We start from the raw sequence: 57671 nt of genomic DNA, 5'->3' as shown, positions 1-57671 counted from the left end.
GCGCGGCTGGCCGGTTGCGTGCGGCGCCCATTGGCCGTCCTGGGTTCAGTGGGCGGGCCAAGCGGTTTGTTGAAACGGCCTTTGCCACGACCATCTCCTTGCCATTGCCCGGGGCGGTAGGCTTGCCTTTGGCCCTGGCGCGGCTCTTGCATTTGCCCGGGAGGCGGGCCTTGATCTGGCGAATAGGGGCTGTGGGCTTCCCGGTCCTGCCGCGGTGTTTTGGGAGTTCGCATGCCCCATAGAGCCTGCAATTCCTGTGCGCCAAGCTGCACTTGGGCGGCGATGTCACCCAGGATCTGTTGACCTAGCGTGCCTGTGGGAAGCAACTGCCAAAGCGGCTTGACTTTGGCAGCAAAGTGGGCGCGGCCTTCGGCCGTGGACAGCTCAAGATCTTCGGCAGCAGCCTCCAGCAAAAAGCGAGAAAGGGGCACAGCCTGCTTGACTGCTTGCGCGAAAGCCTCTGGCCCTTGGGCGCGAATGAAGCTGTCTGGGTCGTGCTCGGGCGGCAGAAACAGAAACTTGATGGAGCGCGTGTCGGTTGCAAAGGGCAGGGTGGCCTCCAGCGCCTTGTGCGCGGCGCGCCGGCCCGCCGCGTCGCCATCAAAGCTGAACACTACGCTGTCTGTAAAGCGCAAGAGCTTCTGCACGTGGTCTGGAGTACAGGCTGTGCCCAAAGTGGCCACCGCGTTCGCGAACCCCAACTGAGCCAGCGCCACTACATCCATGTAGCCTTCTGTGACCAGCGCATACCCCTCTTCGCGCATGGCTTGTCGGGCTTCAAACAGCCCATAAAGTTCTCGGCCCTTATGGAATACCGGGGTTTCCGGCGAATTGAGGTATTTGGGTTTCTCGTCGCCCAACACGCGCCCACCGAAGCCAATGACTTCGCCCTTGACGCTTCGAATGGGAAACATGATGCGATCGCGAAACCGGTCGTAGCGCTTGGTCTCGTCTTCTTCGGAGATGATCACCAAGCCAGACTCGTGCAGCAGCGGATCGGCATAGTCCGGAAAAACGCTGGCAAGCGTTCGCCAGCCTTCCGGCGAATAGCCCAGGCCAAAGTCGCGAGCTACTTGCCCCGACAACCCTCGTTTTTTCAAATAGTCGATCGCACGTGGGGAATGCCTCAGGTGGGTCCGATAGGCCTCAGAGGCCTTGGCCAGAACGTCGCTCAGGGTGGCTCTTTTTTCAGATTCCTGGGAGGCACGTTCACGCTCGGCGGGACTGCGCTCATCTTCTGGCACCGGCATGCCGTATTCCTGGGCCAGATCGTGCACAACTTCCACAAAGCCCCCTCCGGTGTGGTCCATCAGGAAACCGATGGCGTTGCCGTTCTTGCCACACCCAAAGCAGTGATAGAACTGTTTGGACGGGCTGACGGTGAAGGAGGGCGATTTTTCGCTGTGAAAAGGGCACAGACCGGAGAAATTGGCGCCGGTCTTCCTGAGCTGCACATGACGCCCGACGATCTCCACCACGTCCGCACGCGCGAGAAGCTCCTGTATGAAATGCTGGGGAATGGACACTGGATTCGTGTTTTAAATCAACGCGCTTGGGCTGGAACCTATTACACCGCTCATTTTGAGCCCTAGGTGCTTATTCACATCCGATGGGCGGTGAAGATGAATTGACCATGCAGAGCGAAGTCTATTTCACCGAGGGTTTTTGTGATTCACCTGCCGTTCGGGCTGAGCTGGCCCTATCTTGTCAAGTTGGCCTTGTGCAACGTCAGCGCGAACGGGTCAGCGCGAACGGTATTGTTTGTTCAGACGCGAGAAATCCTAAGCCATTGAAAATCAAAGAGAAACCATCAAGGTGCATAGAGCTTGGCGAGGCACCAATGGCCGGTCCCTAGAATAGCCTGAGAACAATTAAATCAGGAGACCGAGATGGCCAGCATTTTTGACACCGATCTGCCGCGCAATGACGCAAATTTTGCGCCGCTTACGCCACTCGCCTTCATTCAGCGCACGGCTGAAGTTTACCCGGACAAGCTGGCGGTGGTGCATGGCCAACTGCGCCAGACCTGGGGTGAAACTTACTCGCGCTGCCGTCAGTTGGCCAGTGCCTTGGCGCAGGCAGGCGTTGCCAGGAACGACGCTGTGGCGGTCATGCTGCCCAATACACCTGCGATGGTGGAGGCGCATTTTGGTGTACCTATGGCAGGCGCGGTCCTGAATGCCCTCAATACCCGTCTGGATCCGGAGGCGGTCGCTTTCATGCTGGATCATGGCCAGGCCAAAGTCTTGATTGTGGATCCTGAGTTCACCGGGGTTGTCAAAAAGGCCCTGGCGCTGCGCACGTCAACTGCACCCTTATTGGTGATAGACGTTGAAGATGCGGTTTATGGACCCGGTGAGCCATTGGGGAGCGTCACTTACGACGCCTTTGTGGCTCAGGGCGATCCTTCGTTTCAGTGGGAGTACCCGCGCGACGAGTGGGACGCCATAGCACTCAACTACACGAGTGGCACTACAGGCAATCCCAAAGGGGTCGTCTACCACCACAGGGGGGCGGCGACCAATGCCATCAGCAACATTCTTGAATGGGATATGCCCAAACATGCTGTGTATCTCTGGACGCTGCCGATGTTTCACTGCAATGGCTGGTGCTTTCCATGGACCGTGGCGGCTCGTGCAGCGGTGAATGTCTGCCTGCGCAGGGTGGATGCCAAGGCCATCTTTGACGCCATACGCGATCACGGGGTGACGCATTACTGCGGTGCCCCTATCGTCCATGGCCTGCTGGTCAATGCACCGGAGGATATGAAGCGCGGTGTTCCGCACGGCGTGAAAGCCATGGTGGCCGGTGCCGCGCCACCGGCATCCATGATTGAAGGCATGGAGAAAATGGGCTTCGATTTGACGCATGTCTATGGCCTGACCGAGGTCTACGGGCCGGCCACGGCTTGTGCCAAGCACGAGGAGTGGAATGACCTGGACATAGGTGAGCGTGCAAGGCTGAACGCACGGCAAGGGGTGCGTTACCACCTTCAACGTGACGCGCGTGTCCTCAACCCTGAGACCATGATGCCCGTGCCCATGGACGGTGAAACCATGGGAGAGATCATGTTCCGCGGCAACATCACCATGAAAGGCTATCTCAAAAACCCCAAGGCCACGCAGGAAGCTTTTGCCGACGGCTGGTTCCACTCTGGCGACCTGGCGGTTCAGTATCCAGATGGCTACATCAAGATCAAGGATCGCAGCAAGGACATCATCATCTCTGGGGGTGAGAACATTTCATCCATAGAGGTGGAAGACGTGCTCTACCGCCACCCTGCAGTGCTGGCCGCAGCAGTCGTTGCCAAGCCCGATCCCAAATGGGGCGAAACACCGTGCGCGTTCGTGGAACTGAAGGCAGGCGCTGAGGTGACCGCGGGCGAGATCGTGGCCCATTGCAAGGCGCATCTAGCGGGCTTCAAGGTGCCGCGCGCAGTGGTGTTTGGCGAACTGCCCAAGACCAGCACCGGCAAGATACAGAAGTTTGAGTTGCGCAAACAGGCAGGATCGGCCGGCGCCATTGATGTCTGACTGACAACGCGTTGTTCCTCACCGAGATCAGATCTGATCTCTGCCTCAGGATCTTGCGGCAGGACGTGGCCGACGATTGCGCGCCGCAACGACTCCAAAGCCTGCAACCAACAACCCGGTGAGCAGGAGCCCCCACTCACCAAGCGTTGGCACTGCGGTGGTCGTGGGTGGAGTGGTGGGCGTGGTTCGAATGCGCCATAGGTTTCCTGGATACGCATAGGTCGCGAAATTGGCTGTGTCCCCATCCGCACCGAGGCTTTCGCAGAGGCTGGTAGCAGAGTTGACGCCGCCGCATACGCCGTTGTGGCGCACGTTCACGTCACCGCCCTCAAAGATGTGCAGGCTGTCTATCCGTTGGCCCATGGTGTGCGGACCCAGTGGCAACATGACTGACACACTGAAGGCGGACAGTACAGAACTGGTATTCGTATTGCCGTAGGCGCTGAACAAGGCTGAGTTGGCAGGCGTGAAGGTGTTGATGCCGTCGCTGAGACTCCAATCTGTCAATAGCGGACGCAGATTGATGCCGGTGTTGGGGGGCAACCCGCTGTCGTTGATACGCACCCAGCCGGAGGTGTTCATGCTGGCGGTATACGGTGCTATGGCTTCTGCGCCATAGGCGGGCCCGCTGTAATCGTAAGTGGTTTGACCCCAGGCGGCACCAGCCCAAAGAGCCAGGATCGCCGCGAACCCGCGGCAGGTGGTTGTCAATGCTGTGGTCATGCAGTCCTTCTTCGGCAAAGTCGCCGCGGTGCGGTGATTCACCAATTCTTGAAGGTGACGCGGGACCTGAACACTCCCTAAAGTGAGGGGCAGGCGACGAAATTTTCTTACCTTGTATGCAAGCCTTCATGCAATGAATGCATGTCCAGGTTCTACTTTTGGCGGTGAAGCAAAAGGGCCAGCTGAGTTCGATTGGCCACCCCCAGCGTGCGGAAAATTTCCTTGAGATACTGTTTGACAGTGCCTTCGGATAGACCAAGTGCAGTGGCAGTCTGCCGGTTGCTCAGTCCTTGAGAGACGGCTTGGGCCACTTGCGCCAGGCGGGGTGAGAGTGCGCTCAGTGCTTCAGCGTCACCCCAGGGCTCAGGCAGCGGGGCTGGCGCGGCGGGAACGCGAGCCAACGCCATGTCGACGGCGGCTCGAAATTGCGACATAGGGCTGGACTTGTGGATGATGGCGCGCACGCATGACCATCGCTGCCACTCGGCTGCATGTGGAAGCGTGGCTGCGCCGCTGATGATGATGAGAGGCAGCGTAGGGTATGTGCCGCACAGGGCCTCCAAGCCTTGACCACCGTCCATTCCCGGCATGTGCACATCGACCACCGCCAGGTCGCAGCCGGGCGGCGCTGCGGCGGCCATTAGAGTGGCGAGGCTCCAGGCATGAACAATCTCGAAATCTCCCAGCATTTGCAAGTGAGCGGCCAAGCCATCGCGCACGATCTCGTGGTCGTCGGCTAAAAGGATACGGGCAGGTGTGTTCATGTGTGGGGTCACTTCATCCTGATACGAAGCTGCCCCGAGCCTGTGAGGTCATGTTGTCAACTCCAGCCATTCGCGCAGTGCGCGCGCGCGCACAGGTTTGGGAAGAAAAGCGACGCCGCTTTGCCCCAGAGCAGCAACTTCGTGCGCGCTCGCGCCACCGCTGACCACCGCCACCCGCAGCCCCGGGGCGTGGGGGCTGACGGCGTCCACTACATCCTTGGACAGGGCACCTGCTGCCAGCCAGTGGTCGGTGATCAGTACTTGCCATGGTTGACCCGCTTGGCAAGCAGTTGAGGCTAAATCGGCGGCGCTCAGGGGATCAACGGCGGTAGCCACTTGCGCTCCCCAACTTTGCAGCAGCGCCTGCAGGGCTTGGCACGCTGCCGGGTCGTCGTCTACCACCAGGATGCGCAGGCCACGCAGTTGGGGCGCTGGCGCCGAGGAGGGCAGTGCCTCCGGGTGCGGCATACCGGGCAGCCCGAGTGGGGTGCTGGATATGGCTGCTTTGAGCGTGACGGAAAACACTGAGCCAGCTCCGCGTTTGCTGTCTGGGTGAAGGCGCACGTCAGTACCCATCAGGCGAGCCATGCGCCGTGCAACCGCGAGGCCCAGGCCGTGACCATCGGCCCCGGTACGGCTGCGGTGTGCGTCGTGGGCCTGGTAGAACTCATCGAAAATGGCTTCGCGGTGAGGTTCAGCAATGCCCGGGCCGCTGTCTCGCACTTCAAAACGCCATGCAGGTTCGCCGTCCATCCTGGCCCGGCGCACTGCCAGCATGACACCACCGCCTGGCGTATAGCGCACGGCGTTGGCCACCAGATTTCCTATGACTCGCCACAGCAACGCGGCATCTGCCAACACCAGGAGTTGTCCGCCATGGGCAGGTGGGCGCAGCCAGAAGGCGAGCCCGCGCTCAGCGGCTGTGGGGCGGAAGCTGGCTTCGGTGCGCGCAAGCAGAGCGGCTACCTCAGTGGGAAGCATATGGGCCTGTACAGCGCCCGCGTCCATGCGAGCCAGATCCAGGACCTCGTCCACCAATTCCGAGAAGTTGTCCACGCCGGCAACCATTTGCTGCATCAGCGGTGCTTGCGGAGAACCTTTCAGTTGTTCACGCAGCGCCTCGCCCAGCAAGGACATGGCATGCACGGGTTGGCGCAAGTCGTGACTGGCGGCCGCCAGAAAGCGTGATTTGGCGGCACTGGCCGCTTCAGCCAGGCGGCGCTTTTCGTCAACTTCGTCCATCAACTCTTCGTTGCGCAGACGTGTGCGCAATTCACGCTGCATGCTGGCGGCAAAGCGTTGAGTAGCCGCCACAAGCATGCCCCAGAGGACCAGCAGAAACACGCCTCCGGCAAGCCGCCCGTCACCGTGAGCATCCTGAACGGTCCACAGCTGCCAAGCCAGCCCCCACAGCAAGGGGGTGATGTAGGCCCACACAGCGGCGGGCCAGACGCACAGCTGCGTCATCGCATTAGTGGCCACCATCAGGGCTATGGAGAACATGTAGATGGCAGCCATGAACTCTGGCGACTGCATGGCTGGGTAATTCCACCCATTGAAGAGCATGCCCACCAGCAGGCAACGCCAGACAATGCCGCGCGCCCATCCACGAGGCTCAATCGGGCCGCTGGCTGCGGCTTTTTTGAGGCGATGCAGAAAATAGCTTCGCTCCGCCGTGGCCAAGAGCATGAGCGCTGCGGTGCCCCAGGCCCAGCCGACGCCAATGAAGCCTTGGAGCAGCCATGCGGCCAGAGGCACGCCCAGCGCAGAACTGACGCCCATGGCGCGGGCGCCCTTGGCCAGCAGCGCCAATGCTTCGCGTTCCAACTGCAACTGCCGCGCAGGCGTGTCCGCGCTGGCTGCGGTGCTTCCCCACATAAGGGCTGGTCTGTCGATCATTGGTGCCCCAGTTGGTCCAACTGTGATGAGCCAGTATAAGTTTGGGCCTGGTAAACGTTCGAAATTGTCAGCTTCCCACGTGCGTTTACTGCGTTTTCAGTCGGAGGTCGGTGCTCCGCTGTGCCGCAGGAGAGGGCGCTGGCGATCTTGATGGCTCCGGTATGATGGACTTTGAAGCGACGTCCGCCCTGGATCGAATGCTCTCGCCGGTTTGATGAAGCCGTTAGCAGGAACCTATTGCCCCCTGCTTGATCCATCAGAAGATGCTGACCTTGCTCAGCACTTTTTCTTTCAACCACCCGCCCCGTCGTGGCGGGTTTATGGCCAGGACCTACAGGTCCATAGAGGCCTTTAGCCAAGGAGAACCATTGAACTGGCAAGAGCTATCTATTACCGACCCATGGATGCAGACGCTGATGGGCGTTTTCTTGCTGATCATGGCATGTGTCGTGGCACAGTGGCTCGCACGCCATGTGCTCGTGAGAGCCTTGGCCGGTTTAAGGGGCGCCACGCGCCATGGTGCTGGCGCGGTGCTGCTGCACCCTGACGTTCTGACGCGAGTGGCACAAATCGTCCCGACTCTGGTGGTTCAACTGGGCATACGCTTTGTGCCCAATCTACCGGACAAGGTGGTCACGGTGACTGAAAACGTCGCGGCTGCATTGACCGTGCTCTTTGCTGCTCGCGCGCTCTTCAAGGCACTGGAGGTGGCCCTCAGCGTGTATGAGCAGCGTGCCCGGGACAACAAAGAACTGCAATCGCATTCGATCAAGTCGTATGTGCAACTGGGCCAGATTCTGGTGGGCATTGCCGCGGTGGTTGTAATGATCGCTGCGTTGGCCGATAAGTCGCCTTTGATTGTGCTTTCGGGTTTCGGAGCCATGTCTGCGGTGCTGATGCTGGTGTTTCAGGACACCATCAAGTCCTTCACTGCTGGCATGCAGATCGAGAGCAACGACATGTTGCGGGTGGGCGACTGGATTGAGATGCCCCAAGCCGGTGCTGACGGCGACGTCATCGACATCGCGCTCAATACAGTCAAGGTGCAGAACTGGGACAAGACCATTGTCACCATTCCCACCTGGAAGCTGATGAGCGAAAGCTTCAAGAACTGGCGGGGCATGAGCGAAGCGGGTGGCCGTCGCATCAAGCGGACTTTAATGCTGGACGCTGGCACCATTCACTTTCTGCAGGACCAGGAAATTGAACGATTGGGGCAGATCGACATCATTGCCGCTTATGTTCAAGAAAAAGCCAGTGCAGTCAAAATTTCCCGCACCATGCGCGCGCGTGAACTGGGCGAGGCTTTGGCGCTCGTGCCCGCCAACCAGAGGCGCTTGACCAACGTAGGCACGTTCCGCGCCTACGTGCTGGCCTACCTTAAAGCCCATACGGGCATTCGGCAGGACATGACCATCATGGTGAGGCTGATGCAGCCCACACCTGAAGGCGTGCCACTGGAAATCTATTGCTTTACAAACACGACGGCCTGGGTTGCCTACGAGGGGATTCAGGGCGATATCTTTGACCACCTGCTGGCGATCCTGCCCGAATTTGGATTGAGCAGCTTTCAGTCTCCTGGTGGGTCTGATGTACGTGCGTTGCTCGACGGGCCTCTAGGGCGGCGCGGCTATTCGGAAGAAGCCAGGGCCTAGAGCTAACTCGCCGTGTCATCTGGAGAGCAAGCGTCTTTTCAGCTCACTTGGCCCAGGTCGTCGGCTGGGTCAAGTGCGTCGTTCAAGCCGCACCTTACAGGTCAGGTAAAGGCTGCTGAAGTCGCTTTTCGCCCCTAACCGTGATACATATAAAGCATTCTATTGCTGCATTGCAGCATGAGCCGCCAGTCCATGGCGGCCTACCCGAGGAGAAGGATGCTCGAATTTCACGGAAAGGCCATTGAGGCTGCTATTTTCGACATGGATGGGACCATGTTCGATACCGAGCGGCTACGTTTCAAAACCCTGACGCAGGCAGCCCAAGAGCTGGCCGGTGTTCCACTCCCAGAACAGTTGCTGATCGACTGCCTGGGATTGAGTGCCGCATCGGCTGCGGCGCTTACAAGGGAGAGACTGGGGGCGGAATTTCCGTATGAGGCCGTCAGACAGCACGGCGACACACTGGAGCTGGCACATGTGCGTGCCCACGGCGTGCCCATCAAACGAGGCTTGCTTGCCGTATTGGAGCGCCTGCGCCGTGCCGGGCTGAAAATGGCGGTGGCAACCTCGAGCCGCCGAGCTATCGCCGAAGAGTATCTGATCAACGCAGGGGTCTACAAATACTTCGATTTGCTGGTGTGTGGAGACGAAGTCTCACGCGGAAAACCTGCACCTGAAATATTCGAACGAGCAGCGGCTGCTTTGCATTGCCCTGTTGAGCGCGCCCTGATGCTCGAAGATTCCGAGAATGGCGTGCGCTCGGCTGTCAGCGCTGGTGGGCAGGTCCTCGTCGTGCTGGATATCAAGCCACTGCCCGATGACGTGACCGAAGGCGCCTTGGCGCGCTACCCCAACATGGCCGCTTTGCTAGCGGATCTGGCGGAGTGCACGCCCCGCTTGCCTCTGCCTGTGCCTACCGAGCCGTTTCCTCAGGCGATCAACCAACAGCAGGTGGGCATCCACGGCTTCGGCGCGATGGGCGGAGGCTATCTTGCCCAGGTGCTCTCGCACTGGGACGGCTATACGCGTCCCGGCCGGATTGTCGCCAGTACTGGCAATGCATTGCTGCGCGAAGCGGTCAATGCCTTCGGCAGCCAATACAGCGTGCGCTACGGCAGCATGGCCTTCGACCAGGCCATAGATCGTTTGCACATGATCGACTCCGCTGACACCCATGCCGTTGCCAACATGTACCGCGATTGCGACCTGGTTGCCTTGTGTCTTCCTGAGTCAGCGATCACGGGGCAGGCGGCTGTGATCGCCCAGGGGCTGAAGGATCGTCTGGCTGCCAGCGGGCGCCCGCTGACTGTCCTGGTGGTGCTTAACAAGGTGGGCGGCGCGGAGTTTGTGCGAGAGCAGGTGACGCAGGCACTGTGCATGGTCATGCCTGCGAGTCAGGCTGACCGCGTGCTCGATCGGACCGATTTTGTAGAAACCGTGGTGACACGCATCGTGAGCAAGCTGACCGAGGCGGCGCTCCTGCGGCAGCTGCGCATCAAGCGCGATCTCTTCCAACGCAACATGACGCAGCGCAGGACAGGTTTTTCGCCTGAAGGCACTCAATTGCTGGCGGATTTGTCGGTGGACGGTGGAAGGGCGCTTGCACCGATTGTGGACGCACTGCGCGACGCTGGCGAGCCGGCCAGCGCCATGGCGCCGCTTCACCTTGTACTGTTCAACAGCGAAACGGACATGCCGTTGTACGCCCAGGCTGGCAGCCCCGTCCTGGAGCATCTGAGGCAGGTCAAGACAGTGCCTGACATTGCGCAAATCCAGCAGTTGAAAAACCGTCTATGGAATGGCACCCACGCCATCATCGCGTGGAAGGCAGCCTTGCTGGGGCACGCCACCATTGGCCAGGCTATGAGTGACCCACGCGTGACGACGCTGATGGAGCGCGTGCTCACGCAAGAGCTTGCTCCGGCCTTCCGCGCCATTTATCCTGGGTTGGCCACACAGTTGCCGGACTTTATCGAAACTTTCCGCGCTCGTTGCGCTGTGGCCTTCAAGGACCCGTGCCGCCGGGTCGGCCGAGATCCGCTTCGCAAGCTTCAACGTGGAGAGCGCGTGCTGGGCAGCCTGAACATGGCCCGGCAAGCGGGCATCGCTGCACCTGGGCTCGCCATGGGTGCTGCGCTTGCGGTGCAATATGCACTCATGCCCGGTGTTTGCGGCGCGCGCGACCCCGAATGCCAGCGTATCCGAGCACTCTACGCGCAGCGCCAGTCCTTGCGTGATGTGTTGGCCTGGGACGGGCCCTACCAGGGCCACCCGTACGACGGACTTCGCCCTGAAAGCGACCCGGGTGACGCCTTGATGTTGGACGAGATCGAGCTTGCGTTCGAGGCGCTTAGGGCGGACTTTGCGGACCCGGTCGTGGGACTGGAGCCCTCTGATGCAGGACAGCCCGTGCCATGCGTTTCACCCTAGCCGTGCAATCACGGCGGCACGAGTAAGCAGCGGCCCCAAGGCATTCACTGGCTAAACTCCCGGCTTTCCCGCGAATCCCGGGATTAGTCACCCGCTGGGACCGCCGAGCTCCTGCTCGGCATCTTCAGAGTTGGAGATGGTAAGTCTGATCCTTCTGACAACAGGCTTTGACCCTTGGTCCCTTCATTGCGTGTTCTCAATGACATGGGGCTTTGTCACAATGGGAGCGTCATGCTGACCCACCAGATTGTTCCGCCTGTGTGCCCAATCTCCGTCAAAATAGATAGTTAACTATTAAGTTCCAACTTCATGAAAACTCCTCTTCTGCTTGGCCTTTTAATGATGTCATTTGCCTCACATGCTTTTGATTCACAAGGCCATCGGGGCGCCAGAGGCTTGGCGCCGGAAAACACCCTGGCGGCTTTTGAGCGGGCCATGGCTATCGGAGTGACGACTCTGGAGCTGGACGTCGGCCTCACATCTGACGGCGTTCCCGTGATCTCTCACGATCCGTACCTGGCCCACGATATGGTGCGCGATGCCAAGGGCGAATGGTTGGGCACGCAATCTCCGCTGATCCGCCAACGCAGCCTGGCTGAACTTCAGTCATTTGATTTGGGGCGCGTGCGAGAGGGCAGTACGACTGCAAAAAACTTTCCAGGCCAGCAATCGCGCGATGGCGAGAAAGTACCCACGCTGGCTGCCTTGTTTGCGCGTGTCAAGGCCGCGGGTGCGGATCAGATCCGTTTCAATATCGAGACCAAACTCAATCCGACCAAGCCAGAGGAAACAGCCACACCTCAAGAGTTCGTGAAGGCTACCTTGGCGGTCATTCAAGAAGCCGGTATGGCTGAGCGTGTAACCATTCAGAGCTTTGACTGGCGCACGCTCAAGCTGGTGCAAGAACAGGCCCCAGGCATTCCCACCGCCTACCTCACGGTCAAGTCCAGAAATAACGACAGTGCCGCTGACCCTGCATGGACAGCTGGTATGCGCCTGGCCGACTACCCTACAGTGGCTCATATGGTGAAAGCGGCTGGCGGTGCGGTTTGGTCGCCCAACTTTGCATCGATCAACGAAGCAGCCGTCAAATCAGCTCAAGCCATTGGGGTCAAAGTTGTGCCCTGGACAGTCAATGAGCCCGCCGATATGCGCCGCCTGATCAGTTGGGGTGTGGACGGCATCATCTCCGACTACCCAGACCGCTTGCGCGAAGCCATGCAGGCTGTTGGCATGACCTTGCCAGCGCAAATTGATCTTCAGCGCCGTTGAGATGGCTTCCACCATGAAGTCCCGCGAGTGAGGAAGCGGCAGGGGTGTGCCCGCGCGCAGCGCTTACGGGCCCCTTGAGCCCTAGCGCTGCAAGATCTTGCTCGCGATAGTTAAACACTGCTCGGAGTGTCCAGCCGAGTCAGGCTTTTCAACGAGGGGCAACCCCTTATGGAATGCGGCGCTTGCCTCCAAGCAGTCTGGCCCCCGAAGCAGCAAGCAACATCCCCAGCAGCCCAAGCCCCCAAACTGGCAAGACTGGTATGGGAGCGGGGCCGCCAAGAGGGCGGGGCTGTAGTACCAGATCGAATGCTGCGCTGTTTGCAACACCTGGCGTTGTCGCAAGAACCGTCAGGGCCATGGGGCGATTTCCAGCGACGAGTGGGGGCGAGATTGCTCTTCCGTCCGCTCCAGTCGTAGCGTCAGCGGTCAGCGCGCCCCCTGTAAACCGAATGTCATGGGCGCCCGCGGGAATGGTGAAGGTCACCGTAGCGCCTGCGACAGGCAGGTTGGCCCCATCCCTGACCAAGGCCTGCAGGGGAAGCGCAAACTGCTCCGGAACTCTGATGGTTTGCGGCGTGCCGCTATCACCTGTAATGGTGGACGTACCTGCGGCCACGTTGGTCAGGGAGAAGCTGGCGGTGCTCAAACCTGAGCTGGCCGTCACAGTGAAGGATCCGACCGTGCCGTTGGACGTCAAAACAGGTGCTGTAGCTACACCGTTCGAATCCGTCAGGACGGTGGGGTTGCCTGCGAAAGTCCCGGAAGCACCAGAGCCCGGCGCCGTAAAGGTGACGGACTGTCCGACCACAGGCGTGCCGCCAGAGGTGAGTCGGACAGACAAGGCTACCGGGAAGGGCTGATTGATCTGGTTGGTCTGAGGCGTGCCACTTGCAGAGCTCACCACCCCGGCAACCACTGCAGGGTCTGTCTGAACACTGACTCCATCAACGCCGACATTCAGGCCCTGCTGGTTGTTGGCCACGGCGATCCGCAAACGCACCGTGGTACCTGCCCGCGATGACAGATTAGCGCTCAGATTTGCATAGCCGTTGCTGATTTGCGGAGTCGAGCTGCTCGAAGCGTAGAGTGTTTGGAGGACCCCGGAACCCACATCGAAGACGTTGGCTGCGGGATTCATGATGTCCACGCGCACCTGTTGATTGGGCACGACGGTGTAATCCAGCGTGGATGGTGTATGGAACTCGGGATTCTGGTTCTGAACGTAAAGCAGCAGCGACAGGGCGGCAGGTTGGCCGCTGGGCAAAGCGATGTCCTGGTACATCACCAGGGTGCCGGGTCCGGTCTGGTCGCTCATGGCTGAGAACGAACCCAGAGGAGGTAAGGGCACAGCCACAGGGGTGACGGGGCCGAGCGTTCCAGTTTGAGCGTAGAAATTACCAGCCGAGCCAGGTTGTGTAGCGATCGTCCAGCTGCTAAATCCAGGCTGCGCGGGCCCATTATTGGTCTCGAAACTGCCGTTGAGAGCCAGTTGGGCCGCCGATGCCGCCGAAGGCGCAAGAAGGAAAAATCCCAACCAGAATGCTGCAGCCCAGAGTTTTATGGGCGACCAAATCGCCAGCCGGAGCCGGCATGGGGTCAGGTTCGCTTTCATGCGGAACGCTCCGCTCTCAGCGTGGGTAGACGGTCAGTGTCGGCGCGCCATCAGTGGTATTGCCCAGAAGCCTGTTATTGTTGAAGGACGTAATACTCGCACCGTTCGTAGCGGAGAGGCCCGTTTGATTTTGCGTCACCGTATTGTTGGAAATACGCATTTGCGCTTTGCTGGAGTCAGCTTTGATGCCTGTCGTGTTGTTGACGACCTGGCTGTTCTCCAACATGACGTTGATGTTGCCGCTGCCAGAAGGCACAACCTCAACTCCGGTAGTAAATCCGTTGATTCGAAGTTGATCCAAATAAACCTGCTTAGCGTTCAAGATCTTGACGCCGGATAGCCCAGAGTTAGCGGTGTTGTTGCCGGCGCCATTGATCTGAAGATTGCGCAGGATCACTGTGTCCGTTGCGGCCGCGTTCACGATAACGCCATTGATCAAAGACCCTAGGACGCTGGCAGCCTGACCGTCTCCACCATCTATCGTGATCGATTTAGTTATAGTGAGGGCGCCGAACCCGCCTGGATCAAGAACACTGATCTCCCCGCCGGACGCGGTTTTGCTGATCGCGCCAGCAAATGTCTTGCACGGCGCGGTACGAGAACACGGGTTGACATCATCTCCCACCCCAGAGACCCACGTGCGGGTGGCCTGGGCCATCGCCGCTGGCGAAAGAACCCAAAAGCAAAGCAGGCCAATGCTAAGACGCAGAACCGATGAAATATTCGTGCGCATGGGAGACCTTTTCTAAGGAATTGAATCCGTACGCGCGCAGTGTATTCCTACGAGTGGAACTTTGTAAACTTTTTTAAAGCAACCCGGCTCAGGGTCTGAACGGGCGATCTACAGATTCCTTTCAGACAGCCTCGTCATCTTCTTCGCCGGTACGAATGCGCACGACGCGCTCCACGGCGGTCACAAAGATCTTGCCATCCCCAATCTTGCCGGTGCGCGCTGCCTTGATCACAGCATCCACGCAACGATCCACGTCGCCATCAGGCACGACGACCTCAATTTTGACCTTGGGCAGGAAATCCACGACGTACTCGGCACCGCGGTAAAGCTCGGTATGGCCTTTCTGCCGGCCAAACCCTTTGACTTCGGTCACGGTGAGGCCGGTCACGCCGACATCAGCCAGGGCTTCACGGACTTCTTCGAGCTTGAAAGGTTTGATGATGGCGGTGATCTGTTTCATGATGGTTCCTGCAAGCGGGAGAAGAAGTTCGAGAAAAGCGCAGTGCCTTCAGGCCCTGAACTTATTGGTTATAGGATAACGCCAATCCTTGCCGAATCCGCGGTGGGTCACTCGCGTGCCTTCGGCTGACTGGCGACGCTTGTATTCGTTGATCTTGATCAGCCGCGTGACTCTTTCGACGTCCTCAGGTTTGAAGCCCTGGGCGATCAGTTCGGCCACGCCCATATCGTTTTCCATGTAGCGCTCAATGATGGCGTCCAGCACCTCATAGGGCGGCAAGCTGTCCTGGTCCGTCTGATCAGGCCGCAATTCTGCACTGGGTGGGCGGGTGATGATACGGTCGGGGATAGGGTTTGCGCATGTCCTGTAAGGGTCGTGTTCGTTGCGCCAGCGGGCCAGGGCGAACACTTTGGTTTTGAGCACATCCTTGATGGGCGCGAATCCGCCGCACATGTCACCGTAGAGGGTGCAATAACCGGTGGCATATTCACTCTTGTTGCCGGTGGTGAGGACCAGATGGCCGTGCTTGTTCGACAGCGCCATCAGCATCACACCCCGAATACGGGCCTGGATGTTTTCTTCCGTGGCGTCTTCCGGCTTGCCGCCAAACAGCGGTTGCAAGGACGCCTTGAAACCTTCGAATTCGGGGCGGATGGAGATTTCGTCGTACTTCACGCCCATGCGATTGGCCATATCACGCGCATCTTCCACGCTGATGCCCGCCGTATAGGGGCTGGGCATCATCACCGCGTGTACCTGTTCCTTGCCCAAGGCATCTACTGCAATGGCCATCACCAGGGCCGAATCAATACCGCCTGAAAGGCCCAGAATGACGCTCTTGAAGCCGTTCTTGTGGATGTAGTCGCGCACACCCATGACCAGCGCATCCCACAGGTCGTCTTCGGGCGGGCGAGCGGGTGCGGTTTCTGCTTTCAGGGCGAGTGTGTTGGCGCTGCGCTCGACATCCACATAAAAGAGTTTCTCTTCGAAGCTGGGCGCGCGTCCCATGAGGGTGCCGTCACCAGCCAGAGCAAATGACTGACCTTCGAACACCACTTCATCCTGACCGCCCACCATATGGGTGTAGACCAAGGGGAGCCCGCAAGCCTGGGCGCGCTCGGCCATCATGGCTTCACGCTCATAGCCTTTGCCCACGTGAAAGGGGGAGGCATTGATCACTGCCAGCAATTCCGCCCCGGCGTCCTTGGCCAATGCTGCAGGTTCATCAAACCATGCGTCTTCACAGACCAGCAGTCCTACGCTGACATCTCCCGCCTGGAAAACACAGGTGCCTTGGCCGGGCACGAAGTAGCGCCTCTCATCAAACACCTGATAGTTGGGCAGTTGGCGCTTAGCGTAGTTCTCTATGACACGGCCGTTTTTCAGGACGCTGGCCGAGTTGGTGCGGTGAGTGACCGTCACACTCTTGCCGCGCTGATCTCGTCCGACGGGGTGACCCACCACAATGGCCATATCGGTGAGCCCAGCGGTTTCGCTGGCTACGAATTTGACGGCCTCATCGCAAGCTGCCAGGAACGAGGGGCGCAGCAGCAGGTCTTCGGCGATATACGCACAAATCGACAGCTCGGGTGTGAGCAACAGGCGGGCGCCTTGCGCATAGGCAGCTTTGGCCGCTTCTATGATTTTTTGCGCATTGCCCTGCATGTCTCCGACGATCAGGTTGAGCTGCGCCGAACAGATTCTTAAAGTCATATGCTAGTGTCGTGAAATGCTGCTGGGGAGAGTGGAAAGTTCAGCGACTATCCAACTCAGGACGCCAGGACCAGGGCTCTTGGGGTGAAGCAAGGATGGTAGCAGTCGCAAGCAGACCTGTGGCTCCGCTCAGGTACGTCAATAAGGGTAATTTGCCCAATGGCAGTGCCCTGCAGGGTGCAAACCTGACTTCAATTGCTGCCGGGTTGTTGGCCCCACTCCCAAAGGGCCCATGGAGTCTCGGGCGATAGTGGCTTGCTCCCGCGTTGACATAATCGCCTTGACTCCAAGGCCTATTGACTTTCAGACCCTATTCCCGAACCGCGCTTTGCCACAACGACCCCGCCTTCGCACTCAGCTCATCGATACCCCCTCTGGCGTCCATGCCCAGGAGTGGGACGCACTTCTGGCGCGCCAGGCCATGCCTACGCCTTTCATGCGGCATGCTTACCTGAGCGCCATGCATGAGAGCGATAGTGCGGTACCTCGCACCGGCTGGGCGCTGCGCTTCATGTTGCTGTGGGACGGCGATGAACTGGCTGCTGCCTGCCCGCTCTATGCCAAATCGCACTCCTATGGGGAATATGTGTTTGACTGGGCCTGGGCCAACGCTTATGCGGAGCATGGGCTGCAGTATTACCCCAAGGCGCTGGTTGCAGTGCCTTTTACGCCGGTGCCTGGTTCGCGTTTATTGGCCAGGGATGCTTCTTCGCGCGAAGCGCTGGTCAGGGCCTTGATCGCCTGGTGTACCGAACAGGAGCTTTCTTCTTTGCATGTGTTGTTCGGTGATGAGGCGGACAGAGCTGCGTGCGATGCGGTCGGATTGCTTGAACGCCATCAAGTGCAGTTTCACTGGAAAAATACCGTACCAGGGTTGGCTCAGGCACCAGATATCGTTTCTTCAACAGATCGACCATTCAGAGATTTCGATGATTTTCTGGCCCAGCTAACGCAAGAAAAGCGCAAGAAAATACGGCAGGAAAGACGCAAGGTGCGTGACGCAGGCGTGAGCTTTCGCTGGGCGCAAGGAGCGGACATCTCGGCCGAAGACTGGGCTTTTTTCTACCGCTGCTATGAGCGCACCTATCTGGAGCATGGCAACCCCCCGTACCTGACGCCTGAATTTTTTGCTGCCATGGCTGGGACCATGGCCGAAAACTGGGTGTTGTTTGTGGCCGAACGCGATGGCCAGCCCATGGCTGTAAGCCTGATCGGCGTCAATCGCGGCACGGCCAGGGAGGGCGCTGAATCCCGCCACCCGTCTGTGGCATACGGAAGATACTGGGGTGCGTTGGAACGGGTAGACAGCCTGCATTTTGAGGCTTGCTATTACCAACCCATCGAATGGTGCATTGCCCATGGCTTTGACAGTTTCGAAGGCGGGGCACAAGGCGAACACAAGATGGCCCGGGCGCTCATGCCCGTCCAGACGCACAGTGCGCATTGGCTGGCTCATCCAGCGTTCTCGGACGCCGTGGAGCGCTTTCTAGAGCGCGAGGGTGCGGGGGTTGAAAACTACCTGGAGCATCTCCAGGAGCGGTCTCCATTCCGGCGGACTGGACCAACGCCGGATGGCCCGGCTGTCTGATGCTGCTGCGAGCGCTGATTTTTGCATCTGAAGATAAGCCACCTTGGACTGCAAAAACTCGTTCCAAATTCTCTGTTTGGATTAACCAAAGCTCATGTTATCCGAACGCAAGAATGTGAATTAAATCACTTCGTAGAGTGTCAGAGATGACTATTGTCAACTACAACTTATTCTTTGCTACGTCTGCCTTTGTTTCAGCGCTTGTGCTGATTCCTTTGCTTTTTTCAAATCATTCTAGCCAAATTGGTGTCAGAAAAATTGGCCTTTATACGCTGGGATTTTTCATTGCTATTCTGGCGCTAATTTTATATGCCGGATGGTTCAATAATAACCCCACTATTTACTCTTATTCATCTTATGGGAACTATTTATTAACATTGGGTGTGGCCGTACAAACACTTGGCATCAGAAGATTTTATAACCAGCCCTTGATGCCTTATGTGGTTATGCCTTGTGCTGCAATTTCTGAGATGCTGGTGTTTTGGTTCATGTGGGGAAATCCAAATTACCAGTATAGACTGATCTGTTTTACTTTTTTTCTATTTGTCTTTGTTTCAATTCAATTTTTCACTGTAATTCGCCATGGCGATAGGTCGTTCATTAACCGTTTGCTTTCGACATCGCTGGCGATTGAATGCACCGTCTACCTCATCCGCTGCGTCACCTTGTTCATACCAAGCCTGGTGCCTGCAGGCCCGGTGGAGTTTTCCTTTATCCAAGTCGGTTATGTTTTTGTTTTTTCGGCAGTTGTACCATTAACTGCTATTTGTCTGATGATCAATGGCACGCATTTGTTGCAGCAAAGATCTATTTTTGATGCCAAAATAAAAGATCAGCATAAAACAGAAACTTTAGGTTATATCAGTCATGATCTGCGGGCACCTCTGGCGACTATTGACGGATATGCAGAGCTGCTCCTCAACGATGCTACTGATGCTCAGAGAAAATCTCTACTTTCAATCCAGCGAAACATTAGATATCAACTAAACCTGATCGACGAGCTGCAAGATTATTCAAAACTGGAGCTGCAACCTCTGGCTATCAAGCCCACTGAAACAGATTTGATGTTTTTAATCAACGATGTTTCGGAATATGCAGTAGCCTTGTGTTCAAAGCAGAACAATCGCTTCCGCTGCCAACTGCCAGAAAGAATTCTCAAGTCGATTAACGTGGATGGCAATCGACTGAAGCAAGTACTTCTGAATTTGCTCTCTAATGCTGCAAAATTTACCCGAGATGGGGTTGTAAGCTTGTTGGTTACTCTGGATTCTGACGAAGGGGGGAGTAATTTAAATTTTGCTGTGATCGATACAGGAATAGGTATTGAGCTGCCTCCCAATCTCGATATATTCGACGCCTTTCAGCATATCCAGGTCGCAAGCGGAAGCACAGGATTGGGGTTGATCATTGCCCAGCGGATTCTTTCGGCCATGGGCAGCACCTTGCGCGTGTCCAGCACGCTCGGTCAAGGCTCAACGTTTTCTTTTACATTGTTCATTCCTGCGACCAGGGACGCGGATTCGAATTGGTCTGTTGTCCCTCAGAGCGAGGCACGTTATGGCGAACTGCCGCAGGATTTAGTCCTTCCCCGGCATGCCCTGCCGGATGATCTGGCCTTAAATGAACTCGCCAATCTGGCGCTGCATGGCCGTCTCACTGACATTGAAAACTGGATCGAATCCCATTGCCAGGAGGCCACCTATGCCCCATTCACCGCACGGCTCAATGAAATGTTGGAACAGTTCGATTTTTCCGGCATACATGCGCTGGCATTGCGGAGCAAGGAAATCAAGCGTGATTTGAAGGTAGGACTGAATAAGGCAGTCCCCGGGTTTTGATGCGCGCTCGTATGGAGGGGGTCTCCAAGTTGACGGCACACCTCACAATGCGGATCGACCAATCGGCGGAACCGGTGTCAGGCGTGGGGGTATGACCGGTGCGAGGATGCCAGGCTGGGGCTTGGCGGTCTCCGGAAACAGCCTGAGCAACCGCGGCACTTGCGCGACCCCGGATAGATCGTAAACACGTTCTAAGATCACGGGCAAGCCACGATTTGCTGGAGATCAACATGAATATGCCCGCGCACCAACTTTCCATGACGGTCCTGATGACCCCCGACACGGCCAATTTTTCAGGCAACGTTCATGGCGGCACCATCCTGAAGCTTCTTGACCAGGTGGCTTATGCCTGTGCTTCACGCTATGCAGCCCGGTATGTGGTGACCTTGTCCGTGGATCAGGTGGTTTTCAGGCAACCCATCTATGTAGGGGAATTGGTGACCTTCCTGGCCTCCGTCAACCACACCGGTACGTCCTCCATGGAAATTGGCATCAAGGTGGTGGCGGAAAACATTCGCACTCAGGAGGCGCGGCACGTCAATTCGTGCTTTTTCACCATGGTGGCCGTGGATGAGGCCAATAAGCCCGTGCCGGTGACGCCTCTTCGCCCATTCAGCCCTGACGAAAAGCGGCGCTTCAAAGAAGCCGTGACCAGGAAGGAACTTCGCCGCGAATTGGAAGCCAGAGCACGAGAGCGGTGAGGTTCCCCGGGGTTCTACAGCTTGTCTGGCCAAATTTTGGCCAGCACATGCCACTTCACCGGAGCATCCTTTGGCATTTACGCTAAGGTTACGGGCAATGACGACGAATTCATCTGCTTCCGCCCTGGGTTGGCGTACCCTTTGGCGTGATCTTCGCTCTGGCGAATTGCGCTTGCTCATGGTGGCGGTCACTCTGGCCGTCGCTGCGCTCACTGCGGTGGGGTTCTTTTCCGACCGCTTGCAGTCAGGCTTGGAAAGAGATGCACGGCAACTGCTCGGTGGTGATGCCGTGGTCGTCACAGACAACCCACCGGCCGAAGAATGGCGGCGGGAGGCCGAAAAGCTGGGCCTTCAGAGCGCACTGACGCTAGGCTTCCCAACGATGGGGCGAGCAGGCGACGAGCAGGGTGGGGCGAGCCGACTCGTCGCGTTGAAAGCGGTCACGCCTGGTTATCCTTTGCGTGGCAGTCTGAGACTATCGCAAGCCACAAGCGACACTACCGGCGCCACCACCCGCGAGATTCCTGCGCGCGGAGAAACCTGGGTCGAGGCGCCGCTTCTTGAAGCTCTCAATCTCAAGGTGGGCGACAAGCTTCTGCTGGGAGACAGCAGCCTTCGCGTGACGCGACTGATCACGTTCGAGCCTGATCGGGGCGGCGGTTTCATGAGCTTTGCGCCTCGCGTGATGATCAATGAGGCGGATCTTGCCGCCACCAGCCTGGTGCAACCGGCCAGCCGCATTACCTACCGCCTGGCTCTTGCCGGTGAGGATGCCGCCGTCAAGCGCTACCAAAGCTGGGCCGACGCCCAATTGAAGAACCCGGATATTCACGGCGTGCGACTCGAATCCCTGGAGGGAGGGCGCCCGGAAATGCGCACGACGCTTGATCGCGCAGAGAAATTCCTGAACCTCGTGGCGCTGCTGGCCGCGTTGCTCTCTGCTGTGGCGGTGGCACTGGCGGCGCGCGGGTTTGCTGCCCGGCACCTTGACGACTGCGCCATGCTGCGGGTGCTGGGTTTGCCTCAGCGTTCGATAGCAGGGGCCTACACCATTGAGTTTCTGCTGGCTGGCCTGGCTTCCAGCCTGGTCGGGGTGGCCATTGGCTTTGCGGTGCATTACATATTCGTTGCCATGCTCTCTGGGCTGGTCGACACCGCTCTGCCAGCGGCAAGCTTCTGGCCGGTGGCCTTCGGCGTGGGCATCGGTCTTACGCTGCTGGTAGCCTTTGGTCTTCCTCCGGTTTTGCAGCTGGCCCAGGTGCCACCCCTGCGGGTCATTCGGCGCGATGTGGGCGCTTTGCGGCCAGCATCCCTGGCCGTGCTGGGGCTGGGCGTTGCCGGCTTTGCCGCTTTGTTGCTCGCCGTCAGTTCAGATTTGAACCTGGGGATGATCGCGGTGGGTGGCTTTGCGGGAGCGGTGGCCATATTCGCCCTGTTGTCCTGGGCTGCCGTCAAGCTATTGCGCCGTGTAGTCAATGAAGCCACCGCGCCGCGTTGGCTGGTGCTGGCCACCCGCCAGATTTCAGCACGGCCTGCTTATGCCATGGTGCAAGTCAGTAGCCTGGCTGTGGGGTTGCTGGCCCTGGTGCTGCTGGTTTTGTTGCGCACGGACTTGGTCAGTAGCTGGCGTCAGGCGACGCCAGCCGATGCCCCCAACCGCTTTGTCATTAACATCATGCCGGAGCAAGGCGATGCGTTTCGCGCCAATCTGAAGCAAGCCGGTGTGGAAAACCTTGATTGGTACCCCATGTTTCGCGGGCGGTTGGTGGCCATCAACGGCCAGGAGACCTCGCCTGACAAATATACCGATGACCGGGCCAAGCGCCTGGTAGACCGTGAGTTCAATCTTTCCAACGCCTCGGAGCGCCCTCCACATAATGAGGTAACCGCCGGCAAGTGGGTGGAGGGCGAGGCGGGTGCTATCAGTGTGGAAGAGGGCATTGCCGAGACACTGGGCCTCAAGATGGGGGATTCACTGCGGTTTGACATCGGAGGCATGCCGGCTGAAGCGAAAATCACCTCGCTGCGCAAGGTGGATTGGAGTTCCATGCATGCCAATTTCTTCGTCATGTTCCCCGTGGCGCAGATGCCGGATCTACCCATTACCTACCTGGCAGCATTCCGCGCGCCTGCACAACAGGGGTTTGACAACACACTGGTCAGGCAGTTTCCCAACGTGACCAATGTGGATATGAGCGCGACGCTGGCTCAGATTCAACGTGTGCTGGACCAGGTGATTCGCGCTGTGGAATTTCTCTTCGGCTTTACGCTGGTAGCGGGCCTGATCGTGCTGTTCGCTTCCGTTACAGCCACGCGTGAGGAGCGTGCACGTGAATTTGCCATCATGAGAGCGGTGGGCGCCAGCAGCCAGTTGCTGGGTCGCGTGCAACGTGCTGAACTCCTGGGCGTGGGCTTGCTCGCAGGCTTTCTGGCCAGCGCGGTGGCTGTGGCTGTTGGCTGGGCCATGGCGCGCTACGTGTTTGACTTTCAATGGACTGCCTCACCCTGGGTGCTGGTGGCTGGCAGTGCTGCCGGTGCCTTGCTGGCATTGGCCGCGGGTTGGTGGGGCCTGCGCGAAGTCTTGCGTCGGCCTGTCGTTGAAACCTTGCGTGCAGCAGCTGAGTAAGCAGCCGAATAAAAAGGCATGAGCTCGCCTTCATGCCTGTCTTGACCATCAAATTTTCATAAAAAAGGAGCCACAACATGACCAAATCCGACACCACGCTTTTCTTCGTCCCAGGAACCTGCGCTCAAGCAGTGCTGATCGCCCTGTACGAAGCCAATGCTGATTTCAATCTGAAAACGCTCAGCTTCGCCGACAACCAGCAGCGCAGCCCGGAGTACCTGGCCATCAACCCCAAGAGCCGCGTGCCTGCGTTGGTGACTCCCCAAGGTGTCCTGACCGAAGTGCCCGCCTTGCTGCTCTACGTGGCGCAAACCCATCCCCAGGCCAATCTGGCGCCGTTGAATGACCCCTTCGCGCTGGCACGCATGCAGGAATTCAACGCCTACCTGGCTTCAACTCTGCACATCTCACACGCGCACAGGCCGCGCGCCTCGCGCTGGGCGGACGATGAAGCTGCGCAGGCTTCCATGCGCGCCAAGGTGCCCCAGAACATGCGGGATGGTTTTGCGGTGATCGAAAACCATTACCTCGGCGACAAGCCCTGGGTCATGGGTGACCAATTCACTGTGGCCGACGGGTACCTCTACACGATAGCCGGTTGGCTGGAAAGCGACGCGGTGGATATTGCCGAGTTCCCCCGTGTGGCTGCTCACAGCGCACGCATGCGCGAGCGGGCGTCCGTGAAGAAGCTGGGGTAAGCACGCAGGCAAGCCGGGCATCAAGCCGGCTGCCTGCCTATGCCACGCCGCGCATGCGAGGCCCTTCTGAGTTTCAAGAAGCGCGAGCAGCCCAATAGGTTCTTATGTTGGAAAACTCCCGCACCCCGGCGGCGGCAAGTTCACGCCCATAACCAGACTTTTTCGTGCCTCCGAAGGGAACGCGTGCGTCGGATGCTGTGATGGCATTGATGAACGCCGCCCCTGAAGTGATTTGCCTGGCAACGCGCACGCCGCGCTCGGGCTTTGCGGTCCAGATGCTGAGCGAAAGCCCAAACGGTGTAGCGTTGGCCAGTTCAATGGCTTGTGCGTCATCGCGCGCCACAGCAATGGCTGCTACCGGGCCGAATGTTTCTTCATCGAAAACAGCCATGCCGGGCTGTGCGTTCGCGATGATGGTGGGTTCGAAGAAAAAGCCATCTCCGTCCCTCGCGTGGCCCCCGGTCAGAAGCTTTCCACCAGCTTCCACCGATTGGTCGATTTGCCGCTGCAAGGCGCTGCGCAGATCGGAGCGTGCCATGGGGCCCATGCGGGTGGAATCGATCGTGGGGTCGCCCACGGAGAGTGCGCGAGTGCCTTCAACGAACCGTTCGGTGAACTCAGCCGCCACCTTCTCGGAAACGATGAACCGCTTGGCGCAGACGCAGCTTTGCCCCGCGTTCTGAAAACGCGCTTTGACAGCCGCTTCGGCCGCCGCTGGAACGTCGGCGTCGTCAAGCACCACGAAGGCATCAGATCCACCCAGCTCCAGAACGGACTTTTTAGATGCCCGGCCTGCCGCTGAGCCTACGGCGGCGCCAGCCCGGTTGGATCCTGTCAGCGTGACCGCTGCGATGCGGTCGTCCGCGATCAGGCGCTCGATTTGGGCAGGGACTTCAGATTCCGCAATGAGTAGCGTGGTCAGCAAGTGCTTGGGCAGGCCTGCATCCTCGAAAAGTTGCTGCAGAGCCAACGCGCACCCGGTCACATTGGGCGAGTGTTTGAGCAAGATGCCGTTGCCCGACACGATGGCCGGGAGCGCGAAGCGCATCACCTGCCAAACCGGGAAATTCCATGGCATCACCGCCAACACCAGGCCTATGGGTTCGTAGCTGACCCATGCGTCTGCTCCTTCAATGTCGACATTCTCGTCCGCCAGGAGACGCTGCGCATTGTCGGCATAGTAGAGCGCGGTGACTGCAGATTTTTCCAGCTCGCCGGCAGCTTCACCCAGCGGCTTGCCCATCTCCGAAGTGATGAGGTGCGCGAATCGGTCTTTTTGAGCGCGCAAGTGCTCGGCCAATCGCCGTGCAGCGCTGGTGCGTACCTCCAGTGCTTGTTTCCCCCAGGCTACGGCAGCTGTGTGCGCAGCGTTCACTGCCTGATCGATGCCCGCATGATCCCAGCCTTCATAGGTGGCCAGTGGCTGCCCGGTGGAAGGATTGATGGTCGTAATGGATTTTGTCATGTCAATGTTTTCTTCAAATGGTTCGCAATGGAGGCGATTGGACTTGGAGCGCCCACAGTGCCTATCGTGCCCATAGCACAAATGGGCCATTGCGGCCCATTTTCGGTTGGTTATTCAGGCCCTCACCAGGCTCTGGGTGTCGTCACAGCGCCGCTGCTACACGTTCGCTGAACGCTTTGCACCCCAGTGTTCCGCCCAGGTCTGCGGTGCGATAGGAGGGGTTTTCCAGCGTGGCATCCACCGCGGCATCAATGGCCTTGGCGGCCTCTATCAGCGCGGTAGATTGGCGTTGCTCGCCCAGCCAGTTCACCAGCATGGCGACCGAAAGAATCATCGATGCCGGGTTGGCCTTGTCCTGGCCCTGGATATCTGGCGCGGAGCCGTGCTGGGCCTGCGCGCAGCACAATGTGTCACCGGCCATGATCGATCCCGCAAGCCCCAGGCTTCCGGATAGTTCGGAGGCCAGATCCGACAAGATGTCCGCGTAGAAGTTTTCTGCCACCAGCACGTCGAATCGTTCCGGGTTGCGAACCAGGTAAGCGGTTGAAGCGTCTACCAGCAGATCGTCCAGCTGGACCTCTGGGAACTCCTTAGCCACTGATCTCACGCTTTCCAGGAAAAGACCGTCTGTCATGTGGAAGCTGTTCGCTTTGTGAATGGCGGTGACTTTCTTGCTTCGCTTCATTGCAAGTTCAAAAGCACGGCGCGCAATGCGCTCACTGCAGTGGCGTGTGATCTTGCGCACTGAAATGGCCATGTCGGGCGACGGCATCATTTCGCCCCAACCCATGGCCATGTTCCTGTCTGGATAGAAACCCTCAGTGGCCTCGCGCATGATGACCAGATCCATGGTCTTGCCCGGTTTCATGTTCGAGGGCAGAAAAGGGCGGGTGCGCGCGGGACGAACGTTGGCGTACAGATCCAGCTTCACGCGGAACGCGGCCGAAATGTTGTGGCCTCCTTTTTCCGGGCGAGGATAGTCGGCATGTGATTGGGTGCCGAGGATGATGCCGTCATAGCCACGGGCGTTTTGCAGGGTTTCATCTCTGAGCGTGGTGCCATGCTTGTCCAGTGATGCGAAGCCGACTTCGTCGTAGTCATACTCGAAGCCGAGTTTGAATTTGGCATCAGCGGCCTTGAGTACATGAACGGCGGCCGCAACGATTTCGGGGCCTATACCGTCACCAGGGAGAACGAGCAATTTCATCAGTAATCTTTCTAACTTCTTGAATTTGGGGAACTAGTCGAGCTTGATGTTCGATTCTTTGATGACGCGGGCCCAACGAGCTGACTGCGCTTTCATGAACTCTCCCATCTGCTGAGGCGTACCGCCCACACCGATGGCGCCAATGCCGTCGAGCTGAGTGACGACTGCGGGGTCTCTCAGAACAGCGTTGACCTGTGTATTGAGCCATTGGACTATCGGCGCCGGCGTTCCGGCCGGTGCCACAAACCCGTACCAGGCGGGCACGTCAAAGTCTTTCATGCCCTGTTCAGCAAAGGTGGGCACATCCGGCAGTACCTTCAGCCTTTGGTCCGCAGCCATTCCAATGGCACGCACTTTCCCGCCCTTGACGAATGAAATCGCCGAGGTTGAGGTGTCGAACATCATCTGAATCTGGCCACCGATGAGATCGGTCATGGCTGGCGCACTGCCCTTGTAGGGGATGTGAGTCATGTCAGTCCGTGTCGTCAGCTTGAAAAGCTCGCCAGCCAAATGCACCGAAGTACCGGAACCGCCGGATCCATAGTTCAGTTTTCCAGGATTTGCCTTCGCCGCGGCAGTCAGACCTGCCACATCTTTGATGGCGGAATTGCTGGGAACAATCAGCACCGTGGGCGCGTTGGCGATGTGCACGACTGGCGTGAATCCATCGGCTTTATAACGAAGGTTGTTGTACAGATAAGGGTTCACCGACAGCGTGAACTGTCCAAGCAGCAGTGTGTAGCCATCTGGATTGGCTCTTGCTGCAAGCTCGTTTCCTATGTTGGTTCCGCCACCGCCCCGGTTATCGATGATGAAAGTCTTGCCGGTCTTCTCGTTCAGCTTATTGGCGATTAGCCGCGCAATGTTGTCGCTTCCGCCACCGGCCTGAAACGGCACGATGATCGTGACTGGTTTCTCAGGGTAGGCCTGCGCGGTGGCCACGAGCGGTGACGCGCACAGCAGGGCGATGGCGCTGAGAGTCAGTTGACGGCGATGCATGGATGTGTCCTCTTTATTTATGGAATGCGAATGGCTTGAACGATTTGTCTCGAGCTATGACTTCTTGCCGTGTTCGGCGGAAACGAAGTTCGTCTGGCCCGTTTCCGACAGCGTGCGAGTGGCATCGACACGGGCATAGATCCAGAGGATCTTCATCGGCTCTGCGTCGGAAAGGTTGCGAAAGCGGTGGGGGAGGTTGGGCGGTAACCATGTGGTGTCCAGCGGCTGTAGCCGCACAGATTCCTGGCCCTCGATATCCAATATGGCGTCACCCTCCAAAAGCATGACGCTTTCCTCGCAGTTATGGCTGTGAAATGGAATCTTCGTGCCGGGCGCGAACGAGGTAATGCCATTGATGAACGAAGACGCGCCGCAGGACGGACCAACCAGCGCGATGGTGCTGGCGCCACCTCCACGGTCGTGATTGGGAAGATCGGAAGGGCGCAAGACGGCCGCACGCGGTGCAGAGGCGGAGAGGGACATGGGGTCTCTTTCTGGCTGAACCAGGCATTCATGGCTCAGCATCTGTGGTAAATGGATTTATGAGATCATAAAATACCAATAATACGATGTAAATACCCGGGTATACCCTAATTAAATGGTTATTTTGTGGTTTTATGTAGTTGCAGTGTTCCGATGTGGTCGTATGATTGAACCAGGCGAAAGGCCTTCAATTTCCGGGCTTTGGCCTTCTGTTTCTGGAGAAAAATCACATGGTTGCAAGGCTGTCGGGGGCTGATCCCGTGAACGGGCAAACGGGCAGCGACGCCGCTTCAAGCGTGGGCTCGGGTGTCACGATGGACCACGTACGATCTCCTGGTGTCGCTTTGCCTGCGGGTAGTTGCGATTGCCATGTGCACGTATTCGATCCGGCGCGTTTCGCCTATGTTGCTGAACGAAGCTACACACCGGCGTCGGCAGTGACCGCTGATTTGCTGGCGTTTGAGCGCCGCCTTGGCATCGACCGAATCATCCTGGTGCAGCCTAGTGGGTACGGAACTGACAACAGCTGCCTGTTGGATGCGCTTCGGGAACTTGGCCCTGCCCGGGCTCGGGGTGTCGCCGTGATTGACTTGGCGCGTATCAGCGCCGCTGAGGTCGACGCACTGCATGTAGCGGGCGTCAGGTCCATCCGGTTGAATCTGGAAGTCAAGGGTGAACAGAGCCCGGCCAAGGCCAAAGCTTTGCTCACGGAGGCGTTTCGAGTGGTTGAGTCACCCGGGTGGTCCATCCAGATCTACGCGGATGCGAATGTGATTGCCAGTGTTGCTGACCTCATTGCCCAGGCACCCACGCCGGTGGTTCTGGACCACTTTGCAGGACTGAAAGCCGAAAAAGGCTTGGCGCAACCAGGTTTCGGGACCGTGCTTGAGCTTTTGGGTGACGGCCATGTTTATGTGAAGCTCTCTGCTCCCTACCGTGCTTCCAGGTTGCCGGGCTACGAGGATCTGGCACCGTTCGCGCGAAAGTACATTGAGACGGCTGCCCATAATTTGCTATGGGCATCGGATTGGCCGCACACTGGCAGCTCCACGAATCGCGGTGGAGACTTGAGCCAGGTAGAACCATTTCGCCTTATCAATGACGGAGCCTCGCTTGATCAGGTGCGCAGTTGGGCCGGAGATGCGGAAATATTTCAGCGCATCATGGTGGACAACGCTGCTCGCTTGTATGGCTTTTAGGAACGGGTTCTATGCGGGCAAGCCATAGCTGGCGCGCTACCATTGTGTTTTTATCGGTTACCGCTTGAAGAATGACCCGAGTCAGTCTCGCTGAACAACTCGCCAACAACGCTGAACTCTGGATCCGTCAGGAAAACATCGCAGAGGGCACGGCCTTGCCCGAGCGAAGCCTGGCGAGCCGCTTTCGAGTCTCGCGTTCTCCTGTGCGAGAAGCGCTGCAGATCCTGGCGCAGCGTGGCGTGATCGTCGCCAGGCCTGAAGGTGGCTATGCGGTGTCGGCTGCGCGCGGGCCTGCAAATGAACCCGCTCTACCGCCGGCGGACGAGGACGAGCCCATCTATCTGAAGATCGCAGAAGACAGGCTCAGTGGCGCCTTACCCGAGCGCGCCACTGAGAATGAATTGATGCGGCGCTATGCGCTCACTCGCAGCCAATTGGCGGATGTGCTTAGGCGCATTACTCAAGAGGGCTGGATTGAGCGGCTACCCGGCCACGGTTGGCAGTTTCTCCCCATACTCAATTCCGCGGCAGCCTATGACCAGGGTTATCGGATGCGCATCCTGTTGGAGCCTGCAGGCCTTCTGGAGCCCACTTACCGGCTGGACCGAGAAGGGCTCGTGAAATGCAGGGCCGAACAGCAAGCGCTTGTAGACGGTGCCGTGGAATGGGCTTCTCCGGCCCAGCTCTTTGACGCCAACACCCGGCTTCATGAAATCATTGCCACTTCGTCTGGCAATGTGTTTATCCTGGAGGCGTTGCGGCGTTTGAATCGTTTGCGTCGACTGATGGAGTATGGAAAAGCGGTCAACCGCTCTGCGGCTGCGCTTCGCTGCAAGGAGCATCTGACCCTGATTGACCTCTTGCTTTCCGATCAGCGCGATGCAGCCGCTGATTTCATGCGTTTGCACCTTCGCGACGCTGCGCGTGAGAAGTCGGTCATGCACCCCATCGGAGCGCGGTAGTTTTGCATACCGAAATAGAGAGCTAATCCTATTTTTTTGACGCCAGTGTGTGGTTCACTGGCGGCCATGAAAGAGCAAAAGCCGATCAATCTCGCCTTGCAAGGCGGTGGGGCGCATGGCGCCTTTACCTGGGGTGTTCTGGATGCCCTCCTGGCGGACGGACGCCTGTCCTTGGACGGTATTAGCGGAACGAGCGCGGGCGCAGTCAACGCGGTGGCGCTCGCGCACGGGTGGGCCAGCGCACAGGCTGCCGGGGAGGACCCAGGGGAGGGCGCTCGTGCGTCGCTGGCCAATGTGTGGAACAAAGTCACGCTGATGGGCGAAATCAGCGAAGGCCCCGGCAGAATGGCTCGCCTGATGATGGGCGCGCTGCCTGGCGCCTTGGGTAGGGCGTCTCCTTATCAATCGAACCCTCTGGACTACAACCCGCTTCGCAAGCTTATTGAATCCGAGATTGATTTTGATCTTCTTGCGCGGCTTCAAACGCCGAAAGTGTTTGTCTGCGCGACGGATGTCGAGACCGGTCGCGCTGAGATTTTTACCGGCAAACGCCTGACCGCCAAGGCCGTGATGGCTTCGGCGTGTCTGCCTATGCTGTTTCATGCGCCAGAGATAGATGGGCGCCAGTATTGGGACGGTGGTTACTCAGCCAATCCCGCTTTCAGGCCGCTTATAGAACAATGCGATACCAACGATGTGCTGCTGGTGCAGATCAGCCCGCTCAAGCGGCCTGGCCATCCCAAGACGACAGCGGAGATTCTTGATCGTGTCAACGACATTACCTTCAATGCCAGTGTCATCGCGCAGATGCGCACCATCGCCTTGATCAACGACATGGTGGAGAAAGGTGTGGCGGAAGAGGGGCTCAAGCAAATCCGCCTGCATCGCATAGATGGCGGAAAAGCAATGCTTGAGTTGCCGCCCTCCAGCAAGGCGTCCCCGCAAAAGGCGACCATGGAGAAGCTGTTTGCATTGGGTACGCAGTCTGCGCAGCGCTGGCTCAAGCGCCATCTGAGTTCAGTCGGAGAAAAGAGCAGTATCAACGTCCGGCGTGACTACGGTGACCCGCTGCGCCTGGATTTTGGGGCAGGGGATGGCGCTATTGCAGATGCATTCCCGGATGATGAAGTCGAACAAAGCGAGCTGAAGGCCGAGCCGAGCGCATCTGAGCCAACTGACTCGATCGACCTCCCTGTGGGGCCAGATTCCGGGAAAACCACGACTTCGTAAAATGCTCAGGAACGTGCGAATGTTCCAAGACGCAGCCAAGGGGCTGCCAATTTTTTTACAAGCGGGTCCTTTTTTGACTGAGAACTCTTCCGAGATCACCCCATTCGAGCGAATTGGTGGTGAAGACGCTGTCCGCCTGTTGGTCGATCGTTTCTATGACCTGATGGACTTGGAGCCTGGCTATGCCGCGCTACGGGCTACCCACGGCAGTATGCTGGCGGACGCCAGGCAAAAACTCTTCTGGTTTCTGTGCGGCTGGCTCGGTGGCCCCGCCCACTATGAGCAACGTTTTGGTCACCCGCGCCTGCGCATGCGCCACATGCCGTTTTCCATCGGTATCCTTGAACGCGATCAATGGCTGGCGTGCATGAACCAGGCCATGCAGGAAACCGGCGTGGAAGAGGGCCTGCGTACACGGCTTGCCAACAGCTTTTTTCAGACAGCCGACTGGATGCGCAACACGCACGGTTGAAACAACCTGCGTGTAGCGCTGCAGCCGAGGGGCATGCAGAGCTGAGACGTCAGGTCCCACGACCTGCCTGTAAAAGGACTACGAGCGCACCAGCGCCACCTTCCAGGGGCTTGGCTTGCACGAAGGCCAGTACCTCGTTTTTTTGCACCAACCAGCCGTGTACTTTGCCCTTGAGTACCGGGGTCTTCCCAGGTGAACCCAGGCCTTTGCCGTGCACCACCCGCACGCATCGGATGCCGGCCCGATGTGATTCGCGCAGGAATGCGGACAGAGTCTCACGCGCCTCTTCTACACGCAGGCCATGCAGGTCGACCTCGCGTTGCACGGCCCAGTGGCCGCGCCGAAGGCGCGAGGTCACGTCGGGGCCCAATCCCGGGCGCAAATAGCTCAGGTGCGCATCGACTTGCAGCAGCGTTGATGCGTCAAATTCATCTGACAGGGCTTCGCGCAGCACGGCTTGCTCGTCACGCTGGCGTTGAATCGGCAAGGGTGGGGCCGGTTCTGGGCGGTGGTGTACCCGTGCGCTCTGGCGCAGGGGCTGCGTGGCTCCTATGGCACGCGCAAACAGGTCCTGATCCTGCCGGGCCTTGTTCTGCGCTTGCAGCCGGGCGGCCTCTTGCGCGGCGGCCTTGGCTTGGCGCTCCGCCAGCTCCTGACGCAGCTTCTTGAGATCTTGCAGCGAATTGCTCTTCATGGAGCTAGTTTTACACATCGGCCTGATGGAAGCGAAAAAGCCGGACCATGTTGCTGTAATTGCTAGGTTACAAAGCCTTCTTCTGCCATTGAAAGAGCCTGTCCCGGCGCCACGATCACGTGGTCCAGCACGCGCACATCCACCAAGGCCAATGCAGACTTCAGGGTTTTGGTCAGGGCTTCATCGGCGCGGCTAGGCTGAACGCTCCCGCTGGGGTGGTTGTGTGCCAGAACTACTGCGGCTGCGTTGTGATGCAGGGCGCGCAGAACGACTTCCCGGGGGTAGACGCTGGTTTGGGTGAGCGTGCCCCGAAACATTTCTTCAAGGGCGATCAAGCGATTCTGGCAGTTCAGAAAAATGACGGCAAAGACTTCGTGCGGCCGATTGGCGAGGTGCAATTTCAGATAGTCTTTGACCGCGCCGGGAGATTCAAACGCTGAGCGTTCACTCAACTGCTGCGACAGCGCTCGCCGGGCCAATTCGAGTACGGCCAAAAGCTCAGCCCGTTTGGCTGGGCCTCCCAGGCCCTTGATTCGCTTCAGGTCATCGGCACCCGTCTGGAGCAGGCCAGCTATGCCACCAAAGGTGTCCAGCAACTCCTGCGCCAGATGCAGCACGTTTTTTCCGGCCATGCCGGTGCGCAGCAGCAAGGCCAGCAGTTCGACATCGCTCAGGGCCGAGGCCCCGCGTGCAAGAAGTTTCTCGCGGGGGCGAGCGTCTAGTGGGAGATCTTTCAAAACACATTTCTGGCCCGTGGAGCCTGCTCGCAGGCTTTTCCAGATGGCTTTCAAAAGCCCGGAAAAGCCCGCGAACACACCTGACGGGCGCATTTCATAAAATAGGCGCTGTAGTTTATGGAATATTGCATGACCGCCACGATAGAACCAGGCTCTTTTCTTACCTTGCATTACCGCCTGGCCGGCCCCCAGGGGGACGTGATCAACACGTTCGAAGGCAAGCCAGCCACCCTTTCTTTGGGCACGGGAGAGTTGTCGCCTGCGGTGGAGGAGCGCCTGATTGGAATGGAAGAGGGGGTGCGCACTACGCTCGAAATTCCCGCCGGTGAGGCCTTTGGAGAGCGCAATCCAGACATGGTGCAATGGCTTGCGCGCAAAGAGCTCAATGACATGGGCGACCCTTTGGAGAAATACGCGGTGGGAGAAGTGGTGCAGTTGCCTACACCCGACGGCCAAGGCCAGTTTGCTGCGGTTGTGCGTGCGGTGCGGGAAGACGGCGCACTGCAACTGGATTTCAACCATCCACTGGCCGGTCAGGCCGTGACCTTCGAAGTGCATGTGATCGGAGTGCTCTGATGGCTGAAGCCGAGATCCTGCTGGCGGCTCCCCGGGGCTTTTGCGCCGGGGTGGATCGCGCCATCGAAATCGTGGAACGCGCTATTGCCAAGTTTGGCCGGCCCATTTACGTGCGCCACGAAATCGTTCACAACACCTATGTGGTCAATGACCTCAAAGCCAAAGGCGCGATTTTCATTGAAGATCTGGCTGATGTGCCCCCGGGCGCGACGTTGGTCTTCAGCGCCCATGGCGTGCCAAAGTCTGTGGAAAGAGAAGCCGAGGCACGTGGATTCAATGTGTTTGACGCCACTTGCCCGCTGGTCAGCAAGGTGCACGTGGAAGTGGCCAAGCTTCGTAAAGAGGGCTACGAATTCATCATGATCGGCCACAAGGGCCACCCGGAAGTGGAAGGCACCATGGGGCAGTTGGACGGCGGCATCCATCTGGTCGAAGACGTGGCGGATGTCAGCCGGATCCAGCCGGACCAGACTGAAAAACTGGCGGTCGTTACGCAGACCACCTTGAGCGTGGACGATGCAGCCGAAATATCTGCAGCGGTGAAGGCACGGTTCCCTCATGTGCGGGAACCTAAGCAGCAAGACATTTGCTATGCCACTCAGAATCGGCAAGACGCCGTCAAGTTTCTGAGCCCGCAGGTCGACCTGGTCATTGTGGTGGGCAGCCCCACCAGCAGCAATTCCAACCGTTTGCGCGAGGTGGCGCGCAAGTTGGGCACTGAAAGCTACATGATTGACAGTGCGGAAGAGCTCAAGCCAGAGTGGCTGGTGGGCAAGGCGCGGATCGGTCTGACAGCAGGTGCTTCCGCGCCAGACATTCTGGTGCGGCAAGTCATTGAACGGCTGCGCGAGCTTGGCGCCGTTTCCGTGCGTACCCTCGATGGCATGGAAGAGACCGTGAAGTTTCCGCTGCCTAAAGGGCTCAGGCTGGGAGACGCGGCCGAAGTCACCCTTTCTCATTTGCGTTAAGTCTCATTTTCTACACCGACCTGCACGAGGTCAGTCACGCGTGGCCCCTACAATTGGCACATGCTTGATTCGCTCCTTCTCCGTAAAGACCTGAATGGCGTTGTAGAACGCCTGACTGTTCGCAAAAATCCGCAGCCCTACCTGGACGTCGCGGCCTATACCGCACTCGAGTCCGAGCGCAAGACCTTGCAGACCCGCACAGAGGAGCTGCAGGCGCAACGCAATTCCGCCAGCAAGCTGATTGGCCAGCGCAAATCCAAGGGCGAAAGCGCAGACGACGTCATGGCACAGGTAGCTGCCATCAAAGACGAGCTTGATGCCTCCGCGGCGCGTCTGGACGTGTTGCAAACCGAAATGCAGGCGCTGTTGCTAGCCGTTCCCAACCTGCCGCATGAAAGCGTGCCGGTCGGTGAAGATGAATCCGGAAACGTGGAAGTTCGCCGCTGGGCTCCCCATGGACTGTCGCCTCGTACGTTCGACTTTGAGGTCAGGGATCACGTGTCCCTGGGCGAACCCCTGGGCCTGGATTTTGAAACCGGCGTGAAGCTGGCCGGTGCGCGCTTTACGTTCATGCGCGGTCCGATTGCCAGGTTGCACCGTGCACTGGCCCAGTTCATGCTCGACATCCAGACGAACGACCACGGCTATATCGAGTGCTATACGCCTTACATCGTCAACGCTGACTCTTTGCGTGGAACTGGCAACTTGCCAAAATTTGAGGCCGATCTGTTCGCAGCCAAAAAAGGCGGCCAGGAAGGCGAGGGCGAATCTCTCTACCTCATCCCCACATCAGAGGTCACACTGACCAACACCATTCGAGGCGAGATCGTTGCAGAGGCCGATCTTCCCATCCGCCTGACGGCCCACACGCCATGCTTCCGTTCGGAAGCTGGAAGCGCTGGCCGTGACACCCGGGGCATGATCCGTCAACACCAGTTCGACAAGGTCGAGATGGTGCAGATCACGCACCCGGAAAAAAGCTACGAAGCGCTGGAGCAGATGGTCGGCCATGCTGAAGCCGTGCTGCAAAAACTGGAACTGCCTTACCGCGTGGTGCTCCTCTGTTCGGGCGACATGGGCTTCGGTTCAGCCAAGACATACGATCTGGAAGTGTGGGTGCCGGCGCAGAACACCTACAGGGAAATCTCCTCCGTCAGCAACTGCGAGGCATTCCAGGCAAGGCGCATGCAAGCGCGCTTCAAGAACGCCCAAGGCAAGAACGAGCTGTTGCACACGCTCAATGGCTCAGGTCTCGCTGTGGGCCGAGCATTGGTGGCCTTGCTGGAGAACGGCCAGAACGCTGATGGCTCCATCACGATACCCAAGGCATTGCAACCGTACATGGGTGGCTTGGAAGTTCTGAAGGCGGCGTGAGGAGAAAGAAGGTTGCTGGATAAGGCCGCGCTCGATCCGCTTCCGACTCACAGTTTCCAGGCCGAGCGAAGCAATGGCCCGAGTGGGTATCCCACCCCTTTGGCCGTGCCGAGGAGCGCAGGTCCAGGGGCGGGCAAGAGCACTGCAAGATGCTCTTGCTTCGTGAACTAGCTTGCGGCAGCTGTTTGAGCGTATTGAGCGAAGCGAAAGTAGCGAGTTCTGCCGCACCGCCCCTGGACCGAGCACCGGAGCTTGCCCGTAGCGCAGCGAAGGGACACGGACTTGGGGCCGCCTTTTTGGGCCTACTGTTTTTGGCGGAGCAAAAAGAGTAGGTGCGCCGCCGGGCGCACTCCCCGGCCTCCGACCTCAAAGCAAGCGCAGAGGCAACTAATAAACGCCGCGGACAACTCAACCGGCGCTTGCCCAGGTGGGTCGGCCCCCCCCTACAACCTTGCCCTAGCCGGTCGCCCCAGACAGGGAAGAGCAGGACATAGAAACTACCCCATCCCGCCTTCCCACCGCGTAGCACTAAACGCCTTCTCCGGTGCTGACGCCTTGGCGCGCTCAGCCGCCACCACGGCTGCACCCCCGTTTGGAAATTCCACCCCGGCCTGAATGAGCCTCCTCTTGTTGTCGCGGCTACGACGTGCGTGTTCGCGCAACAGGGACTCGGCGCGAACGCCTTCCCGAGCTTCTATGGAGTCCACAATGTCTTCGTGGTCTGACTGAGCCCGGCTGAGAAAGGAGAACTCAAGCTCAGGTTGCATGCCGCCCAGTGCCACTGCACCCGGCGCCGCAAGAGGTGTCTTGGCTACATGAGCCAGCGTGGCGGCCAATACCGGATTGTTCGCTGCCACGATCAAGGTCCGGTGAAAGCGGATGTTCATCGCAATCCACTCTTCAGAATTCAAAGGGTTCCCCGCCGCAGCAGCATCGACCAAGCGGCGGCCCTCAGTGACACAGGTACGGAACTCCTGTCGCACGGCCGCAGAAATGCCCATCTCGGCCGCCGTACGGGCGGCCAACCCTTCCAGCGCACCGCGCACGTCAATCGCCTGAGCGACTTCATCCAGGGTGACGCGGCGCACGCGAAACCCGCGTTTGGGCAGGCGTTCGAACAAGCCTTCACGCTCAAGCTCCGCGAAAGCCAGCCGCAGCGGCGTACGCGAAACGTTCAGGCGTGCGGCCAGATCGAGCTCTACCACCCGTTCGTCCGGGGCAAGCTCGCCTGCCAGGACCAGTTGCCGAAGCTCGGCAGAGACGCTTTCAATCAATGAACCCATGGAAAGGTGGCGTCAGGTGAGCGAAAAGTGAAATGTATGCAGCATGTCGATAGATGGTAACGGCAGTTGCTGAACGCTAAACGCGCATTCAATTGCATGCAATTATGGTAATTACTAGCCTGCTTCGGCATGACAAAGGTCAAATTGCATGCAATACTCGGGCAACTCATTTTTCAGGATGCAGCAGTGGCCAACATTCCGCAACGTGATTTCCGCATTCAGTTTTCAAGCCGCCGGGCGCTTTTAGGCATGGCTGCCGCCAGCGTTCTCTCGACTACGCTGGCTTTTAGCGGCAACGCTTTGGCCACAGACGCGTACCCCAACAAGCCGATCAAAGTCATCGTTCCGTTCCCGGCGGGCGGGGGCGGGGACACCCTGGCCCGGCTGATGCTAGGGCGCGTGGCACAGGAGCTGGGTCAGCCTTTCGTTTTCGAGAATCTTGCAGGCGCCGGCGGCAATGTGGGGTCACAGATGGCAACCCGTGCACCAGCGGACGGTTACACGCTTCTCTACGGAACCAACGGCACTTTCGCCATCAACCACACGCTCTACAAGAACGCAGGTTTTGATCCGTTAAAAGACTTTGTCCCTATCAGCCAGCTCAGCCGGATTGCGGCAGTGGTCGTGGTGCGGGGGACACTGCCAGCCAAAACCATGCCTGAGCTGCTCAAGCTCGTGCGCAGCGAGCCAGGCAAGTACACGTTTGCCTCGGCTGGCAACGGCACGACGTCTCACCTGGCCGGAGAGATTCTGAAATCTTCTGCTCAACTGGACATGGTGCACGTGCCTTACAGGGGCGGTGCACCAGCCATGAATGACCTTTTGGCCGGCCAAGTCGACATGATGATTGAAGTCATGCCCAACGTGACACCCCAACTCAAGGGCAACCGCGTTCGCGGGCTCGCGGTCAGTACCGCCAGCCGCGTGGCCAACCTGCCTGATTTGCCCACCATCGCCGAGTCTGGCGTTGCCGGTTTCGAGGTCGGTGCATGGGATGCTGTGGTGGCTCCCGCCGGCACCCCAGCGCCTATTGTGGCTCGGCTGAATGCCGCGGTGCAGAAAGCACTGGCTGACCCCGAGCTCCGCAAGCAATTGCAGGAACGCGGTGCGGAAGCTGCGCCAGGCACACCGGAGGCACTTTCTGCATTCATTCGTACTGAATTGAAGCGCTGGGGAGATGCCGTTAAGCGCTCTGGCGCCCAGGTTGACTGACCGCCCGAGACCAGTAGCCGGGACAAAGTGATGCGATTGGTGTGGTGGACGGGGGCGGCTATCGCGGCGGCGTTGGATTCAACGCGTGACGAAGCGATTCTGTTTCTCTCCCGCTGCGCGTCTGGCTCACTATGGGATGCTGCCATGAGCACCATGGATTTGCAGCACATCACGGCCTTTCCTTGGAGCAACGCCTGGATGTTGATGTTTTGTTTGTTCGGCCATTCGAGCTTGGCGCAAGGCCAGGCGTGGCGTCCGCAGCTTTGGGCTTTCCGCGTTGCAGCGATGGCGGTGACCATGCCGTTGGCCTGCATGGCCAGTGCGGCCTTGGTGTCACTGTTGCCTCTGGCCTGGCCTTCCGGGTTGCGCGTTTCTGTCTGGTGCCTGTCTATGTTGGCTGGCTGCGGCGCACTCATGCACCTGGCCCACACCCTGCCGACACGTATTTCTGCCGCGCGCCGCCTGGCGCCGCGATCTTTCACTATTCATTGATTCTGTAAGGAGCAACCATGCAAAAGAATTCCTTTCCTAACCCTGGCCCTAATTCACCAGCCAAGCCTGACGGGCTACCTACTCATGGCGCTCCTCCTCTGGTGGGTTCCCGCCCTCCGCGTTGCCCGCCGTTCGTGGATATCACCAGCACAGACCAGCTGATGCCCTATCTCGAGCACGTGGCACGCCGCCCCTACAACCACGGGCTGAATGCCTGCTGGGACCTGAAAGAGGGTGAACGTGTCCTGCTTCGGGTAGACAACTGGCACAGCGAACTCACCATCCAGGCCTGCCAGCGCATTCTTGAAAAGTACAAGGTCAAGTACGAGATTCAAAAGATTGATCGCGGGCCCATCCCTCAATGGGTGGGCGCTGATGAAGTGGATTACTACCTGTTCCGCACCAAAGAACTCGCTGAGTGGATGGACATGTGGGAAGAGGAAGAGAAGAAGCAGAAATACGACAAGATCCTCATGGGCTACGGTGGCCCTGTACTGGCTGAGCGCTTCATCAAGATCCAGCGCATGCCTTTCATCACGCCTGAAATTCTGGCTTCACCCGCGCATGCCATGCCCATCGAGGTGATTAACGCCATGGACAAATGGGCCTGGGATCGCATTCGTTCGGCCAAGCGCGTTCGGATTACCGACCCCGAAGGCACAGACCTGTCCTTCACCAACCACGACGAATACTGGGATTCCAAGCGCGAGTTCTACAACCCAGAACTCACCCAAGCCACCTGGCGCGGCAATGAGCACTTTGGCAAGACCTATCTGCCAGGACACATTACAGGCCGGCCGTGGATGTTCCATCCGTTCAAGGAAGATGGCTGCGGCGTGATAGCAGGCACCACCAACCATATTGCTGCCTGCGATTGGACGAAGCTGGAAGTGGAAAACTCCCGCATCACCAAGATCATTGCCGGCGGTGAGTTCGGTGACAAGTTGCGCGACGTCATGGAGCGCACCAAGGACTTGCAATACCCGACCTTCCCAGGCAAGGGCATCATGCACTGGTGGGAGGCTTCCATCGGCACCAACCCCCACGTGCATCGTCCTCGCAAGGATTTCCCATCGGGCTTCGTGAACTGCCTCTATGAGCGCGTTCGCTCCGGGGTGATCCATATGGGCTTCGGCACCATCATCTCCTCCATGGCTGAGCGTGAAGCGGCCCGCATGGGTCATCTGGTGGGCCACTGGCACCTGCACCTGTATTTCCCAACCTATCACACTGAGCGCTCGGGAGACAACGAGAACGTTATCGAAAACGGCCGCTTGCTGGCACTGGATGACCCCAAAATTCGCAAGATCGCGGCGAAGTACGGTGACCCTGACCTGTGGCTGGACGAAAGCTGGAACCCAGCCGTGCCCGGCATCAATATGCAGGGCAATTACTGGGACCACTACGCCAAAGACCCGCTGCACTGGGTCAAGACCGAGCTGGAAGTTTGCCGCAACTACCACCCCATGTTCATGCGCATGGTCGGAGCTGACGACAAATACTGTTCTGGCGAAGGCGCCAAGTGGTGGAAAGGGGGCTGCTGTGAACACAGTGGCGTAAGCGCCCCCGTTTTGCCTGGCAACTGCTGTGGCGAAGACAGCGCCGCACCGGAGTCCACACCACCCGCAAGCGGCAATTCCTGCTGCGGCTGATCAAGTTTGGAACGACGCCAACTGGCCGCCAAGAGCCGGTCCAGATTGGCGCCCTTGACCGGCTTCAGCATGCCCTGCAGGGCAGGGAAGCGATCTGGTACGTCATTGAAGTCGTGCCGTTTGCCAGAGCGCATGCATCCACGCGGCGCTCGAATATGAATACAAGGAGACCCAGCATGAAAAAACTCACTACCGCCGCATTCGGTTTGGCTTTTGCTTTGGCGCCCTTTGCCAGTGCACACGCTCAAAGCCTGGCTGAACTTGCCAAGACCGCAGCTTCCAAGCCACCCGTTACCTGGTATGAAAGCTCTCCCTCAGAGCAGATAGACAAGGTATTGGCCGCATTTGGGCGTAAGTACCCGTCCGTGAAAGTGCGCCACACGCGCCTGGTGGGCGGTAATGAGTTGGCTGTACGCGGCGTTCAGGAAATGCAGGCCAGGGGTTACACGGGTGATCTGCTCACCGGTGGGGCAGACCACATGAGCCACCTGAAGGGCCGCGGCTACCTGGAAGGCGTGAACTGGTCTCAGTTTGGCGTTCCCAAATCCTACGCGCCTAACCCAGAGATGGTGGCCACCACCGCATCGGTCTATGTGGCGCTGTGGAACACCCGCAAGGTGACCGAAGCGGAATCGCCCAAGACGTGGGAAGACGTGCTCAACCCCAAGTGGACCAACCGAGTGGGCTCGTGGGTACGGGCGGCGTCGTTCGCGCAACTGGCTGCCACTCAGGGCCCTGATTCTGCCAAGCGGCAGTTGGAACGATTCATCAAGCTCAAGCCCATGCTCTACAAATCCACCTTCCCGCTGGCGCAGGCTGTAGGTTCGGGTGAGGTCGACATGGGTATCGGTTTCTACCACTCCACACTGCCTCCTATGAATGCCGGAGCGCCCATTCAAATGCGGGCACTCGATGTGGTGCCCATGCACATGATCTATTCCGGCGTGAGCAAAGGCGCGCGCAATCCGGAAGGCGCCAAACTGCTGATGGCCTGGTTGACCACCAACGAAGGCGCACTCGCCTACGAAGAGGCCACCGGGCGCGGTAACCCACTCGTGACGGCGACCAAGACAGCCAAGTTCATCGCTGGCAAAAAAGTCTCCGAATGGCCTCCAGAGAAATCTGATGAACTGGGCGCACTCAACGAGTACTACAACAAGATGCTTGAGGCGGTTGGGTCGGCAAAATGAGCGCGGAGGGTAGTACTGCACTGAAAGGGCCAGCGCACTTACCGGGCGGGATAGCCAAACAACCTTTTGCCATGGCTCGCCTGCCCGGGTGGGCCTTGCTGGCGCTGCTGGCCTACATGGTGGTGGTGCCACTCGGCCTTTTGCTGGTGGCGAGCTTCAAGCCCACTGGCTTGCCCTTTGATCCAGGTTTTAGCCTGGAGCAATTTCAGATCGTCTATGGCGATATAGCGTTCTACAAACTGGTGTGGCAGACCGCCATTTTTGCGGTGGGCTGCACCGTATGCGCGCTGGTTGTGGGTGGGCTGCTGGCTTGGCTGGTAGAGCGCACTGACCTGCCCATGAAGGGCAGTGCACGCGTGATGATTGCATTGCCCATGGTGTTGCCGCCGTTCCTGTTGGCGATGGGGTGGGCGCTGCTGGCCAGCTCGCGCACGGGTGTGTTGAACCGGATGCTGGTCGATACCCTCGGTCTTGAATCCGCGCCGTTCAACATCTATTCCATGGGCGGCATGATCTTTGTGGAAACACTGGCGCTGGTGCCTTCCGTGTACTTGATTCTGTGCAGTGCCTTTCGCAATATGGACCCGGCTCTGGAAGAGGCAGCCATGACCAGCGGAGCGCGTTGGCCGCAAATGATCTGGCGCATCTTCATTCCGCTGCTGTCTCCAGCCATTCTGGCTGCAGCGGCATACCTTCTGATTGTGGGCTTTCTCGTGTTCGACGTGCCGGGCACTCTGGGCATGCCTGTGGGCCTGTTTGTGGTGTCTTCGCGCATTGTTTATCTGGCCACAGACCAATCAGGCGGTACTTCCGCCTATGGGCAGATTGCCGCCATCGCGGTAAGTTTCCTGATTCTTCTGCTGGGGCTGGCTTGGGGTTATAGACGGCTGACTCGGCAGGCCAACCGGTTCATCACGGTCACGGGCAAAGGGTTCCGGCCTCGTGAGTTGAAGCTCGGTGCGCTGAAGCCCTTGGCTATCTTTTTCGTACTGACTTACTTCCTGCTGGCGGTGGTTTTGCCTTTGGCCATTCTCATTTGGACCAGCCTGACGCCTTATCTGGCTCCCGTGAGCATGGAAATGCTTGGGCAGCTGACGCTGTCGCAACACAAGGCCGTCTTCACCAATACCCGCGTGGGCGGCGCCGCCTGGACGTCGACCTGGGTCTCCTTGTTGGCAGCCACTTTGGTGGTCGCATTGGCGCTCTTCGTCGCCTGGACAGTCTTGCGCAATCGTTCCCTGTCTCAGCGCACGCGCGGGTTGATTGACACGCTGTCCTTCATGCCGCTGGCCATTCCGGGAACCATGATTGGCATGGCGCTGGTGTATGTCTACCTGACCCTGGTTTTCCTGCCCATCTACGGGACCGCCTGGATCCTCGTCATTGCGTATGTCACGGTGTACCTCTCGTTTGCGTCACGGGCAGCTTCTGCTTCGCTCATTCAGGTTCACCCCGAACTTGAGGAGGCCGCGCGAACCTGCGGGGCCTCTACGAGCGCAACGTTGCGGCGCATTGTGCTGCCCTTGCTTCTGCCGGGCCTGGCTGGTGCCTGGATTTGGGTGGTTGCGCACGTCATGCGCGAACTCTCTACCGCGCTGTTGCTGCAAGGCGACTCCAACGTCACAGTGGCCGTTCAACTTTGGAGCTACTGGTCGGGTGGAGAGCCCGGCAAGGCTGCCGCCGTGGGCGTGTGGCTGGTGGTGGCAATGACAGTGATCACAGTTATCTGGCAGCGCCTGGCAGCGCGCCGAGAGGAAGTTCGTTCATGATCGAGTGCAAGGACCTTTGGTTGACGTATCCCGGCGCCGCGCAAGCGTCTGTCTGTGGAGTGTCATTGGCGCTGCAACCCGGCGAGTTCGTAACCCTGCTGGGGCCCAGCGGTTGCGGCAAGACGTCCACTCTTCGCAGTGTGGCGGGGCTGGAAACTCCAACGACGGGCTCCATCCGTATCGGCGACAACGTGGTGTTCGACAGCGTCAAGGGCATACAAACACCCACGCATGCGCGCGACATCTCCATGGTGTTTCAGTCCTATGCCATCTGGCCGCACATGACGGTGCAGCAGAACGTGGCCTTTCCGCTGGAGATTGCGCGCATGTCGCGCGATCAGATCAAAGCCAATGTGAACGAAGCATTGCGCATGGTGGGTCTTGGCGCATTGGCTGATCGAAGCGCCACACAGCTGTCTGGTGGCCAGCAACAGCGCGTGGCCATTGCACGGGCGCTGGTGCGCCGCTCCGGCGTCATGTTGCTCGACGAACCCTTGTCTAATCTGGACGCCAAACTGCGAGAGCAGATGCGCCTGGAATTGAGGGAGCTCATCAAGACTGTCGGGCTGACGGCACTGTACGTGACACACGATCAGGAGGAAGCACTCATGCTCTCTGATCGGATTGCATTGATGAACGCAGGCCGTATCGTCGAAGAGGGCACACCCTCGGAGCTCTACCTGCGCCCGACCACTCGTTTTGGCGCTACTTTCCTTGGGGCCGCTGAGGTCTTCGATGTGGTGCGGGCCCGCGGACAAGAACTCGAAACTTCCGATGGAGCGCTGCATTTGAGTCAGGACGCTGATGGCGTGGCCCACGTAGCCATTCGACCAGAAGCGATTGTGGCGACGCAATCCGGTGAAGTGAACGGCCCGAATCGTTGGAGCGGCCGCTTGATCAGCGCCATATTTTCCGGCCGCCAACAGCAGTTGGTGGTCGAGCTGGCTGGAGGCCGCCGCGTCAATGTGCTGGCGCCTCCCACTACCGAGTTCCGGGTTCAGGAGCCGGTCACGCTGGAACTGCCCACTGAACGCCTGATGCCTTTGGCCAGCGATTCAGCCACTCATTAAACGAATTTAAGAAACCAGGAATACGCATGGCTGCCAAGAACACTATTGAAGTCAAACCCTATCGCCTATCGCTGCAAACTCCTTACCGCTGGTCAAAAGGCACTCAGCACCATCGCATGGGGGCCATCTTGCGATTGGAGTCGGATGGGTTGGTGGGCTGGGGAGAAGCCGCACTACCACCCCATGTGGACTATCCACCGGAGGCGTTTGTAGACGAGATCAGGGCCCTGATGGTGGGGCTTGACCCGCTGTCTCCGCAATTCCTGAGTGAAATATCACTTCGTGAATGCCCTGCGCGCATTCGTTGCGGCATCTCTACCGCAGTGCTGACACTGCGTGCGGCGCAAGCCGGCAAGACACTGGCGGGGTATTTGCTGGGCGATGAAAAAAGCGTACCTGCGCGTGTACCGGTCAATGATCTGATCGGTGATGCGGAGCCTGAAATGTGCGCGCAACGCGCCCGTGATGCGGCAGCACGTGGGCAAGATACGGTCAAGGTCAAATGCACATCCGAGCGCGAATTGGATCTGAAGCGTATTCAGGCCATTCGTGAGGCTGAACCCACAATCAAGATTCGTCTGGACCCGAACGAGAGTTGGCCGGTTGAGTGGGCAGCGGAGCAGTTGCGCGCCATGGAGAAGTTTGTCATTGAATACTGCGAAGAACCGCTTCCCCGCGGCACGCCGCTTTCGGCATACGGTCAACTCAGACGTGAAACCAAAGTGCCTATCGCTTTGGACGACAGCATCCGCACCGAGCGCGACGTGGAACTGGCCGCCCTGCACAAGGCTGCGGATGTCTTCATCCTCAAAGCGCAACGTGTCGGCGGCCCCGACAAATTGCTGGACATCGTGCGCGCAGCCCAACCGCACGGAATCCAATGCACGGTGACGTCCAGCCTGGAAACATCGCTGGGTTTGTACCTGGGTATTCACTGCACGGCGCTGACGCCACCACCCATGGCCGCAGCCGGCATCGGTACTGCACGTTTTTACGCCGAAAACGTGTGTGAACCCCCGCCCATCGTGGATGGCTACATGGCTGTACCCAGCACACCAGGCTTGGGATTCGATCCGCAATCCTGGTGGGATTCGGCCCGTTAAAAGCCGTCTTCTGGCTACACCGTGCGTCTGCGCTTCCAGCCCAAAAGGCCCAAGGCTGCAGCCAGGACAGCAAGGCTCCAGGACGTCAACGATGGCACTGCGTGGTTGCTTGGAGCGGGCGCGGCGGAGTAGGTGGGTGCCACGGACGCCGTGCAACCTGTCGTGGCTGCGCAAACTCCACCGTCGCCTGGTGTTAACGTGGCAGTATTGTCCAACGTGGCCCGGCCGGTCACTGTGCCGGTCAGCGTGAAGCTGAGGCTCGAGTTGCCGGGCATATCAAATGTTTTGGGCATGGGGCCTGCTGGGCTTGGGCAAACTGCGGCGCCTGTGGCAGAGCACGCCCAGACAGGGTTGCTCAAACCACCCGGCACGGGGTCTGCAAGACTTACTCCTATGGCATCAGCCAGGCCCAGGCTCGTCAATGTGACGGTATAGGTTGCAAGCTGGCCTGGTTCGTAGTGATTTTGATTGGCAGTCTTGGTGATGCTGATGGGAGAAGAACTGCAAATGGATTGCCCGCTCAGATGGGCACGAGCCAAAAATCCTGCTGCCCAGCCTGTGTCCGAAGTGGAAAATACCAATGTATTGGTCCCACTGACCCAGCCCGAGTTGAAGTTGGCGTGGATGCCGCCTGAAAATCCAGATGGCGTGAATGGCAACTGCTGCGTGCCGTTCACAAACGCCGCTACGGCGCTGTCATCCCCCATATATTCGAGATCAAGTGCAACCACAGATGGTGGGACTTCCGGCGCCAAATTGAACTGAACCCGATAGTGATTGATGAAAGGGATAGGACTCGGGTTAGGGCGTGGCCACCAGTTGCCTGGCCAAGATTGGTTGTACGTACCCGTAGTGGAGCGACCCCCCGGGCTCAGCCACTGTGCGTCAGCAAATGTTGACCAAGAGGATTCAATTGTTCCTGCTGTCCTTGCTTGTGTCCAGGCTTCAGCATCGGATGGTGGCAGAAGGGGCGTGGTGGTGTACTCTTGAAACTTGCTCCAGATGGGATCTAGCTCATCGAGACCTAACTTCGTTCCACCTGTGGCGGGGGGGATTGGCTGTGCGATCCCTGTGTTCAGAAGCGAAGTCAGGCTCTGGCAGGACAAAGTTGGGATGGTCTGCGCCCCGACGGGCCACGCGAGCACAATTCCCAAAAACACACCACATTGTTTTTTCACGGGTAACGTTTTATATAAAAAAGTATCTATATATTACATCTTTCGGTGGGGTTGTACCAGTGGTCATTCAGCGTGACTGCGAAATCAAGTCTGTGCGGACTGCACTGGCAACTAGTGCCGCCTGGCTAAGCTGATGCGGCTAGTTGCAGCGGCTGGTTGTATGAGGCAATGACACCACTAGTGGAGGCGTGCTCCCGGCAACACCATGTGCATACGGCCCGCGTCCAGCGCCTTCTCGACCAGCTGATGCTCCCCGTGCCTGGTATGGTGATTTTCCAAAGCGGCGTAGGTGTGGCGCAATTGTCTGCCAGCGGCAATCTGCAGGGATGGAGAAGCCTCCTGGCTCTGCAAGAGCGACACGAGCTTGTAATGTGCGCAGCTAAGGCACTCTGCGGCGTTGGACGGCTCGTTCATGGCGGAGTAGCAGTCGGCGATGTTCAGATGCGCGATGACATAGGCCGCGAGTCTGTCTTCATCCATCACATCGGGGTCCGGATTCGTCAGTAGGCGGTGCGCTACTTGTAACGCCCGCAAGTACCACCCCATGGCATGTGCTACGCAGTGCGAGCGGCTCGCTGCCAACCCCTCATTGGTCAGTCGCTTCCATTCGTGCAGCAAAGAGTTTTCAGGCGCATTGTGGATGCCGTGTAGATTGGTCTGGTTCATGATGTGGCTTTTCCCGAAAAAGAATCAGCGGCCAGCTTTTCAGTCTGGGCACCAGGGTGAATACGCAGAATTTGAAGAGCTCCAGGTTGCTCCACCAAAACGCAGGTCTTTCCAGTGCGTTTGCAGTGGTCTTCGACGCGCCAGAAATCGCTGTGGCTCACGCATGCGGCCTGGCAGATCACCAGATCAGCGGTGCGTAGGCTGTGCTCTATCCATTCGGCGTCGAGGTACGAGGCGGCGCTCGCAATCCCTGGCTCTTGAGTTGAGGCGGTAGGGAATATCGAATCCAATCCCGCGCGGGGTGCGTCGCCTCGATGTTCCAAGCCATTTTTCGTGTTTAGAAGCTTGCTTTTCTCTGCGCGCTCCGTTGCCAATGCGCGGTCGCTTTCGCTGAGTAGAGTGCGCAGGTGGGCTATCTCCCCGCGCAGGCGCTCCAGTTCATTTGCTTGCGCATGGACTTGCTCCGAGCAGCGACGCTGGAGATTGCCGTAGTGGCGCAGCAGAATTCCGTGCTCTAGCGTCAGTCCACCATCGCCATCTTCTGGGCAAGGCACCACGTACTTGCTCCGAAGCTTGTTCCACATGCGGAGCAGCACGGCGTTCACGGAGGGTGTTTCAGGCGCTTGAGAAGTCGGCATAGGGCTGGTTCTAGCATCACAAATGATAATCATTATCATTTAAGTGCGGGTTTTGCCAAATACCCTTGTGGCGAATCGGACCTGCTGCGATGAATGACGGGACCGATCCTGCGTGGGAGGTGAAGCGGGCCGGTGCCCACATTTGTTGAAACCTCCAAGCCGCGTTATCATCGCCTTGCTCCGGGGTGCCAGCCGCGTTTTTCGCGGCCGGCTGAGATGGTTAAAAACCGAACCCGCCGAACTTGATCCGGTTAATACCGGCGTAAGGACGAGACCAAACATCGCCAATGGTGGCGGCCGTGTCATATGGCCGCGCAGGGGCGAGCACCGGAGTGCTCTTTTTTAACAGGAGACCTCCGATGAATGCCCCCGAAAAATTCCAGCAGCTGCTCACCCTCTCACGTGAGCCATTTCCCGCCTCCAGCAAATCCTATATTCAGGGCTCGCGCCCGGACATGCGCGTACCTGTGCGCGATGTGAAGCTGACGAATGGCGAAGTAGCCTCGCTCTACGACACCTCTGGTCCGTATACCGACCCTGACGCGGTGATCGATGTTCGCAGCGGATTGCCTACAGCCGCCCGCGCAAACTGGGTGATGGAGCGTGGCGATACAGAAGCCTACGCGGGCCGCGAGCGCGTGGCACTGGATGACGGCGGAAAACATGAAGACCGCGATGCGGCCCGGATCGCACAACTGCGTCAGGAAGCTGCCGGTCTGCAGCGCCCGCCGCGCCGCGCAAGAAGTGGTGCCAATGTCACCCAGATGCACTACGCAAGGAAGGGCATCGTGACGCCCGAGATGGAGTACGTTGCTCTGCGCGAAAACGGCCGCCGCGAGTGGATGGCTGACTACCTGGGTGATGCGGCGCGTCAGGCGCGCCTGAAAGGCAATAGCCTGGGAGCGGCCATTCCGCAGATCATCACACCCGAGTTCGTGCGCGACGAAGTAGCACGCGGGCGCGCCATCATTCCGGCCAACATCAACCACACCGAGCTGGAGCCCATGGCCATTGGCCGGAATTTTCTGGTCAAGATCAATGCCAACATCGGCAACAGCGCGGTGACCAGCAGTATTGAAGAAGAAGTGGAAAAGCTGGTGTGGTCCATCCGTTGGGGCGGCGATACCGTGATGGACCTTTCTACCGGCAAAAACATCCACACCACGCGTGACTGGATCGTGCGCAACTCGCCCGTGCCCATCGGTACTGTTCCTATTTACCAGGCCCTCGAGAAAGTGGGCGGTGTGGCCGAAGACCTCACTTGGGAAATCTTCCGTGACACGCTCATTGAACAAGCAGAGCAGGGCGTGGATTACTTCACCATTCATGCCGGCCTGCGCCTGGCCTTCATACACCTGACTGCCAACCGCATGACGGGTATCGTCAGCCGGGGTGGCTCCATCATGGCCAAATGGTGCATAGCGCACCATAAGGAGAGCTTCCTCTATACCCATTTCGAGGATATCTGCGACATCATGAAGGCCTACGATGTTTCCTTCAGCCTGGGTGACGCCCTGCGTCCGGGCAGCGGGGCTGACGCCAATGATGAAGCGCAGTTTGCCGAATTGCGCACGCTGGGCGAACTGACCCAGGTGGCCTGGAAACACGATGTGCAAACCATGATCGAAGGCCCGGGCCATGTACCCATGCACATGATCCAGGCCAACATGACCGAGCAGCTCAAGCATTGTCATGAGGCTCCGTTCTATACCCTGGGCCCGCTCACGATCGATATTGCACCTGGCTATGACCACATCGCCAGTGCCATTGGCGCAGCGATGATCGGCTGGATGGGCACGGCCATGCTTTGCTACGTGACGCCCAAGGAGCACCTGGGGCTGCCCGACCGGGACGATGTGAAGCAGGGCATCATTGCCTACAAGATTGCCGCGCACGCAGCCAACGTGGCCAAGGGCCACCCGGGAGCGCGTGTGCGTGACGATGCCATCAGCAAGGCGCGCTTCGAATTCAGGTGGCATGACCAGTTCAATCTAAGCCTGGACCCGGACACGGCCAAGGAATACCACGACGAGACCTTGCCTAAGGATTCATCCAAGGAGGCCCATTTCTGCTCCATGTGCGGTCCCAAGTTCTGCTCTATGAAAATCACTCAGGAAGTGCGCGAATTTGCTGCGGCCAAGGGGCTGACTGAACAAGATGCGCTCAAAGCCGGCATGGATGAAAAATCGGCGGAGTTCCAGGCGCGAGGTGGGGAGTTCTACATACCGATTCATAGCACCCCCTGAGTCGCTGACGCGCCTTCCCCTACGCCGGGCGCCCCCAAGGGGACGCCATCAGCTGCCGGGCCAAGCCCGCTCCGCGGTGGCACCTGCATGGCCTGCTCCGCGGCGTGTTGAGGTGGATTTTCTCCCTCTCCCTTTGGGAGAGGGCGGGGGTGAGGGCAGGTGGCGCATCTGGAGTCACGGAATTCTCCCAAGCCAGCCCCACGCACCCGGAAAAATTAGTGACGACGACGGAAGTGAATAATCTGCATATTGTTCTGACGGCCCAAAAAAGCGCCCCAGCACGCTCTCACGTATTTCTACATGTCTGAATCCAAACACATCGGTATAGCCGGAGCAGGCTTGCTTGGCCGCCTTTTGGCCTGGTACTTGACTCGCGCAGGGCATCGCGTTTCAGTATTTGATTTTTCGAAAGGGCCCGAGGCGGTCCCGCGTAGCCAGGCTGGCGATCCCTACGTGCCTACGGCTGCTGGCTTCACCGCAGCAGGCATGCTGAGCCCGCTGGCCGAGCTTGATAACGCTGAGCCCGCAGTGGCGGCGCTGGGCTGGCGTTCACTGGCGATGTGGACGCAGATCGCAGCGACACTCGGCAAGACCGAAATGGTGCAGGCGCAAGGCAGCCTGCTGGTGGCGCACCGTCCTGACCTGGGCTCGGCGCAACGAGTGCTCGATCGCCTGCGGACGGCTACAGCCACGCCGGAATGGATATTGGCAAGCCCCAGCGAAAACGTACAGCGGCTAGATGCAGCCGCACTGTATGCGCTTGAGCCTTCGGTCCAGGGGCCGGCACACGCCTGGTTGTTGCCCGGCGAGGGCTTTATAGACAGTGTGGCCGCCATGGCTGCCTTGCATGCAGACGCGAAACAGGCGGATTTCCATTGGGGCCAGCGCGTACTGGCTGTGGAGGCGGGAGAGGGCGGCGGAACTCTGCGCCTGCAAGATGGGCGGACTCTTGCGTTTGATGTGGTTGTGGATGTGCGCGGTGTTGGGGCCAAAGGGGTCAGTCATTCTTCAACCACCCCTGCGAAGGGAGCTGAAGCCGTGCGCGGGGTACGCGGTGAGGTCATCTGGCTGGATTGTCCGGGCCACGGTCTGACGCGGCCGATTCGGCTGCTTCACCCCCGTCACCGCGTCTACATCGTTCCGCGCTCCGACCGCGACGTATTGGTGGGTGCCAGCGAAATCGAAAGCGAAGACCGCTCGCCAGTCAGCTTGCGCAGCGCAACCGAGTTGATGGCGGCGGCCCATAGTGTGGTGCCGGGGCTGGCAGAGGCGCGTATTCTTAAGCTGGATGTCAATTTACGCCCCGCTTTGCCCGACAATAACCCGCTCATCGAATGGGCGGGGCGCCGCCTTGCCATCAATGGCTTGTTTAGACACGGCTGGTTGTTGGCACCGGCGCTGATGGAACAGGCTCTCTTGGCCGATGGCGCGCAGATTGCGGACTTGAAACCCTTCAGCGCCTCGGTATTGGATGGCTCCTCGCTGGCCCAGTTATAAAAATGACAAGTATTCTGAATCCTCACCTTGACGGGACTGCGCCGCTGGTGCCCGTCGTCACTATCCAGCTGGATGGACAAGCGCACGAGGTGCCGCAAGGCAGCACTTTGGCGCAGCTGGTTAAGGCCCTTGGGCATGAAGAGAAGGCCGTGAGCACGGCTGTGAACGGCGATTTTGTTGCGCGATCAGCGCGAGACCGCGTTTTGAACAAGGGCGACGCCGTCCTTCTGTTCCAACCTATTGTGGGCGGCTAGCGTGACGGACGCAGTCACGAGCAAATCACGAAAACTCAGCCTTGGCCCACTCACCGCTCTAGTCGTCGGTTCGATGATTGGGGGAGGAATTTTCTCAATTCCTCAAAATACGGCAGCCAGTGCCGCTGCGGGGGCCACCGTTCTGGCATGGGCTATCACAGGCTTGGGCATGCTTGCGCTGGCCTTCGTATTTGTAAACCTTACGCTGCGCAAGCCGGGACTGGATTCCGGGGTTTACGCCTACGCACGGGCAGCATTTGGGCCTTTCCTTGGCTTCAGTTCGGCCTGGGGCTATTGGTTCATGGCCGTATTGGGCAACGTGGGCTACTACGTGCTTCTTTTCAGCACCTTGGGTCACTATGCGCCTGCGTTCGGAGATGGCAACACACCAACAGCGGTAATGTGCGCTTCTGCTCTGCTGTGGGGCATGCACGCATTGGTGCTGCGCGGGATCAAGGAGGCTGCTTTCATCAACCAGTTGACGACGGTCGCCAAACTGGTGCCGTTGCTACTGTTTGTTACCCTTATCGCGCTGGCGTTTCAGCCGGCGGTCTTCACGCAGGATATCTGGGGCAGCAGTACACCCCAGCTGGGTGGCGTGGCCAATCAGGTGCGAGGCATGATGCTGGTCACCGCCTGGGTGTTTGTAGGTGTGGAAGGCGCCAGCGTCTACTCGGCTCGTGCAGCCAAACGCAGTCAAGTGGGTGCTGCAACGCTCTTGGGTTTCCTTTTCACGCTGGCGCTGATGGTGGCAGTGAGCCTGCTTTCACTTGGGGTCATGTCACAACCCGAGTTGGCCGGGCTGAAAAATCCTTCCATGGCTCATGTCCTGGCACACGTGGTCGGGCCCTGGGGAGCGGCCATGATCAGCCTGGGTTTGCTGGTTTCGCTTTCCGGCGCCTTGCTCTCCTGGTTGCTTTTGTCCTGTGAAACGCTCTTTATGGCCGCGCGCGATGGCGCTGCGCCGCACTGGCTGGCCAAGGAGAACACCCACGGGGTACCGGTCAATGCCATGTGGCTCACCAGCGGGTTCGTGCAGATTTTTCTGCTGATTACCTTGCTCAGCAGCTCGACCTACTTGTCATTGGTGAACCTGGGCACGTCGATGATCTTGCTGCCCTACACCTGGGCAGCGCTTTACGGCTTGCTGTTGGCATGGCGGGGCGAAGGCTACAGGGCGGCAGACAGACTCTTGCGGCAGCGCGATGTCATCATTGCCAGCTTGGCAGTTCTTTATGCACTGTGGCTGTTGTATGCGGGTGGCATGAAATATCTGCTGCTTTCAGCGCTTCTGTACCTGCCTGGGGCGCTTCTGTATGCCTGGACTCGCAGAAGTGAAGGCTCCGCGCTATTCACTCGGGGCGAATGGCCCGTGTTTTTCCTGGTGTTGGCAGCTGCCGGGCTGGCTGGCTGGGGGCTGCACCAAGGCTGGCTACATTTGTAGGATAAGGGCGTGTTAACACTAAATTCACCCCCGCGTGAGGCACTGGCAAGCCGCAATCAAGGCGCAAACCGCAGACGGGTTGGATACCCGGCGAGGTTTGCAACGCAGAGTGCGGTTTGCCAGTGCCTCACCCTTCGGGCCGGTTTTCCCGGGCCTATGCCGGCCGCCCCATATGGCTGCGTTGCACCTCTTACCAAGGATCGCACCTTGGCTGCGTGGCGCGTCTTGCACTATGAGGCGGCCGGCATAGGCCCGGGAAAATCCGGCGCGGGGGTGAATTTAGTGTTAACACGCCCTAATTTCAATCGGATTCGTCCGGGTCGAAAGGAGACAGCATGACAACTGATCACGCTGAAATGGTAGGTAAAGATGGTGGGGCGGATCCATGGTCTGTGGGCGATGTAGCGCTCACGAGCCGGTTCCTGCTGGGCACCGCTGGTTATCCTTCACCCAAGGTGCTGGGAGACGCCATTGCAGCGTCAGGTTCCCAGATCATCACCGTTGGTCTCAAAAGGCAGCTTGCCGCAGCAGGGGACAACGGGTTTGTAGAGATGATTCGCAGCGCCATGAAGCACCATGGTGCCCGGTTGCTGCCCAATACAGCGGGCTGTACCACCGCCCGCGAAGCCATACAGTTGGCTCACATGGCCCGCGAACTCTACGACACGCACTGGGTCAAGCTGGAGGTCGTGGGAGACGAATACACCCTGCAGCCAGACCCGCTTGAACTGGTAGAAGCGGCTCGCCAACTGGCCAAGGATGGCTTTACCGTATTTCCCTATTGCACCGACGATCTGGTGACAGCCAAGCGCCTTCTGGACGTGGGTTGTCCACTGCTCATGCCGTGGGGAGCACCTATAGGCTCAGGTCAGGGCCTGCTCAATCCTTTCGCCCTCCGTACCTTGCGTGCACGGCTTCCTGGTGTTGTGCTGATTGTGGACGCGGGCATTGGCGCTCCAAGCCACGCGGCTCAGGCCATGGAAATGGGTTTTGATGCCGTCTTGCTCAATTCCGCTGTCAGCCAGGCCAGCGACCCAGTGCGAATGGCCCACGCCTTCGGCCAAGCCATCACAGCCGGGCGGACGGCGTACCTCGCAGGTGTCATGGCTCGGCAGGATTTTGCGGTGGCCACCACACCCGTGACGGGCAATCCGTTTCTGATTGGGGACTGAATTGCAGTTTGAAAAACCTCTGATTGTCTGGAGCATCGCTGGCAATGACAGCGGGGGCGGCGCTGGGCTGTCCGCAGATCAGCGGGCTGCCGACGCTTTTGGCGTGCACCTGTGTCCAGTGGTGGCGGCCATCACGGCGCAGAACTCGGTGGGTGTGGCACACATAGAGCCGACGTCGTCTGAAGTGCTGGAGGCGCAGCTTGCAGTGCTGGCCGAAGATATGCCGCCAGCAGTGATCAAGACCGGCATGTTGGGCAACGCGTCCAATGTGATGACCGTGGCGCGATGGGTCGACAGGCTGCGCGAACGCGGGACAGTGGCGCTGGTGATCGATCCGGTTCTGGGCTCCACGACGGGCGCTTCCTTCGCCAATGAGTCCATGGTCCAGGCGTACCGTGAATGGCTCTTGCCGCGTGCGACGCTGATCACTCCCAATGAGAATGAAGCCAGAAGGCTGGCCGCTCGGGCTGGAGATGCATTGCCAGTCCTCACTCCAAATATTGATTCCATTCCCACCATTGCCCGAACCTTGCGGGCATCGGGTGCCGCTGCCGTGGCGATTACCTGTGGCGATTCATCCTCCATTTCCGGGCAATCGGTCGACTGGATAGACACGCCTCATGCCGCGGGCTGGCTGGCCCTGCCGCGTGTGGACACCCTTAACAACCACGGTACAGGCTGCACATTTGCCACCAGTGCGGCGGCGGCGATGGCATTGGGGTTCGTCTCGGCCGATGCACTGGTGCTGGCCAAAATGGCCACTACCCATGCGCTACGCCACGGCTATGCGGCCGGGCAGGGCGCTGGACCTGTCGCTTCGCGTGCTGGCTTTGCAATCATCCCTGAATTGATGCCACAGATGTCATGGGGCGAAAGCTTGGAGTTTGGAGACGAAATCAGCCCAGCCTCTGCCTCTGAACCAGCATTGGATCTTTACGCCATTGTCGATTCCGCTGATCGCGTGGGGCAGGTCGTGGCCACAGGCATCAAAACAGTTCAACTGCGGATCAAGGAACCACCCGCACCTGATGATGCCTGGTGGTCTGTACTTCGCGATGCCATCAAGGCATCTGTGGCGGTGTGCCGATCTGCAGGCGCCTTGCTGATCGTCAACGACCATTGGCAACTGGCCCATGAATTGGGCGCGAGTGCAGTGCACGTGGGGCAGGAAGATCTACTGGCTCTGGGCGACGCAGGCCGTGCACAGCTTGCAAGGACAGGCATGCGGGTGGGCGTTAGCAGCCACAGCCTGTGGGAACTGGCGAGGTCCCGGAGCTTGAACCCTTTGTATGTGGCGTGCGGTCCGGTCTGGCCTACCTTGACCAAAGCCATGCCTTGGCGGGCCCAGGGACTGGACAATCTGGCTTGGTGGGTACACATGGCGGGTGTCCCCGTAGTGGCCATTGGTGGCATTCTTGAACCAGGCCAGTTGTCCCTGGCCGCGCAAAGCGGCGCAAGCGGAGTCTGTGTGGTGCGTGGTCTTGGAGACGATCCTTCCAAGACCGTGCCTATCTGGCAGGCGGCGTTGGTGCATGGCCGCGCCGAACCGATTCTGCCGACACCCGCCATGCCGCATCCGTCCCTTGACACTACAAGCTGATCTGCCATGGCCGAGCCCTCCTTGATTTACCAATATGTGCGCGTGCTCACCATCGCTGGCTCCGATTCCGGGGGTGGGGCAGGCATTCAAGCGGACTTGAAAACCATGGCTGCGTTGGGCTGCTATGGCATGAGCGCTATCACTGCGCTGACCGCCCAGAACACGCAAGGCGTTACGGCCATACATTCCGCACCTCCCCAGTTTCTGGCAGCTCAGATTGATGCGGTGGTTGGAGACATTGGCGCGCATGCGGTCAAGATCGGCATGCTGCACAGTCCCCAGATCGTGACCACGGTCGCCCAAGCGATTGATCGCCATGCCTTGCCCAATGTGGTTCTGGATCCTGTGATGGTGTCGGCTACCGGTGCGCCCCTGATCGAGACTGCTGCAGTCCAGGCCGTGGTGCGTGAGCTTTTCCCACGTGCTGCTGTCATCACTCCCAATGTGGACGAAGCAGCATTGCTTTTGGGACAGCCTATACAGAGCGTGAAACAACTGGCGCCAGCAGCACAAGCTTTGATGGAATTGGGGGCCCATGCCGTGCTCTTGAAGGGCGGGCATCTTCCAGGTGAAGAGGTCTTTGATTATCTCGTT

Annotated in this window: 49 protein-coding genes and 1 riboswitch (2 of these 50 only partly in view); of the genes, 30 read left to right on the top strand and 19 right to left on the bottom strand. The window is 58.9% G+C overall.

The features are described 5' to 3' along the window. A protein-coding gene (gene dnaG, locus ABIE13_RS07690; protein WP_354442551.1) for a DNA primase crosses the window boundary here: on the bottom strand, nucleotides 1–1526 show its 5' portion. Its footprint begins 400 nt before the window's first position; the window shows 1526 of its 1926 coding nt (coding positions 1–1526); it begins with the start codon at nucleotides 1524–1526; its stop codon lies off the left edge, out of view. 363 nt (nucleotides 1527–1889) lie between these two features. On the opposite strand from dnaG, the gene ABIE13_RS07685 reads away from it, so the two are divergent. Then, the gene (locus ABIE13_RS07685; protein WP_354442550.1) at nucleotides 1890–3533 is read left to right on the top strand and encodes an acyl-CoA synthetase; all 1644 of its coding nucleotides are present in this window, start codon (nucleotides 1890–1892) and stop codon (nucleotides 3531–3533) included. Between the two features lie 45 nt (nucleotides 3534–3578). Here the strand turns inward: ABIE13_RS07685 and ABIE13_RS07680 are convergent, their stop codons facing one another. From ABIE13_RS07680 to ABIE13_RS07670, 3 genes are all read right to left on the bottom strand, one after another. Then, on the bottom strand, nucleotides 3579–4256 hold the full coding sequence (locus ABIE13_RS07680; RefSeq protein WP_354442549.1) for an IPTL-CTERM sorting domain-containing protein: 678 nt from the start codon (nucleotides 4254–4256) through the stop codon (nucleotides 3579–3581). A gap of 152 nt (nucleotides 4257–4408) precedes the next feature. Next, nucleotides 4409–5020 (bottom strand): response regulator transcription factor, encoded by a 612-nt coding sequence (locus ABIE13_RS07675; RefSeq protein ID WP_354442548.1) that lies wholly within the window; start codon nucleotides 5018–5020, stop codon nucleotides 4409–4411. 48 nt (nucleotides 5021–5068) lie between these two features. Next, entirely contained in the window at nucleotides 5069–6919 is a 1851-nt protein-coding gene (locus ABIE13_RS07670; protein WP_354442547.1) for an ATP-binding response regulator, read from the bottom strand. Nucleotides 6920–7287: 368 nt separating this feature from the next. On the opposite strand from ABIE13_RS07670, the gene ABIE13_RS07665 reads away from it, so the two are divergent. From ABIE13_RS07665 to ABIE13_RS07655, 3 genes are all read left to right on the top strand, one after another. After that, the gene (locus tag ABIE13_RS07665) at nucleotides 7288–8574 is read left to right on the top strand and encodes a mechanosensitive ion channel family protein (protein ID WP_354442546.1); all 1287 of its coding nucleotides are present in this window, start codon (nucleotides 7288–7290) and stop codon (nucleotides 8572–8574) included. A 216-nt stretch (nucleotides 8575–8790) separates the two neighbouring features. After that, nucleotides 8791–11004 (top strand): bifunctional mannitol-1-phosphate dehydrogenase/phosphatase, encoded by a 2214-nt coding sequence (gene mtlD, locus ABIE13_RS07660; RefSeq protein ID WP_354442545.1) that lies wholly within the window; start codon nucleotides 8791–8793, stop codon nucleotides 11002–11004. 309 nt (nucleotides 11005–11313) lie between these two features. Further along, nucleotides 11314–12276, top strand: a complete 963-nt coding sequence (locus ABIE13_RS07655) for a glycerophosphodiester phosphodiesterase (protein WP_354442544.1) — start codon at nucleotides 11314–11316, stop codon at nucleotides 12274–12276. 166 nt (nucleotides 12277–12442) lie between these two features. Here ABIE13_RS07655 and ABIE13_RS07650 read toward each other — a convergent pair whose 3' ends face one another. The 4 genes from ABIE13_RS07650 to ABIE13_RS07635 form a co-directional block, all read right to left on the bottom strand. Further along, entirely contained in the window at nucleotides 12443–13888 is a 1446-nt protein-coding gene (locus ABIE13_RS07650; RefSeq protein WP_354442543.1) for a hypothetical protein, read from the bottom strand. A 16-nt stretch (nucleotides 13889–13904) separates the two neighbouring features. After that, a complete protein-coding gene (locus ABIE13_RS07645; protein ID WP_354442542.1) occupies nucleotides 13905–14621 on the bottom strand; it encodes a NosD domain-containing protein in 717 nt (238 codons plus the stop codon). Between the two features lie 121 nt (nucleotides 14622–14742). Beyond that, entirely contained in the window at nucleotides 14743–15081 is a 339-nt protein-coding gene (locus ABIE13_RS07640) for a P-II family nitrogen regulator (protein ID WP_354442541.1), read from the bottom strand. Between the two features lie 48 nt (nucleotides 15082–15129). Next, entirely contained in the window at nucleotides 15130–16794 is a 1665-nt protein-coding gene (locus tag ABIE13_RS07635; RefSeq protein ID WP_354442540.1) for an NAD+ synthase, read from the bottom strand. Nucleotides 16795–17122: 328 nt separating this feature from the next. On the opposite strand from ABIE13_RS07635, the gene ABIE13_RS07630 reads away from it, so the two are divergent. Continuing rightward, on the top strand, nucleotides 17123–18382 hold the full coding sequence (locus ABIE13_RS07630; protein ID WP_354442539.1) for a GNAT family N-acetyltransferase: 1260 nt from the start codon (nucleotides 17123–17125) through the stop codon (nucleotides 18380–18382). A gap of 146 nt (nucleotides 18383–18528) precedes the next feature. Beyond that, a complete protein-coding gene (locus tag ABIE13_RS07625) occupies nucleotides 18529–20220 on the top strand; it encodes a sensor histidine kinase (RefSeq protein ID WP_354442538.1) in 1692 nt (563 codons plus the stop codon). 42 nt (nucleotides 20221–20262) lie between these two features. Here the strand turns inward: ABIE13_RS07625 and ABIE13_RS07620 are convergent, their stop codons facing one another. After that, nucleotides 20263–20421 carry a hypothetical protein gene (locus ABIE13_RS07620; protein WP_354442537.1) on the bottom strand — a complete coding sequence of 53 codons (159 nt, stop codon included), beginning with the start codon at nucleotides 20419–20421 and terminating at the stop codon, nucleotides 20263–20265. Between the two features lie 29 nt (nucleotides 20422–20450). Between ABIE13_RS07620 and ABIE13_RS07615 the strand changes: the two genes are divergently transcribed. The 3 genes from ABIE13_RS07615 to ABIE13_RS07605 all read left to right on the top strand — a co-directional run bounded on the left by ABIE13_RS07615 (nucleotide 20451) and on the right by ABIE13_RS07605 (nucleotide 24245). Next, nucleotides 20451–20921 (top strand): acyl-CoA thioesterase, encoded by a 471-nt coding sequence (locus tag ABIE13_RS07615; protein ID WP_354442536.1) that lies wholly within the window; start codon nucleotides 20451–20453, stop codon nucleotides 20919–20921. Between the two features lie 97 nt (nucleotides 20922–21018). Beyond that, on the top strand, nucleotides 21019–23547 hold the full coding sequence (locus ABIE13_RS07610; protein WP_354442535.1) for an ABC transporter permease: 2529 nt from the start codon (nucleotides 21019–21021) through the stop codon (nucleotides 23545–23547). A gap of 77 nt (nucleotides 23548–23624) precedes the next feature. After that, nucleotides 23625–24245 (top strand): glutathione S-transferase family protein, encoded by a 621-nt coding sequence (locus tag ABIE13_RS07605; protein ID WP_354442534.1) that lies wholly within the window; start codon nucleotides 23625–23627, stop codon nucleotides 24243–24245. A gap of 73 nt (nucleotides 24246–24318) precedes the next feature. Here ABIE13_RS07605 and ABIE13_RS07600 read toward each other — a convergent pair whose 3' ends face one another. From ABIE13_RS07600 to ABIE13_RS07585, 4 genes are all read right to left on the bottom strand, one after another. Next, entirely contained in the window at nucleotides 24319–25710 is a 1392-nt protein-coding gene (locus ABIE13_RS07600) for an aldehyde dehydrogenase family protein (protein WP_354442533.1), read from the bottom strand. Between the two features lie 142 nt (nucleotides 25711–25852). Next, the gene (locus tag ABIE13_RS07595; protein WP_354442532.1) at nucleotides 25853–26917 is read right to left on the bottom strand and encodes an isocitrate/isopropylmalate dehydrogenase family protein; all 1065 of its coding nucleotides are present in this window, start codon (nucleotides 26915–26917) and stop codon (nucleotides 25853–25855) included. A 33-nt stretch (nucleotides 26918–26950) separates the two neighbouring features. Next, nucleotides 26951–27916, bottom strand: a complete 966-nt coding sequence (locus tag ABIE13_RS07590; RefSeq protein ID WP_354442531.1) for a Bug family tripartite tricarboxylate transporter substrate binding protein — start codon at nucleotides 27914–27916, stop codon at nucleotides 26951–26953. A gap of 54 nt (nucleotides 27917–27970) precedes the next feature. Continuing rightward, nucleotides 27971–28399, bottom strand: coding sequence for a cupin domain-containing protein (locus tag ABIE13_RS07585; RefSeq protein ID WP_354442530.1), 429 nt, complete (start codon nucleotides 28397–28399; stop codon nucleotides 27971–27973). Between the two features lie 230 nt (nucleotides 28400–28629). Here ABIE13_RS07585 and ABIE13_RS07580 point away from each other — a divergent pair, with 230 nt between their 5' ends. The 4 genes from ABIE13_RS07580 (at nucleotide 28630) to ABIE13_RS07565 (ending at nucleotide 32262) form a co-directional block, all read left to right on the top strand. Beyond that, on the top strand, nucleotides 28630–29598 hold the full coding sequence (locus ABIE13_RS07580; RefSeq protein WP_354442529.1) for an amidohydrolase family protein: 969 nt from the start codon (nucleotides 28630–28632) through the stop codon (nucleotides 29596–29598). 71 nt (nucleotides 29599–29669) lie between these two features. Next, entirely contained in the window at nucleotides 29670–30560 is an 891-nt protein-coding gene (locus tag ABIE13_RS07575) for a GntR family transcriptional regulator (RefSeq protein WP_354442528.1), read from the top strand. A 66-nt stretch (nucleotides 30561–30626) separates the two neighbouring features. Then, the gene (locus ABIE13_RS07570) at nucleotides 30627–31790 is read left to right on the top strand and encodes a patatin-like phospholipase family protein (protein ID WP_354442527.1); all 1164 of its coding nucleotides are present in this window, start codon (nucleotides 30627–30629) and stop codon (nucleotides 31788–31790) included. A 73-nt stretch (nucleotides 31791–31863) separates the two neighbouring features. Then, a complete protein-coding gene (locus ABIE13_RS07565) occupies nucleotides 31864–32262 on the top strand; it encodes a group II truncated hemoglobin (RefSeq protein WP_354442526.1) in 399 nt (132 codons plus the stop codon). Between the two features lie 49 nt (nucleotides 32263–32311). Here ABIE13_RS07565 and ABIE13_RS07560 read toward each other — a convergent pair whose 3' ends face one another. Next, nucleotides 32312–32956 carry a Smr/MutS family protein gene (locus ABIE13_RS07560; protein ID WP_354442525.1) on the bottom strand — a complete coding sequence of 215 codons (645 nt, stop codon included), beginning with the start codon at nucleotides 32954–32956 and terminating at the stop codon, nucleotides 32312–32314. 62 nt (nucleotides 32957–33018) lie between these two features. Then, nucleotides 33019–33726, bottom strand: coding sequence for a RadC family protein (radC, locus tag ABIE13_RS07555; RefSeq protein ID WP_436278392.1), 708 nt, complete (start codon nucleotides 33724–33726; stop codon nucleotides 33019–33021). A 96-nt stretch (nucleotides 33727–33822) separates the two neighbouring features. Between radC and ABIE13_RS07550 the strand changes: the two genes are divergently transcribed. Genes ABIE13_RS07550 through serS form a run of 3 tightly spaced genes read left to right on the top strand, consistent with a single transcriptional unit; the run spans nucleotide 33823 to nucleotide 36611 of the window. After that, a complete protein-coding gene (locus ABIE13_RS07550) occupies nucleotides 33823–34269 on the top strand; it encodes an FKBP-type peptidyl-prolyl cis-trans isomerase (RefSeq protein ID WP_354442523.1) in 447 nt (148 codons plus the stop codon). After that, nucleotides 34269–35237 (top strand): 4-hydroxy-3-methylbut-2-enyl diphosphate reductase, encoded by a 969-nt coding sequence (ispH, locus tag ABIE13_RS07545; RefSeq protein ID WP_354442522.1) that lies wholly within the window; start codon nucleotides 34269–34271, stop codon nucleotides 35235–35237. Before ABIE13_RS07550 ends, ispH begins: the two co-directional genes overlap by 1 nt. A gap of 60 nt (nucleotides 35238–35297) precedes the next feature. Beyond that, on the top strand, nucleotides 35298–36611 hold the full coding sequence (serS, locus tag ABIE13_RS07540; RefSeq protein ID WP_354442521.1) for a serine--tRNA ligase: 1314 nt from the start codon (nucleotides 35298–35300) through the stop codon (nucleotides 36609–36611). A 497-nt stretch (nucleotides 36612–37108) separates the two neighbouring features. Here the strand turns inward: serS and ABIE13_RS07535 are convergent, their stop codons facing one another. After that, nucleotides 37109–37894 carry a GntR family transcriptional regulator gene (locus tag ABIE13_RS07535; protein WP_354442520.1) on the bottom strand — a complete coding sequence of 262 codons (786 nt, stop codon included), beginning with the start codon at nucleotides 37892–37894 and terminating at the stop codon, nucleotides 37109–37111. Between the two features lie 129 nt (nucleotides 37895–38023). Between ABIE13_RS07535 and ABIE13_RS07530 the strand changes: the two genes are divergently transcribed. From ABIE13_RS07530 to ABIE13_RS07500, 7 genes are all read left to right on the top strand, one after another. Then, nucleotides 38024–39106, top strand: a complete 1083-nt coding sequence (locus ABIE13_RS07530; RefSeq protein ID WP_354442519.1) for a Bug family tripartite tricarboxylate transporter substrate binding protein — start codon at nucleotides 38024–38026, stop codon at nucleotides 39104–39106. Nucleotides 39107–39250: 144 nt separating this feature from the next. Further along, the gene (locus tag ABIE13_RS07525) at nucleotides 39251–39598 is read left to right on the top strand and encodes a hypothetical protein (protein ID WP_354442518.1); all 348 of its coding nucleotides are present in this window, start codon (nucleotides 39251–39253) and stop codon (nucleotides 39596–39598) included. 17 nt (nucleotides 39599–39615) lie between these two features. Next, nucleotides 39616–41250: a hypothetical protein gene (locus tag ABIE13_RS07520; RefSeq protein ID WP_354442517.1), complete on the top strand. Its 1635-nt coding sequence runs from the start codon at nucleotides 39616–39618 to the stop codon at nucleotides 41248–41250. Nucleotides 41251–41426: 176 nt separating this feature from the next. After that, the gene (locus ABIE13_RS07515; RefSeq protein ID WP_354442516.1) at nucleotides 41427–42440 is read left to right on the top strand and encodes an ABC transporter substrate-binding protein; all 1014 of its coding nucleotides are present in this window, start codon (nucleotides 41427–41429) and stop codon (nucleotides 42438–42440) included. Between the two features lie 71 nt (nucleotides 42441–42511). After that, nucleotides 42512–44209 carry an ABC transporter permease gene (locus ABIE13_RS07510; protein ID WP_354442515.1) on the top strand — a complete coding sequence of 566 codons (1698 nt, stop codon included), beginning with the start codon at nucleotides 42512–42514 and terminating at the stop codon, nucleotides 44207–44209. After that, a complete protein-coding gene (locus ABIE13_RS07505) occupies nucleotides 44206–45279 on the top strand; it encodes an ABC transporter ATP-binding protein (protein WP_354442514.1) in 1074 nt (357 codons plus the stop codon). The genes ABIE13_RS07510 and ABIE13_RS07505 overlap by 4 nt, the downstream gene beginning before the upstream one ends. 26 nt (nucleotides 45280–45305) lie before the next feature. Next, nucleotides 45306–46382, top strand: coding sequence for a mandelate racemase/muconate lactonizing enzyme family protein (locus ABIE13_RS07500; RefSeq protein ID WP_354442513.1), 1077 nt, complete (start codon nucleotides 45306–45308; stop codon nucleotides 46380–46382). A 14-nt stretch (nucleotides 46383–46396) separates the two neighbouring features. Here ABIE13_RS07500 and ABIE13_RS07495 read toward each other — a convergent pair whose 3' ends face one another. The 3 genes from ABIE13_RS07495 to ABIE13_RS07485 form a co-directional block, all read right to left on the bottom strand. Further along, nucleotides 46397–47113: a hypothetical protein gene (locus ABIE13_RS07495; RefSeq protein ID WP_354442512.1), complete on the bottom strand. Its 717-nt coding sequence runs from the start codon at nucleotides 47111–47113 to the stop codon at nucleotides 46397–46399. A 624-nt stretch (nucleotides 47114–47737) separates the two neighbouring features. Then, complete coding sequence (locus ABIE13_RS07490) at nucleotides 47738–48226, bottom strand: hypothetical protein (RefSeq protein WP_354442511.1); 489 nt, start codon at nucleotides 48224–48226, stop codon at nucleotides 47738–47740. Next, nucleotides 48223–48864 carry a DUF2325 domain-containing protein gene (locus tag ABIE13_RS07485; protein ID WP_354442510.1) on the bottom strand — a complete coding sequence of 214 codons (642 nt, stop codon included), beginning with the start codon at nucleotides 48862–48864 and terminating at the stop codon, nucleotides 48223–48225. The genes ABIE13_RS07490 and ABIE13_RS07485 overlap by 4 nt, the downstream gene beginning before the upstream one ends. Nucleotides 48865–49035: 171 nt before the next feature. Further along, nucleotides 49036–49151: riboswitch (TPP riboswitch) on the top strand. A 72-nt stretch (nucleotides 49152–49223) separates the two neighbouring features. Here ABIE13_RS07485 and thiC point away from each other — a divergent pair. From thiC to thiD, 7 genes are all read left to right on the top strand, one after another. Beyond that, nucleotides 49224–51110: a phosphomethylpyrimidine synthase ThiC gene (thiC, locus tag ABIE13_RS07480; protein WP_354442509.1), complete on the top strand. Its 1887-nt coding sequence runs from the start codon at nucleotides 49224–49226 to the stop codon at nucleotides 51108–51110. Between the two features lie 300 nt (nucleotides 51111–51410). Then, nucleotides 51411–52607 (top strand): FAD-dependent oxidoreductase, encoded by a 1197-nt coding sequence (locus tag ABIE13_RS07475; protein ID WP_354442508.1) that lies wholly within the window; start codon nucleotides 51411–51413, stop codon nucleotides 52605–52607. A gap of 2 nt (nucleotides 52608–52609) precedes the next feature. Beyond that, a complete protein-coding gene (thiS, locus tag ABIE13_RS07470) occupies nucleotides 52610–52861 on the top strand; it encodes a sulfur carrier protein ThiS (protein WP_354442507.1) in 252 nt (83 codons plus the stop codon). Beyond that, a complete protein-coding gene (arcD, locus tag ABIE13_RS07465) occupies nucleotides 52848–54305 on the top strand; it encodes an arginine-ornithine antiporter (protein WP_354442506.1) in 1458 nt (485 codons plus the stop codon). The genes thiS and arcD overlap by 14 nt, the downstream gene beginning before the upstream one ends. Before the next feature lie 356 nt (nucleotides 54306–54661). Beyond that, a complete protein-coding gene (locus ABIE13_RS07460; RefSeq protein ID WP_436278391.1) occupies nucleotides 54662–55477 on the top strand; it encodes a thiazole synthase in 816 nt (271 codons plus the stop codon). Nucleotide 55478: 1 nt separating this feature from the next. Next, entirely contained in the window at nucleotides 55479–57077 is a 1599-nt protein-coding gene (locus ABIE13_RS07455) for a bifunctional hydroxymethylpyrimidine kinase/phosphomethylpyrimidine kinase (protein ID WP_354442504.1), read from the top strand. Between the two features lie 6 nt (nucleotides 57078–57083). Continuing rightward, nucleotides 57084–57671, top strand: partial view of a bifunctional hydroxymethylpyrimidine kinase/phosphomethylpyrimidine kinase gene (thiD, locus tag ABIE13_RS07450; RefSeq protein WP_354442503.1) — the 5' portion only. The gene runs 267 nt beyond the window's last position; the window shows 588 of its 855 coding nt (coding positions 1–588); the start codon lies at nucleotides 57084–57086; its stop codon lies off the right edge, out of view.

Origin of the sequence: Ottowia thiooxydans (genome assembly GCF_040548795.1) — a bacterium.
Classification (GTDB): Bacteria; Pseudomonadota; Gammaproteobacteria; order Burkholderiales; family Burkholderiaceae_C; genus Ottowia; species Ottowia thiooxydans_A.
Note: the sequence above shows the minus strand (reverse complement) of the source record. Positions and strands in the feature narration are given on the sequence as shown.

Excerpts from the sequence above, each read along its gene's own strand:
- ABIE13_RS07625 (WP_354442538.1), top strand. The coding sequence starts at position 18,529 with ATGACTATTGTCAACTACAACTTATTCTTTGCTACGTCTGCCTTTGTT.
- ABIE13_RS07560 (WP_354442525.1), bottom strand. The coding sequence starts at position 32,956 with ATGAAGAGCAATTCGCTGCAAGATCTCAAGAAGCTGCGTCAGGAGCTG.
- ABIE13_RS07570 (WP_354442527.1), top strand. The coding sequence starts at position 30,627 with ATGAAAGAGCAAAAGCCGATCAATCTCGCCTTGCAAGGCGGTGGGGCG.
- ABIE13_RS07510 (WP_354442515.1), top strand. The coding sequence starts at position 42,512 with ATGGCTCGCCTGCCCGGGTGGGCCTTGCTGGCGCTGCTGGCCTACATG.
- ABIE13_RS07635 (WP_354442540.1), bottom strand. The coding sequence starts at position 16,794 with ATGACTTTAAGAATCTGTTCGGCGCAGCTCAACCTGATCGTCGGAGAC.
- serS (WP_354442521.1), top strand. The coding sequence starts at position 35,298 with ATGCTTGATTCGCTCCTTCTCCGTAAAGACCTGAATGGCGTTGTAGAA.
- ABIE13_RS07505 (WP_354442514.1), top strand. The coding sequence starts at position 44,206 with ATGATCGAGTGCAAGGACCTTTGGTTGACGTATCCCGGCGCCGCGCAA.
- ABIE13_RS07475 (WP_354442508.1), top strand. The coding sequence starts at position 51,411 with ATGTCTGAATCCAAACACATCGGTATAGCCGGAGCAGGCTTGCTTGGC.
- ABIE13_RS07640 (WP_354442541.1), bottom strand. The coding sequence starts at position 15,081 with ATGAAACAGATCACCGCCATCATCAAACCTTTCAAGCTCGAAGAAGTC.
- ABIE13_RS07595 (WP_354442532.1), bottom strand. The coding sequence starts at position 26,917 with ATGAAATTGCTCGTTCTCCCTGGTGACGGTATAGGCCCCGAAATCGTT.
- thiC (WP_354442509.1), top strand. The coding sequence starts at position 49,224 with ATGAATGCCCCCGAAAAATTCCAGCAGCTGCTCACCCTCTCACGTGAG.
- ABIE13_RS07485 (WP_354442510.1), bottom strand. The coding sequence starts at position 48,864 with ATGCCGACTTCTCAAGCGCCTGAAACACCCTCCGTGAACGCCGTGCTG.
- ABIE13_RS07590 (WP_354442531.1), bottom strand. The coding sequence starts at position 27,916 with ATGCATCGCCGTCAACTGACTCTCAGCGCCATCGCCCTGCTGTGCGCG.
- ABIE13_RS07685 (WP_354442550.1), top strand. The coding sequence starts at position 1,890 with ATGGCCAGCATTTTTGACACCGATCTGCCGCGCAATGACGCAAATTTT.
- ABIE13_RS07550 (WP_354442523.1), top strand. The coding sequence starts at position 33,823 with ATGACCGCCACGATAGAACCAGGCTCTTTTCTTACCTTGCATTACCGC.
- ABIE13_RS07680 (WP_354442549.1), bottom strand. The coding sequence starts at position 4,256 with ATGACCACAGCATTGACAACCACCTGCCGCGGGTTCGCGGCGATCCTG.
- ABIE13_RS07520 (WP_354442517.1), top strand. The coding sequence starts at position 39,616 with ATGCAAAAGAATTCCTTTCCTAACCCTGGCCCTAATTCACCAGCCAAG.
- ABIE13_RS07655 (WP_354442544.1), top strand. The coding sequence starts at position 11,314 with ATGAAAACTCCTCTTCTGCTTGGCCTTTTAATGATGTCATTTGCCTCA.
- ABIE13_RS07650 (WP_354442543.1), bottom strand. The coding sequence starts at position 13,888 with ATGAAAGCGAACCTGACCCCATGCCGGCTCCGGCTGGCGATTTGGTCG.
- thiS (WP_354442507.1), top strand. The coding sequence starts at position 52,610 with ATGACAAGTATTCTGAATCCTCACCTTGACGGGACTGCGCCGCTGGTG.
- ABIE13_RS07580 (WP_354442529.1), top strand. The coding sequence starts at position 28,630 with ATGGTTGCAAGGCTGTCGGGGGCTGATCCCGTGAACGGGCAAACGGGC.
- ABIE13_RS07530 (WP_354442519.1), top strand. The coding sequence starts at position 38,024 with ATGACAAAGGTCAAATTGCATGCAATACTCGGGCAACTCATTTTTCAG.
- ispH (WP_354442522.1), top strand. The coding sequence starts at position 34,269 with ATGGCTGAAGCCGAGATCCTGCTGGCGGCTCCCCGGGGCTTTTGCGCC.
- ABIE13_RS07525 (WP_354442518.1), top strand. The coding sequence starts at position 39,251 with ATGAGCACCATGGATTTGCAGCACATCACGGCCTTTCCTTGGAGCAAC.
- ABIE13_RS07575 (WP_354442528.1), top strand. The coding sequence starts at position 29,670 with ATGACCCGAGTCAGTCTCGCTGAACAACTCGCCAACAACGCTGAACTC.
- ABIE13_RS07515 (WP_354442516.1), top strand. The coding sequence starts at position 41,427 with ATGAAAAAACTCACTACCGCCGCATTCGGTTTGGCTTTTGCTTTGGCG.
- ABIE13_RS07460 (WP_436278391.1), top strand. The coding sequence starts at position 54,662 with ATGGTAGGTAAAGATGGTGGGGCGGATCCATGGTCTGTGGGCGATGTA.
- ABIE13_RS07670 (WP_354442547.1), bottom strand. The coding sequence starts at position 6,919 with ATGATCGACAGACCAGCCCTTATGTGGGGAAGCACCGCAGCCAGCGCG.
- ABIE13_RS07645 (WP_354442542.1), bottom strand. The coding sequence starts at position 14,621 with ATGCGCACGAATATTTCATCGGTTCTGCGTCTTAGCATTGGCCTGCTT.
- mtlD (WP_354442545.1), top strand. The coding sequence starts at position 8,791 with ATGCTCGAATTTCACGGAAAGGCCATTGAGGCTGCTATTTTCGACATG.
- ABIE13_RS07675 (WP_354442548.1), bottom strand. The coding sequence starts at position 5,020 with ATGAACACACCTGCCCGTATCCTTTTAGCCGACGACCACGAGATCGTG.
- ABIE13_RS07535 (WP_354442520.1), bottom strand. The coding sequence starts at position 37,894 with ATGGGTTCATTGATTGAAAGCGTCTCTGCCGAGCTTCGGCAACTGGTC.
- ABIE13_RS07490 (WP_354442511.1), bottom strand. The coding sequence starts at position 48,226 with ATGAACCAGACCAATCTACACGGCATCCACAATGCGCCTGAAAACTCT.
- ABIE13_RS07600 (WP_354442533.1), bottom strand. The coding sequence starts at position 25,710 with ATGACAAAATCCATTACGACCATCAATCCTTCCACCGGGCAGCCACTG.
- ABIE13_RS07585 (WP_354442530.1), bottom strand. The coding sequence starts at position 28,399 with ATGTCCCTCTCCGCCTCTGCACCGCGTGCGGCCGTCTTGCGCCCTTCC.
- ABIE13_RS07605 (WP_354442534.1), top strand. The coding sequence starts at position 23,625 with ATGACCAAATCCGACACCACGCTTTTCTTCGTCCCAGGAACCTGCGCT.
- ABIE13_RS07610 (WP_354442535.1), top strand. The coding sequence starts at position 21,019 with ATGACGACGAATTCATCTGCTTCCGCCCTGGGTTGGCGTACCCTTTGG.
- ABIE13_RS07500 (WP_354442513.1), top strand. The coding sequence starts at position 45,306 with ATGGCTGCCAAGAACACTATTGAAGTCAAACCCTATCGCCTATCGCTG.
- ABIE13_RS07615 (WP_354442536.1), top strand. The coding sequence starts at position 20,451 with ATGAATATGCCCGCGCACCAACTTTCCATGACGGTCCTGATGACCCCC.